The organism is Planctomycetota bacterium, from assembly GCA_033763975.1.
Taxonomy (GTDB): domain Bacteria; phylum Planctomycetota; class Phycisphaerae; order Phycisphaerales; family UBA1924; genus RI-211.
The window spans coordinates 1-55,482 of record JANRJM010000016.1; the positions used below are offsets into that span (position 1 = coordinate 1).

The window sequence follows — 55,482 nt, forward strand, 5'->3', positions numbered from 1 at the left end:
GCGGTGGTGGCGGCTACGGCGGCGGCGGCGGTGGCGGCGGCTACGGCGGCGGCGGTGGCGGCCGGGGCGGCGGCGGCGGTGGCGGCGGTCGCCGCAGCGGCGGGTGGTAAACCCGACGTTCGCCCGCGGCTCTCCGCGTGCATTCAACCTTTCGCGGGCCGGGATTTTCCCGGCCCGTTTTCGTTTCTACGCCCGCCTCGCCCCGACGATCAGCCCCAGCGTCCCCGACACCCCTGACGGGAGCACCGTCGCCAACGCCTCTTTCGCACGCTCTGACCACGCCTGCGCCTGCTCCAATGCCTCCTGGGCTTCCTGTTCCATCCCACCTAGTTCGAAACTGATTACGCCCGCGGCTCGGAGCGCGAACAGCCCCACGACCACCAGCACCGCCAGAATCACCGCCAGCTTGATCACCTTCCGGACGACGTAGCCCACGAAGTACGCCCCCACGAAGCTCAGCCCGATCGCGAACGCGGTGGGGGCGTAGGCCGCTAGGGACGCTTCCGACGCCGATGGTGAGGGTGTGCCGGTCGCGGCGGGGGCCGACGCGAACCCGCTGGCGCCCGCCGCGCGACCGGTTCCGCCGGCGGGCTCGGCGTGCAACGACGTGAACGCCCACCACCCGCCGGCCAACAGCGTCAGGCCGATTGCGACCGCGAGCCAGGTGGACCCGAACAGGGAGTGGCGGGAGGCCTTCGGGGGCGGGGCGTCGGTCATGGTCCAAGTGAAGGCGCGGTAGGGCGTGAGCGTCCGACAACCCCCGCACGCTGGCCGCGGACCGGAAGGCACTTGATTCTCGCCGGGGGCACGCGAACCATGTAGACCCGTCCGGCTCCGGCGAGCCGGCGTTCATCCGTTCACGTGGGTCGCGGGCGCAGGGCGTCCGCGGCAGGTCCGCTCGAAGGTACTGGAACCCCGATCCATGGCACACAGCCGCACCGCCAAGAAGCGCGTCCGTCAGAACCTGCAGCACCGGGCACGCAACAAGTGGCGGCTGATCACGATGCGCACGGCGATCAAGGAACTGCAGGAGGTCCTGCTCCACGGCAGCCCCGCGGACGCCGCCGCGTCGTTCAAGAAGGTGTCGCGGATCATCGATCGCACGGCGTCGGTGGGCGTGATCCACAAGAACCAGGCGTCGCGTCGCAAGAGCCGCCTCGCGGCGAAGGTGAAGGCGAAGCAGAAGGGCGCGCCCGCCGCCGGCTGAGCCGTCCGAACCCGCGCGAGCGGCGTTCGATCGATCTGAATGTGAAGGCCGCGCGAGCCCCGGGCGTCGCGTCGATTGCTACGCTCGCATCGCATGGGGCGACCGGACACTGTTTCGCGCGGCGCGGTGGCACGCTCGTACGCGCTCGCTTCCACCCGCCCGCTGCACGTGCTGGTGTTTCTGACCCCGCTGCTGGCGCTCTACGAGCTGGGCTCGATGCTGTACCTGTCCGAGGTCGCGCGGGGCGTCGATACGATCGGCGCGCGCGGGATCCTGGCGTCGGTGTTCGAGAACTTCGGCGTCGCGAGCCTGCACGTCCCGCCGATCGCGTTGAGCGTGGTGCTCATCGCCTGGCACCTGCTGCTGCGCGATCCGTGGCGTGTCCGGGCGCGCGTGGTGGGGGGGATGGCGGCCGAGTCCGCGCTCTGGGCGCTCCCGCTGCTGGTCTTCAGCCTCGTGCTCGCGCGCGGCGCCCCCGCCATGGGCGTTGACACCCCGCTCGCCGCCTTCTCGTGGCAGGCGAAACTGACGGTCTCGATCGGCGCGGGCGTGTACGAGGAACTGCTCTTCCGCCTGCTGCTCATCACCGGGATGCACTTCCTGCTGGTCGACGTGTTCCGCATCCCCGAGCGGGCGGCCCTCGTCAGCGCGGGCGTGGCCTCGGCGGTCGCGTTCACGCTCTATCACAACATCCGCGCACCCTCCGGCGCGCTCGACCTCCGGCTGGTGCTGTTCTATGGCGTGGCGGGGGCGTACTTCGCGGGGCTGTTCATCACGCGCGGGTTCGGGATCGTGGTGGCAACCCACGCGGTGTACGACATCGTCGCGCTGCTGGCCTTCGACCGCGAATAGTCGGGATATGTGCGGGTTGCACGAAGATGGGTGTTCACCCGATGGCGGGCGGAATTCCGATAGAGCGGGGGTCTCGCTCGCTATACTGGAAGTGTTTACGGAGCGTGAACTTTCGGGCGGATGATCGCGGCCGCGGGCCGGGGTTCCGCCCTGCTGCGGGGTGTAGCACGAGAGGACGCGACCGATGAGCCTGGGCTTTGCGATCGACGCGCTGTACGACTCCGGGTGGACGATGGCCGAACCCAAGGGCATCGCCCGATTTGCGGACGGCCGCCCGTACCCGAGCCAGGAGCACATCGAGCAGGTGTTCCTCGAGAACGGGTTCTCGCTGTCCGTGCGACACATCCAGTTGTTCGACTGCCACCGGGCGGAATGGCGCGACGGCGCGGGGCAGGCGTGCGGGGCGGTCGTGGGGCAGACGGCCGAAGAGGCCGCCGTCTACGCGCTGTCGCAGCTTCGCCGGCAGATGACCCAGCGTGCCTCGGCGGCGACGTCCGCCGCCCGGTGAATGCCCGGCACGCCCCGACGGCGCGCCCGCCGCACGGTTGACCCGCCCGCTCGCCGCGCTATCCTCGGTCAGCGGCCGCAGCGGGGCCGCCCTGGCCCCATCGTCTAGCCCGGTCTAGGACGTCAGGTTCTCATCCTGAAAACAGGGGTTCGAATCCCCTTGGGGTCACTTGCAACAGCGCCGTGCACACCTCGTGCACGGCGTTTTTCGTTGTTACATTCGGCGGTGCGCCGGCCGTTGACGGGCGCATGAAATCAACATGAATCTCCGGTGCGCCGGTGTTCACGCGCTTTTCCCGCGCCGAACGCGTATGCACGCGCGTGAATCGCCCGTAGACTGTGCCGGTCGACGGAGCCTGACGCGCACGCCGGGGCGCACCGCGCGGGTTGAAATCGCCCCGTCCGACCGGGTTCGACCGGCACTCATGGCACGCGATGCTCACCATGCCCCGCAGTCGTCCACGGCGACCCTGCCCGTCGCAGACGCGGGGTCGCACGACCAGCGACGGCCGCACCCCGCGTTCTTCTGGACAACCGACGGCACCGGCGCGGGCGAGTCGTTCTCTCGCACCTGGCAGGACTTCACGGGCCAGGCGCCGGCGCAGGCCGTCGGCGCCGGGTGGCTCGCGTGCGTGCACGTGCAGGACCGCGCCGAGGTCGAACGCGTCGTGCGCGACGCCCACGCCCGGCGCGAGCCTTTCACCGCAGAGTTCCGCGTGCGGCGGCGCGACGGCGAGTACCGGCGCGTGCACGGGGTGGGACATCCGACGCTCGCCCCCGGGCGCACGGGGTTCGCGGTGGTCGCGTTCGAGGTGCACGACGCCGACGACGCGCCGGACGCTTCCGGCGCCGATACCCCGCGCGGCCTGACTGAATCGGGCACGCCGGCCGACGACGCGACCGAGCGCCGCATCGACGAGCGGTTCCGCCTGGCCGCCCAGGCGGTGAACGGGATCATCTACGACTACGACCTCCGAACCGGGCTTGTAGAGCGTTCGCGGGGACTGCGCGAGGTGCTGGGGTACGAAGAGTCCGACGTGCCCTCGACGGCGGCGTGGTGGTACGCGCAGGTGCACCCGGACGATGTTGCGCGGGTGCGCCGCGAGATCGAAGAAACGACGGGCTCGGCGTGCACGGTCGAGTACCGCGTACGGCATCGCGACGGGCGCTGGCTGCGCCTGCAAGACCGGTGCGTGATCTCGCGCGACGCGTCCGGCGCCGCGGCGCGCGTGGTGGGGTGCACCGTAGACGTCACCGATCAACACCGCGCGACGCAGGAACTGCTGGCGAGCGAGACGATCCTGCGGGCGTTCTACGAGCACTCGCCGGTGTGCATGGGCGTGACCGAGCCGCTCGAACACGACGTGCTCCACCTCTACGACAACGCGGCGACGTGCCGCTTCTTCGGGCTGAAAGCCGGCTCGACGATGAACAAGCTGGCGCTGCGCGATCTGGGGGCCAGCCCGGAGATCACGCGCCTGTGGCTCGAGCACTACCGGGCGAGCGCCGCGCGGGGCGAGCCGGTGCACTTCGAGCACCAGTTCGACGGGGGCGAAGAGACGCGATGGTTGTCGGTGACGGTGAGCCCGCTGGGCAAAGGCCCCTCGGGCCGGGAGCGGTTCTGCTACCTGGCGGAGGACACGACGGAGCGCAAGCGCGCCGAGCGCGCACTGCTGGAGCGTGAGCACCAGCTGCGCGTCATGACCGACGGGACGCCCGCGCTGATCGCGTACATCGACACCGAGCGACGGTACCGGTTCGTGAACCGCCAGTACGAGCGCTGGTTCGGCATCCTGCGCGAGCAGACGCTGGGGCGGACGATGGTGGAGGTGCTGGGCCCCGGGCCGGCGAGCGTGCTCGAGCCGCACGTCGAAGCGGCGCTGCGGGGCGAGCCGACGCACTTCGAGACGCGGATCGTGTACCGCGGGCAAGAGCCGCGCTGGATCAACGCGCAATACGTGCCCGACCGCGCCCCCGACGGGCGCGTGCGCGGGTTCTTTGCGCTCGTCGTCGACGTGACGGACAGCAAGTTCGCCGAGATGAGGCTGCGCGAGAGCGAGGAGCGGTTCCGCACGCTGGCCGACAACATTAACCAGTTCGCGTGGATGGCGGACGAGTCCGGGTCGGTCTTCTGGTACAACAAGCGCTGGTACGACTTTACCGGGACGACGCTCGAGCAGATGCAGGGTTGGGGCTGGCGCACGGTGCACCATCCGGACCATGTCGGGCGTGTCGTGGAGAAGTTCACGGACCACATCCGCCGGGGCGTGGCGTGGGAGGACGTCTTCCCGCTGCGATCCAGCGCGGGCGAGTACCGCTGGTTCCTGTCGCGTGCCCACCCCATCCGCGACGCCGACGGCGGCGTGACGCTGTGGTTCGGCACGAACACCGACATCACCAGCCACCGCGAGGCCGAGCAGGCCCTGCGCGACAGCGAAGAACGCAACCGCGCGCTGCTCTCGGTGGTGACGGATGTCCCCTGGGTGACCGACCCGGACGGCAACTTCATCGTGCCCCAGACCGCGTGGGAGAACTACACGGGCCAATCGTGGGAGCAGCACCGCGGGTTCGGGCGTCTGGAAGCGTTCCACCCCGATGATCGCGCGGCCGTCCGCGCCGCCTGGGAGCGTGCCCGCGACAGCAAATCCGTTTACGGCGCCCGCGCGCGGCTGTGGCACGCCGCGTCGCAGCGATACCGGGTAAACATGGCGCGGGGGATGGCGCTGCTCCGCCCCGACGGCGGCGTGCGCGAGTGGGTGGGCAGTTGCACCGACATCGACGATCAGGCGCGCGCCGAGGACCGGCTGCGCCGGGCGGTCGAGGACGCCACCGCGGAACTCGAGCGATCGCACCGGCGCCTGCGGATGTCCGAGCGCATGGCGTCGCTGGGGACGCTCGCCGCCGGGCTCGGGCACGACATGGGCAATCTCCTGGTGCCGATCCGCGTGCGACTGGAGTCGTTCGAGTCGTTCGACCTTCCGGCGGAAGCGCGCCAGGAACTCGCGGGCATCCGGGGCGGGGTGTCGTACCTCCAGAAACTCGCGAGCGGGCTTCGCCTGCTCGCGTCCGAGCCGGCCGCCGTCCCGACGACCCGCGCGACCGAGCTGCACGCGTGGTGGTCGGAGGCGTCGCCGGTGCTCAAGAGCACGCTCCCGCGCGGGGTCACGCTCGAGGGGGAGTTCCCGCAGGGCGAATGCTGGGTGCAGATCCACCACGCGGCACTCATGCAGGCGGTGTTCAACCTCGTGCAGAACGCCGGCGAGGCGATGCGCGACGCCACATCCGGCGAGGTACGCGTCCTGGCGTCTCAGCGCGACGACGAGATCCTCCTGGCCGTGAGCGACACGGGCCCGGGCATGAGCGAGGACGTGCTGGCCCGGTGCATGGAGCCGTTCTTCTCCACCAAGACGCGAGACGTCTCGACCGGGCTCGGGCTGGCGCTCGTGCACGGGCTGGTCAAGCAGGCCGGGGGCGTGGTCGAGCTCGTCTCCGCCCTGGGCCGCGGCACGACGTTCACCCTGCGGCTGAAGCCCGGGTTGCCCGACGTGCCCGCCGTGCCCGTCGGGCGTCGACGCCGCGCCTGCGTCGACATCCGCGACGCGCGGCTTCGGGCGATCATCACCGCCGATCTGCGGCACCTGGCGTTCGATATCGAGCCGAGCGCCCGGAGCGAGGCCGACCTGGTCATCACCGACGCACCGCCCGCGGACGTTCCGCCCGGCGTCCCGACCATCGCGCTCGTGGAGCCGGGCGAGGCGCCGGCCGGGTGCATCGCCATCGGCCTGCGCCCGCGGGTGGAAGTGATCCGCGAGGCCATCCGTCGGGGGGCGAACGGTGCGCCGCGGGCCGTGGCCCCGCCGGTGCCGAGCGCACCAGGGGGCGCCCCGTGATGTCCGGCCCGCCCGCCGACGAGGTCATCAGCGTGCTGTGCGTCGACGACAATCAGTTCGTCGTCGAGGCGATCGCGATGAAGCTCTCGCGCACGAAGGGGTTCTCGTGGAAGGGGGAGCTCTCGCGGGCCGACACGCTCACGGAGACGGTGGTGCGAGACTGCCCGTCGCTGGTGCTGCTCGACATCGACATGCCCGGGCGAGACCCGTTCGAGGCGATCAAGGACCTGGTCGCGCACTGCCCGAGCACCCGGGTGGTGGTCTTCAGCGGGCACGTGCGCCGGGACCTGGTGGAGCGAGCGGTCGATGTCGGAGTCTGGGGGTATGTGTCCAAGAACGACGGCGAGGACGAGCTCCTCGCCGTGCTGCGGCGCGTGTCGAACGCCGAGTTCGCGCTGAGCCCGGAGGTCCAGCGTGTCTATCACCCCTGACGCCGCCGCGGACGCGACGATCCGCGTCCTGGTCATCGACGACTCGCCCGACATCACCGACCTGTTCGCGCGCCTCATCAGCGCGCAGCGCGGGCTGGCGTGCGTGGGCACGCTGCACCACGCCGAGGACCTCGCCGGGCACGCCGCCCGTCTGCGCCCGCACGTCATCGTCCTGGATCTCACGATGCCTGGGAAGGACCCGCTCGACGCCATCGCCGAACTCGAGCGCGCGTGCCCCCAGGTGCGGGTCGTGGGCTTCAGCGGGTACGACTCGCCCCGTATGGCGGACGCGGTGCTGAACGCGGGCGGCTGGGGGCTGATCTCCAAGCACGGCGAGGTGGCCGACGTGATCGAGGCGATCCGCGACGTCGCGAGCGGAGAGGTCGTCGTGCGGCGGGGCGTCTGATCCGCGCCCGCGTGACACGCTTCTCACACCGCTCTTACCCGTGGTTCGCGCATCGCCCGCATGCTCTCCCGTTAAGGAGGCTGCCTGTGACGCTGTACACGATCCTTGGTGTGATTCACTTCATTCTCTTCATCATCGCGGCGTTCGAGATCATCGCGTCCGGGAAGTCGCTGGGCGCCAAGGTCCTCTGGCTGCTGGTCATCCTGCTGCTGCCGATCATCGGGCTGATCATCTATTACCTGATGGGACGCAGTGCGAAGACCATCTGATCTGCCGTGCATGTCGTGCGCCCGGGCGGGCACCGCGCCGTCCGCCGCGCGGAACCCTGCCGGTGCGCTAGAAATGCGCAAAGATCCTCCGGCTGTGCGCATCGGCCCCCCCAGCGGGGGCGGGCCCCGCACGTCCCGCTAGACTGGCCTCCCCGCGCCACGTGGGCGCGTCCGGAGGTTTCATGCTGCGCACCCGGCTCGAGCGTTCGCCCGCCATCGCCACCGTGCTCTTCGCCATGGCGGTGTCGTTCACCACCTACCTCTGCATGTACGCGTTCCGCAGGCCGTTCACCGCGGGCACGTTCGCCGACCTCACGTTCCTGGGCACGGGGATCAACGCCAAGACCGCGTATGTCATCAGCCAGTTGCTCGGGTACACGGTGTCGAAGTACATCGGCGTCAAGATCTGCTCCGAGATGACCCGTTCGCGCCGTGCCGCGGCCCTCGTGCTCCTCATCGCCATCGCGCAGGTCACGCTCGTGCTGTTCGCCGTGCTGCCCAAGGACCTCAAGGCGCTCGCCATGTTCGCCAACGGGCTGCCGCTGGGCATGGTCTGGGGGCTGGTCGTGTGGTATCTCGAAGGACGGCGAGCGTCCGAGGCGCTGCTCGCCGGGCTCTCGTGCTCGTTCATCGTGGGCAGCGGCATCGTCAAGGACGTCGGACGCTGGGTCATGTCCGACCTGGGCGCGAGCGAGGCCTGGATGCCCGCCGTCACCGGCGCGCTCTTCCTGCTCCCCTATCTCCTCAGCGTGTTCCTGCTGAACCAGGTGCCCGAGCCCACCGCCGCGGACGTGGCGGCCCGGGTGCAGCGCGCCCCGATGAACGCGAGCGACCGCTGGGCCTTCGTGCGACGCTTCGCGCCGGGCCTGTTCATGCTCTTCCTGCTCTACTTCTTCCTCACCGCCTACCGCGACTACCGCGACAACTACGCCGTCGAGGTGCTGGGTCAGCTCGGCTACGCCGACGTCAAGGCGATCTTCACGAAGACCGAGATGCCCATCGCCTTCGGCGTCATGGGCACGCTTGCGCTGCTCAGCCTCGTCAAGAACAACCGCTCCGGGCTGCTGGTGGCGCTCGGCATCATGGGCTTCGGCGTCGCGCTCATGGGCGGGGCGACGCTCTTGCTCGACGCCGGCGCGATCTCCGGGCTGCTCTGGATGATCCTGGTCGGCATGGGCGCGTACCTCTGCTACGTGCCGTACGGCTCGGTGCTCTTCGACCGTCTCATGGCCTGCACGGGCTTCGTGGGCACCGCGGTGTTCGCGATCTACATGGCCGACGCGCTCGGGTACACCGGCTCGGTCGCCGTGCAGCTCTACAAGGACCTGGGGGCGGGCGACATGAGCCGCCTGGGCTTCCTCAGGTACATGACGTACGGCGTGTCGGCGCTGGGCGTGCTCATGATCGCCGGGTCGGGCGTCTACTTCGGGGGCATCTCGCGTCGGGCGCGCGACGCCGCTCCGCCCGCGGGCGCTTCCGCGCTGGGCGCGGCCCAGGGTGCGCGTCCGTGACGCCCCGGTACGACGTCGCGATCATCGGCGCGGGGATCATCGGGCTCGCGCACGCGTACGAAGCCGCCCGGCACGGGCTGCGGACCGTGGTGTACGAGCGTTCCCCGCGATGCGAGGGGGCGTCGATCCGCAACTTCGGCATGGTCTGGGTCGTCGGGCAGACGCCCGGGGAGAACCTCGCCCGCGCCAAGGTCGGGCGCGAGACCTGGCTTCATCTGTGCCGCGAGGCCGATCTGTGGCACGACGCGTCGGGAAGCCTGCACCTCGCGACGCACGAGGACGAACTGGACGTGCTGCGCGAGTTCGCCGAGCGCGGGCCCGGCCTCGGGTACGACGTGCGCCTGCTCGACCGCGGCGCGGTGGCGGCGATCAGCCCCGCCGCCCGGCGCGACACCGTGCTCGCCGGGCTCTACAGCGCCACGGAGGTCTGCGTCGATTCGCCCCGCGCCATCGCGGGCCTCGCCCGGCACCTCGCGTCGCGCTACCGCGTGGAGTTCCGCTGGAACGAGCGCGTCTCGCGCATCGAACACCCGGCGGTGCACAGCGCGTCGCGCGAGGGGGCGCACGTGGCCGAGGCCGCCCGCGTGCTCGTGTGCGCGGGGCACGAGATCGAAGAGCTCTTCCCGGGGGCCCTCGCGGGCACGGGCGTGCGCCGCTGCAAGCTCCAGATGATGGCCTTGGAGGCCCCGCCCCCGTCCTGGAAACTGGGCCCGATGATCGCCGGCGGGCTCACGCTGCGGCACTACGAGAACTTCGCGGTGTGCCCGTCGCTGCCCCGGGTGCGGTCCCGCATCGCGCGCGACACGCCCGACCTCGACCGCTACGGCATCCACGTCCTCGCCTCGCAGCACAGCACCGGCGAGATCATCGTCGGCGACAGCCACGAGTACGACGCCGACATCACGCCCTTCGACAACGCGACGATCGACGACCTCATCCTCGCCGAGCTGCGTCGCCTGGTGGATCTACCCTCGTGGCGCGTCGTGCGCCGCTGGCACGGGCTGTATTCCAAGCTCCCCGGGCGTACCGTCTTCGTGGACGAGCCGCGCCCGGGCGTGCGCCTCGTGTGCGCCGCCGGCGGCGCCGGCATGACCATGGCATTCGCCCTCGCCCGCGAGTGGTGGGGCGGCATCGGAGGAGACACACCATGACGACCGACTCCATCGTGCGCGGGGGCACCACCCCCGCCTCCGCCCCGCGAACCATCAAGGCGCTCGTGCTTGACTGGGCGGGCACCACCGTCGACTTCGGCTCGTGCGCGCCCGCCGCGACGTTCGTCGAGGCCTTCGCGCAGCACGGCGTCACCATCACGCAGGCCGACGCGCGGGCGCCGATGGGCATGGCGAAGCGCGACCACATCGCCGCGATCGCCCGCACGCCCGGCGCCACCGCCCAGTGGAGCGCGAAGCACGGGCGGCCCTTCGGCGAAGGCGACATCGACGCGATCTACGCCACGTTCCTGCCCCTGCAGGAAGCCTGCGTCGAGAGGTTCAGCGAGGTGATCCCCGGCGCGCTCGAGATGCTCGCGTGGATGCGCTCGCGCAGCATCCGCGTCGGCTCGGCCACCGGGTACACCCGCCCCATCATGGACCGCGTGATGGCGGCCGCCACGCGCCAGGGCTTCGAGGTGGATTGCATGCTCTGCGCCACGGACATCGAGCACGGGCGCCCGCATCCGTGGATCGTCTTCGAGAACATGCGCCGCCTGAACGTCTACCCCCCGGCGGCGGTCGTCGTCGTCGATGACACCGTGGTCGGCGTGCAGTCGGGCGTCAACGCCGGCGCCTGGGCCGTGGGCGTCGTGGCGTCGGGCAACCTCGTCGGCCTCGACCAGAAGTCGTTCGAGCACCTCCCCGACGCGGAGCGCACGCGCCGCATCGCCGACGCGCGCCGGACGCTGCTCGACGCCGGAGCGCACTTCGTGATCGACACCGTCGCCGACCTGCCTGAAGTGGTCCGCCGGATCGAGGCGATGCCGCGGAACTAGCCTCCGTCCCGTCCTTAGGGGCACGGCGCGCCGGCGACGACCTGCTCCAGGGCCGCGATGTCGTCCTGGTCGACGTTGCCGTCGCCATTGAAGTCCGGGTCCTGCGCCGAGCACGACGCGTCGCCCGCGACGACCTGGGTGAGGCACGCGATGTCGTCCTGATCGACGTTGCCGTCGAGGTTGAAATCGGGCTCGCAGGCCGGGGCCATCGGCGAGACCCACAGGATCGCGTCGCTGGTGAACGCCGGGCCGGGCGTGACGGCGATGCCCGCGACGTACCAGTTCACGCCGTCGTTCCAGATGCCCAGCGCGTTGGAGCGGAGGTAGCCGGTCGGGAGCACGTCGTGCAGGTTCTCGAAGCTGCCCGGCGTGCCGCTCCACACCAGCGCGCGGTAGTCGCTGCCGGCCATGCGCGCGTTGCCGGCCTGTCGTCCGTCGTAGGTGGCGATGGCCATGCCGTCGCGCCAGCCGGCGGGCAGGAGATCGACGTACGAATCGGCCGAACCGGTCCAGAGGGCCGGGTGCGAGATGCCCCCGCTCGCCGGGCCGTAGATTGCCCAGCCCGCCTGCTGGCCGTTGTGGGCGCCCAGCACCGCGGAGACCGAGATCTCCGGGACCTGCACGGGGTGCATGTCGACCCAGGACTCGGGCGTACCGCGCCACAGGCTCGCGTGCGAGAACCCGACCGACGCGTACCCCGCCTGCGTCTCGCCGTCGAGCGCCGTGATGATCGACTGCGTCGGGCCCGTGGGGTGCAGGCTGATGTAGCTCGCGGGCGTGCCCGTCCACAGGGCGGCCCTGGGCACGCCGTTCACCGTGACCCACCCAGCCTGCGTGGTGCTGTCCGCCGCGAGCGCGCGGGACTGCTCGAAGCCCGGCGGATGAAGGTCGACGTAGCTCTGGGGCGTTCCGCTCCACATCGCCGCCAGCGAGAAGTCGTCGCCCTCGTCGTTCACCACCGCGATGTACCCGACCTGCACGCCGGCGTGCGCGCCCAGCGCGGCCGACGCGAACAGGTTCGGCACGCCCGCGGGCGAGAGGTTGACGTACGACCCGGGCGAGCCGGACCACACCGCCGCCTGCGTCTCGCCGTTCACCACGACGATCCCCACCTGTTGCCCGGCGTGCACGCCGTACGCCTGCGAGGTGACGAGCCCGGGCGCGGTCGGTTCGAGATTGATGGCGGTCCACTGGCCCATCGCGGCGTACGCGGGGCACGCCGCCGCGAGCAAGGCGAAGAGGCGGGCGCGATCCGGTCGCGCGAGGGCAAACGTGCGGCGAGTTGAACGCATGGCGGCCTCCGGTGCGGGGCGCACGCCAGCGCTCCCGCGCTGCGCACCCCGGCGAACATGAACGTACCGCCGGACGCGTCGTTGGCAAGGCGAACCGCGTCGGTCGACGAAAACGAGGGAAACCTGTCGTTGGCGGTCGTCGCGCGCGTCGATCGCACAAAAAGAAAAGGGCCCCGGCGCGTTCGCCGGGGCCCAGAGTGCTGTCAGAGCGAGACGTGCTCTCTCAGGACGTGCGAGTCAGGTTAGGGGCAGGCGGAGCCGGCCACGACCTGCTCGAGAGCCGAGATGTCGTCCTGATCGACGTTGCCGTCGCGGTTGAAGTCCGGGTCAGAGCCCGAGCAGGACGGATCACCGGCGACGACGAGCGAGAGGCAGAAGATGTCGTCCTGGTCGACGTTGCCGTCCTGGTTGAAGTCGGGGTCGCACGGCGGGACGCCGACGACACCGGTCAGACGGATGTTGCTGACGACCCACCAGCCGGCGTCCATGTCGACGAAGCGGAAGCGGACGGTGTTCTGCGTGCCGTCGGTGGGGATGTTGACGCTGACGGGCTCATCGACCGTGGTGCCCTTGTTGGAGGGGTTCCAGGCGAGGACGGTCTGCCAGGAGGTGCCGCCGTTGAAGGAGGCCTGGATCATGCTGTTGTGACCGGGGGCCGCGTCCCAGCCCGAGCGGAAGGAGAGGAAGATCGAGCCCGGGTTGAGCTGGCCGATGGGGAAGTCCGGCGAGGACAGGATCGTGGTGCCGTCGCAGCCGCGAGCGTCGAAGTCGGAGACGAAGACGGTGGGAGCGCCGTGCTGGTAGCGGTTGCCGCCGCCGCCCGCGCGGGCCCAGGCCTCGGTGGTCCAGGCGTTCCAGCCGTAGAAGTCATCGCCGGGGGTGCAGTTCACGAGCCCGCTGTTGTCGACGGCGTAGTTGGGGTTCTGCTCCGTGACGGTCGAGAAGTAGAAGCACTGCGCGACGGGGGGCAGCTCGGTCGGGGGCGCCGACAGGTTCGGGACGTTCTCGAAGTCCTCGGTGAAGACGTTCGAGCCGTTGACCTGCACGACGACGTTGTCGATCGCCCACCACCAGTCGTTGCGGGACTCGATGAGGCCGATCTCGAACTTCACGTTCTCGGCGCCCGCGGGGATCGACGAGAGCGGGATGTTGACGACCTCGTTGGGGTTGTCGTTGTGGAAGAAGGGGCTCGGCGGGATGAAGATCTGCTGGCCCGACGCCGCACGCCCGCTGTCCGAATCCCAGCGGAAGATCTCGACCGGCGACTGAGGCACGCCGCCGACGGAGTAGGTCGCCTTGATCACGGCGGTCTGGTTGTTGGTGTTGCGGGCGGTGGCCAGGCCCGAGGTCGCGAACAGGCCGGACGTGCCGGGCGTGGTGATGTCGATCGGGAGGGTGAAGGTGTCGGGCCCCGTCACGGTGACGGTGCGAGCGCCGTTGACGGCGGGGACCGAGTCGGTGCCGCCGACGAAGATCACGTCGCCGGTGTTGAGGCCGTGCGGCGCCGACGTGGTGACGGTCGCCGGGTTGCCCGTGCTGATGCTCACGATGGTGCGGACCGCCGACGAGCTGGCGGTGAGGACCTCGGCCGGGACGGTGAAGGTGGTGGGGCTGGTCACGTTGATGCGGACGCGCCCGTTGAGCGTGGGAGCCGAGTTGCTGCCGCTGATGTCGACGTACTTCCCGTCGCGGAAGCCGTGCGGCGTCGCCGTCGTCACGACCGCGGGGTTCGTCGCGCTGATCCCCGTGATCACGGCCGCCGGCGGCAGCGGGCTGCAGGAGTTGCCGTCGTCGAACGCCTCGTCGCGCCAGGACGACACGAAGTTCAGCGACGCGGAGTTCACGGTCTGGGGCAGGCTGATCGCCGGCGTGGTCAGGAACGCGTTGAACTCGGCCTGCCCGTTCGCGAAGTCATCCCACTCGTCAGGATCGGCGATCGCCACGATGCCGTTCGCGAGGGTGAACTCGCTGCGGCGCTGGTTGTCCACGCGCTGCCACCACCAGTCCTTGAACGCGAACGCCCAGCCGCGCCACTCGGGGCGGCCGCACTCGGACGGGCATGCGCCGCACGGAGCCCAGACCGACGTCCAGTCCGTGGGGGGCGACAGCGTCCAGGGCGAGAAGCACGCCGGGAAGTTGTACGTCGGGGCGACGGCCATGAGCGCCTGGTTCGGGGTGAACCCGGCGACGTCGACCGTCGCCTGGCCCTCGAACACGCGGATGTTGTCGATCGCCCACCACCAGTTGTTCCCGCCCGTGTAGCGGAACTTCAGCGTCACGCTCGTGGCGCCGGCCGGCACCACCATCGCGCGAGCGACGAGCTCGCCCTCGGCGTCGTCCTTGAAGAACGGCCCGGGGACCGACTCCCAGCGGACCAGGTCGATCACTTCGCCCGTGTTGTACTCGGCCACGACCGACGCGGTCTGGGGAGCCTCCCAGCGCCACGACGAGTCGAACGCCAGCACGAGGACGTTGCCCGAGCGACCGGAGATGTCGATCGCCGGCGTCGCCAGCGTCGTGTCCAGCCCGCCGCCCGAGCTCGCCAGGTCATCGAACGCGTCGCCGTCGGCGACCGCGATGCGCCCGGACGAGTTCACGAAGTTCGTGCCGTTGCCCTCGACGCAGTTCCAGAAGGAACGCTCGACGAACGACCAGCCGCGCCAGTCCGGCACGCCGCCCGACGCCGGGCTCGCGACGGTCACGCTGGTGCCGCCGGGGCCGGTGTGGGTGTAGGTGTTCACGCCGCAGTACGTGTTGGCGCACGTCGCCGGCGGGATCTCGTGCACCGGGGGGAGCAGCGGGACCGCGTCGAAGTTCTCGGCGAAGACGTTCGTCGGCGAGCCGCCGACCGTGCCGTCCACCGACAGGTTGTCGATCGCCCACCACCAGTCGTTCGCCGCCTCGATCATGCTGATCTCAAACCGCACCGCCGTCGCCCCCGCCGGGACGTTCAGCCCCGGGAAGCGGTCGGTGCCGTCGCCCGCCGACGCGTTGGTCAGCACGACCATCTCGTTCGTGGCGTCGGGCTTGAAGAAGTTGCCCGGCGCGTTTGACCCGTTGTCCGAATCCCAGCGCATGACCTGCACCGGGGCCTGCTCGACGCCCCCGACCGTGTAGATCGCGCGGATCACCGCGGTCTGGTTGTTCAGGCCGTTCGCGTCGTCGAAGCCCTCGGGACGCCACGACGAGTCGAACTTGAAGGTCAGGCTGCCCGCGTCGATCGTGCTGATGTTGATCACCGGGGTGGTGACGCGCGAGTTCAGGAACCCGCAGTTGTTGTCCGGGTCCCCGCGATCGTCCCACTCGTCGGGATCAACCACGGCGACGTTGCCCGTGCCGAGCGTGAACTGCGTGCGCTGCTGGTCGTCGGTGCGGATGCCCCAGAACGCCTTCGAGGTGATCGACCACCCCTCCCACTCGAACACGCCTTCGGTCGTCGCGCAGTCGGTTTCGCCCGAGGGATCGCAGTCGGACGGGGTTCCGCACTCGAGCGGGTTGCGGCAGGCGTAGGTCTTGGTCGCGCAGGTGTTCCACGTCCAGCCGGTCGGGAACGCGTGCGTGAACGCCGGCGCCGGCGGGGCGCACGCGTTCACAACGGAGGGGTCGCCCGACTGGTTCGTCGGAGCCGCGCCATCAAAGTTCTGCGAGTAGAACGTCGTCTGCGCGAACGCCGTCGTCGTGCAGGCCATGCCCACGACCGCGGCGAGCGCCGCAGCGCTGGGACTACCGGTAATCTTCCGCATCACTCACTCCTTCCCCAAAAAACTATGTGTGCGGAACGTGCCGACGACCGACCGTCCCGACGTAATGAATGTAGACCCCGGTGCACGGCGCAACAATCGCTCGAAGCGCAAAGCTCAAGCAAGGTTGTGTGATGGTTCTGTAAATACGCAGAACTTCACACAGTCTTGATGAAAAAACGCCGCCCCCCGTCCGCGACGTCTTAACAGGCCCGGGTACACTCGTCGGCTTGGCGGCGTCGCGGTCTGCGCGCCCGAGGAGGCACTGTGCGAAACGCGATTCGATTCCGGCACGGACACCCGGGATTTACTCTGATCGAGCTGCTCGTGGTCATTGCCGTGATCGCGCTGCTCATCGGCATCCTCCTCCCCGCACTCGGCTCGGCCCGTGCGTCGGGCCGCCAGGTGGTGTGCGCGAGCAACCAGCGCACCATCTACAGCATCATCTTCGCGTACGCCGCCGACCACAAGGACCACCACCACGCCAAGCGCCTCAACTACGGCGCTCGGTTTCTGCGGATCAACCAGAACGGACCCTACCAGCCCACCAACCTGCGCCTCGTTCGCCCCTACGTCATCGACTACACCTCGGACGGCGGGCCGCCGGACGTGGCGTACTGGGGCAACATCTACGATCCGTACTTCGACATCAGCGTCGACCCCGAGTGGTACACGGCCCGCATGCCCTGGCCGTCGCAGGAAAACCCGCCTTTCCCGGGCTGGAAGTTCTGGCGCTGCCCCGAGGCCAAGACCATCGATCCCTACCCCGCGGGCACCAACTTCAGCCCCGATCACTACTACCAGACGTACGGCTTCAACGGCGTGGATGACCGGATCGACTCCGCCACCAACCGCCCGGCCGCTACGTGGTTCCGCAGGCAGTTCGTCGCGCAGTACAACCGCGTCATCTCGGTTCCTCAGCGTGTCAGCAGCGTCCTCCAGCCCTCCGCGATCATCATCTTCCAGGACGCCTTCGAGCACATGCTCGACGCCAACGGCGACACGCTGAACGACCTGACGCAGTACAACCCCGACGTTGACAACGGCGATCCTCGCTTCCGCAACTGGCAGAAGGAGTACTTCCGCCATAACGCCGGCTGCAACTCCGCGTGGGGCGACGGGCACGTCAAGGCCATCGGCAAGGTCAACATCGACGACTCCCTGCCGTGGTACACCGGCCTGTAGACCCGCCCAAGACCCCGCACAGGTCGCTCGGCTCAGGTTTCCAAGTTGCTGTCGAATAGTAACATGCAGCGACGCCCCGATGTTTCCGAGGGGGATGTCAACGCCACTCCCGCGCGCTTGTCCTTTCAGCAACGCGTCTTGAGTGACGACGCTCGCAGCCTCCTCGACCGCGACGAGCGCCATTTCCTCCGCCAGTCGCTCTCGACGCCCTGCATCACCGCGCTCGCCGGCGTCCGCGGCTCGACGCTGGTCGATGTCCAAGGCCGCGAGTACCTCGACTTCCACGGCAACAGCGCGCACCAGGTCGGGCACGGGCATCCGCGGGTGGTCGAGGCGATCACCCGGCAACTGCACGACCTGCCGTTCTGTCCGCGCCGCTACACCAACGAGCCTGCCGTGCGCCTCGCCGAGGCGCTCGCCGCGCTGACCGGCGGGGCGCTCCCCAAGGTGCTCCTGGCCCCCGGTGGGGGGGCGGCGATGGGCATCGCCATGAAGTTGGCGCGCGTGGCGACCGGACGCTTCAAGTTCGTCTCGATGTGGGGCGCCTTCCACGGCGCGGGGCTCGACACTATCTCCATCGGTGGCGAAGGCGTCTTCCGACGCGATGCCGGCCCGTTGCTCCCGGGGTGCGAGCACGTCGCGCCGTTCGCCCCGTCGGCCTGTGCACTCGGCTGCGCCGGCGTGTGCTCGCTCGCGTGCGCCGCACAGGTCGAGGACGTGCTTGCCCGCGAGGGCGATGTCGCGGCGGTGTTCGCCGAGCCCGTCCGCTGCACGACCGTCGAGGTGCCGCCCGCGGCCTACTGGCAGCGCATCCGGGCGGCGTGCGACCGGCACGGGGCTTTGCTGGTGTTCGATGAGATCCCGACGTGCCTGGGGCGCACCGGGCGGATGTTCGCGTTCGAGCATTTCGGCGTGACGCCGGACATCCTGGTGATGGGCAAGGGCCTGGGCGGGGGCATCGTGCCGCAGGCCGCGGTGCTGGCGCGGGGCGCGCTCGACGCCGCCCCGCACGGCGCGCTGGGGCACTACACGCACGAGAAGAGCCCGCTGGGCTGCGCGGCGGCGCTGGCCACGCTCGACGTGCTGCGCGACGAGGACCTCGTGTCCCGCAGCGCGCGGGCCGGCGAGGCCTGGCGGGCGAGCCTGCGCGAGCGGCTCGCGCCCACCGGCCTGCTCCGCGAGGTGCGGGGCGTGGGCCTGCTTGTCGGGGTCGAGCTCCGCGTCCCCGCGGGCGGCTCGACGGTCGAACTCTGCGACCGGGTGCTGTACGCCTGCCTCGAGCGGGGCCTGAACTTCAAGGTGTCGGACGGGCGGGTGCTCACGCTCACGCCGCCGCTGACGGTCACGGACGACGAGCTCGCCCGGGCGACCGAGATCATCCGGGCGTCGCTGCTCGAGGCACGATGACGCCCGGGGCGGGCGTGCCCGGATGCGCCGGCGTCGGTACGGGCTCGCTACGCTCGGCGCATGCCTGAGTTTCTGCCGCCCCGTGCGCTGATCGGGATGATCCATGTGCGGGCCCTGCCCGGCTCGCCGTTCGCGCGCCACACGCCGGACGCCATCACGCAGACAGCCGTGGGCGAGGCGCGCACGCTGGCGGCTGCGGGGTTCGACGCGCTGCTGATCGAGAACATGCACGACCGCCCGTACGCGAGCGCCCCGCACGCCCCGCACACGGTGGCGCTGATGACGCGGATCGGCCTGGCGGTTCGGGAGGCGACCCCGAAACTGCCGCTGGGTGTGCAGATCCTGTCGCTTGGAGAGAAGGAGGCCCTGTCGGTTGCGCTCGCGTGCAACGCCTCGTTCATCCGCGTGGAGAACTTCGTGTACGCGCACGTCGCGGACGAGGGGCTGCTGGGGCAGGCGGTCGCGCCGAGTCTGCTCCGCTACCGGCGGGAGATCGGTGCGGAGCGCGTGCGGATCTTCGCGGACATCAAGAAGAAGCACGCGTCGCACGCGCTGACCGCCGACCTGACGCTCGCCGACGCCGCCCACGCCGCGGCGTTCTTCGGCGCCGACGGGCTGATCGTGACGGGCGGCTTCACGGGGCGAGCGCCGGAGGCGGCGGACGTCGAGGCCTGCGCGGGGGCGGTGCGGCTGCCGGTGCTGCTCGGCAGCGGCGTGACGCCCCGGAACCTGCCCGGGCTCTTCCGTCACGCCTCGGGGGCGATCGTGGGCTCGTCGATCAAGCGGGGCGGCGTGTGGTCGAACGCGCTCGACCCGGCCCGGTGCCGCGAACTCGTGCGGGCGCGCGACGGAATCTCCGCCGCGCCGGGGCGGCGCGGGAAGCGGTGATCGACCGGCGGGCCGCTGGTCGGGCGTGTCAGCGCTGCTCGATGGTGGGGCGCATGCGCTGGCCGCGCTGCTTGTAGGCGTTCATGGCGCTGGCCTTGTCGGGGAACTCGGCGTTCATGAAGAGGATCTTGGTGTTGCCGATCTGGATCTCGTCGTTGTCGCGGAGTTCGCACTCGCCCTCGATGCGTCGGCCGTTGATGAACAGCCCGTTGGCGCTCTTCATGTCGAGGACGACATAGGTGTTCTTGGCGTCCTCGAAGCGGATCTGGATGTGCTTGCGCGAGACGCGTTCGTCGAGCACCTGCACGGTGCAGCCCTCGTCGCGCCCGACGACGGTGACGCGCTTGCCCAGGGGGGAGTACAGCCCTTCGCTGGGACCCGAAACGACGAGAATGCACGCCATTGGTAGTTCCCTCAGTGCTCGGCCCGAACAGTAGCCGGGCGGGGGGCCCTAGAGCAGCGGGTTGAGGAGCTGGGCGCAGTTGTCGCAGAACCGGCGGAGGAAGGCCCGCCGCCGCCAGGCGAGCAGGTCGACGGGGTGCGACTCGTTGACGTAGTGGCGCTGCATGAATCGCAGGCGGGACGTGAAGTCGGGGTCGTAGACGAAGAGCGTGGCCTCGTAGTTGAGCCAGAAGCTCCGCATGTCGAAGTTGGCGGACCCGACCATGGAGAACCGCCGGTCGATGGTCGCGGTCTTGGCGTGGAGGAGGCCCTCGAGGTGGTGCAGGATGCGCACGCCGGCGCTGAGCAGGCTCTCGTAGTGCGATCGCGCCGCGGCGGCCACCAGCGTCGCGTCGAGCACGTCGGGGAGCACGAGCGTGACATCCACGCCCCGCAGGGCCGCGTTAATGAGCGCGCTCTTGACGGCCTCGTCGGGCACGAAGTAGGGCGTGGTGATGATGATCTCTTCGCGCGCGCCGTAGAGCATGCCCAGCAGCGCCTGGTGGATGGCGTCGGCGTGCGGGCCCGGCCCGGACGGCACGACGTGGACGATCGACCCGCCCGTCTCGACGGGTGCGGGGACGGCGAAGTACTCCTCGACGTGGGCGGGGGCTTCCTCGCAGTCCATCATCCAGTCGCGTAGGAAGATGGTCTGGAGGGCCTGGACGGCGGGGCCGCGGAGGCGCACGGTCGCGTCGATCCACGGGCCGACGCGCCGGCTCTTGCGGTACTTGAACGTCTCGTCGGTCATGTTCTGGCTGCCGCAGTACCCGATGGCCCCGTCGATCACGCACACCTTGCGGTGGTTGCGCAGGTCGACGCGGGCGAGCAGCATCCGCACGGCGCTCGCCGGCAGGGCCGCGACGACCCGCACCCCCGCGCGCTCCATCCGCTCGCGCAGCTCGCTGCGGAGGAAGTCGTTCCCGCCGACATCATCGACGAGGACGCGGCATTCCACGCCGCGGTCCGCCGCCCGGATGAGCGCCTCGCCCACGTCCACGGCCGTGCCCGCGGGCTGCCAGATGTACTGCAGAACGTGCACGTGCGAGGTGGCGCGGTCGATGTCCTGCACGATGCGGCGCAGCACGCTCGCCCCGGTGCCGAGCAGTTCCAGATCGTTCCGGCCCAGCGGGGGCGTGCCCGTTACAGAGGTCGTGAGCCGCGCCAGCGATCGCTCGGGCTCCTGCTCGGGCTCCTGCACGAGCCCGGCGCGCTGCCAGTGCAGCACGGCCTCTTCCTCCACCCGTCGCGTGAGCTGCTCGTACTTGCGCGACCGGCGGCTGCCCAGACGGGGCTCGCCCACCAGCACGTAGAGCACCAGCGACACCACGGGCAGGAAGAACAGCACCACCAACCACGTGAGCGATACCGCCACCGGCGCACGGCGCATAATCACGCGGATGCCCACGGCGGCACGTGCCAGGGCTTCCACGATGAAAAAGGCGAGCGCGACGTGCGTGGTCCAGCCCCACATGGGCCGCAGTCTACGCCCCGCGTGGTCTATGCTCCGCCCACGCCATGCGCTACCGCGTGACATGCCGCGACCGATCGAGCGGGCAGACCTACGTCGTGGAGTACGACACCCGCTCTCCCCAGGCGGCCGAGCATCTCGCGCTGCTGGGCGGGCACGCTGTCGAGAGCGTCGGCACGCTCGAGGGCCCGTCGGCGCCGACGCCGCGGGCCGAGGGTGGCGGCGTTCTCCCGGCGCCCGCCGGTATGCCGCGCCGCGCCGCACCCCCGGACACCAAGGCGATCTTCTCGCTGGCGCTGGGCGCGGTGGGCATCCTCGCGGCGTGCGTGCCGCTGGTCGGGCTGCCGATGAACGTCACGGGCCTGGCGCTGGGGCTGCTGAGCAACACGCCCGGGGGTGTCCGGTCGTGCGGGATCATCTTGTCGAGCGTGGGCATCGCCCTGACGGTGGTGAGCGGCGTGCTGGGCGTGCTGGCGGTGTCGAACGGGTGGCTCCCCTGACGCCCGCCTCCCTCGGCGGCGCACGCCCGACTACGCTATCGACCAGACCCGGGCGCGCGGCGCGTTCCCGGCCCACGCACCCCTTCTGACGAGGGCTCGCATGACCATCCGCATCGGCATCAACGGCTTCGGACGCATCGGCCGCCTGTTCTACCGCATCGCCGCGGAAGACCCCGCGCTCGAGGTGGTCGCGGTGAACGATCTCGTGCCGGCCGACAATCTCGCGTACCTGCTGCGGTACGACACCATGCACCGGCGCTTCGCGCCCGGCGGGCAGCCCGCGTCGATCGAGGCCACCGAGAACTCGTTCACGGTCAACGGGCGCACGACCAGGACCGTCGCCGAGAAGGACCCCGCCAAGCTCCCGTGGAAGGACCTGGGCGTGCAGTACGTGCTGGAGTCCACCGGGTTGTTCACGGAGTTCGAGAAGGCCTCGCTGCACCTGAACGCGGGTGCCAAGCGCGTGCTGATCTCGGCCCCGACGAAGTCCAACGAGCAGGTCCCCACGATCTGCCTGGGCGTGAATCAGGAGACTTACGACCCCGCGAAGCACGCGATCGTGAGCAACGCGAGCTGCACCACCAACTGCCTCGCGCCCATCTCCAAGGTGCTCAACGACTCGTTCGGCATCGACGAAGGCCTCATGACCACGGTGCACGCCGTCACCGCGACGCAGCCCACGCAGGACGGCCCGTCGAAGAAGGACTGGCGCGGCGGGCGCAACGCCTACCAGAACATCATCCCCGCGAGCACCGGCGCCGCCAAGGCCGTCACGCTCTGCATCCCCGCCCTCAAGGGCAAGCTCACGGGCATGTCGTTCCGCGTGCCGACGGCGGACGTGTCGTGCGTGGACCTGACGTTCCGCACGGCCCGCGACACCTCGCTCGCCGACATCAACGCCGCCTTCAAGCAGGCCTCCGAGGGAGCGATGAAGGGTATCCTCGGCTACACCGAGGAAGAAGTCGTGAGCAGCGACTTCATCGGCGACCGGCGCAGCAGCATCGTCGACGCGACCGCGGGCATCGAGCTCAACAAGCGGTTCTTCAAGGTCGTGAGCTGGTACGACAACGAGGCCGGGTACGCCGCCCGCTGCGTCGACTTCATCCGCCTGTTCGCTTCCAAGGACGGCGCGAAGTAAGCGAGAAGTTCCGGGCGGGTCGCGGTGCCGCGCCTCCAGCCTCTGCGTTGGTGACGCGCGGTCGATAGTCCCCGCGCCGTCGCGCACCTACGTCCCGCTCACAAGCCGCCGGATGGTGGCGGGGCTCTCGGGCTGGCCGGTGCGGGCGGAGAGCAGGGCGGCCTGGCTCATCGCGAGGATGGGCTCCAGCGCCACGGGCCCCTCGTCGGGGGCGCGCGGGTCGAGCAGGCGGGCGAGCGCGCCGCCCACCGCGCCGACGGCGTGGTCGGCTCGTTCCGCGTCGCCCCGCGACGCGCGCCGGAACTCGTCGCGCTTGCTGCCGTCGGGCGCGATCCACTCCCACCCGTCGTCGAAGACGCGCAGGCGTCCCTCGCCCGAGATCATCGTGATCACGGTGTTCCACCGTCCGGCGGAGTTTGAGGCCGTGAGCACCGCGGCCCGCCCGTCGGCGAAGCGGAGGGTGCCCAGGATGTCGCCGTCCAGCCCGTGCAGGGTCTCGCCGGGCATGGCGTAGAGCCCTGCGGCGGTGCGCGGGCCGACGTACGCCGCGTCCACGGTCTCGGGCTCGCCCAGCACCGCGAAGACCAGGTCCATCGCGCCGAAGAGGCGCCCGCCGAGCGACATCTGCTGCGGGGCGGCCCACGCCTCGACGCTGAGCGCGCGGGGTGTGCCGAAGGCGGCGAGGGTTTCGAGCACATCGCGCCAGGCGGTGCCGGCGCGGGAGAGGCCGAGAAACCGCAGGTGCTGCCCGGCGCCGTCGGGGCCTTCGGCGGTCCACCCGGATCGCTTCATGATGAGCGCCGAGGCTGGCACGGCCTCAGTGGAGGCCACCCGCACGCCGCGCTGGTGCAAGGACAGCACCCAGCGGGCGTCGGCGTCGTCCTCGCCCGCGCCAAAGTCGCCGGGCGACGCGATCCACACGAGCGACACGTCGGCGTCGGTGGCGAACGCGCGCAGATCGTCGAACGGAGCCGCATCGAGGGCCTTGGCGAGCTGCCCGGACTGGCCTCTGGAAGGCGAGCCCGCGGCGGCGACATCGGCCCCGGCGTGGGCGGCGACGGCGCGGACGAAGTCGGCTTGCTCTGCCAGGGCCCAGACGGCGATGCGTGGGCGGTCCCCCATGAACCCGATGGTACCAGCCGAACTAGTATTGAGTTGAGCGCGGCAAGACGGCCGCGGGCGGGGATGGTCCCCGTCTGAGGAAAGTCCGAGCACGGCAGGACACGCTGGTGGGTAACGCCCACCCGCCCGAACGATCACGGGCGAGGGACAGTGCCACAGAGAACAGACCGCCGATGGCTCGAAAGAGCACAGGCAAGGGTGAAACGGTGGGGTAAGAGCCCACCGCCCCGACGGTGACGCCGGGGGCACGGCAAACCCCAGCGCGTGCAAGGTCAAGCAGCCTCCGCCCTGTCCGGGCAAGGGAGGCGGGTAGACTGCTCGAGGCGCTCGGCGACGGGCGTCCCAGAGAAATGGCCGTCGCCTTCGGCAGGCCCGCCCCGAGCCCCCGTCAAATGGTGGGGGCGGGAACCGCCGGAGGAACAGAACTCGGCTTACCGCCGCGCAGATCGCGATCGCGGGCCCTTGGGAGACCAGGGGCCCGCGGCCTTTTTGGGTTCGCGATCCGGGTTCGGGCACTCCCGACGCCCCGGCCTGGAAGCCGGGCCTCGGAGGCTCGCCGATGTCAGGCGAGGTACGTCTCCAGTTCCTTCACAAGGAGCGTCCCCTGCGTCGAATAGTCCTGCGCCGTGTTGCGAACGCGGATCAGCACCGCGAGAGCGTCCGCGTGTGCCTTCCCGACGGCCTTGTCGTCGGTGGGAATTCCCTTCAGGCGCGACTCTATTTCCTTCATCTCGGTGATCTGCTGGGCGGTCTGCGCGATGGCGAACTGATGTTCTGACTTCAGTTGACCCCACTGCTTGGTGAGGCCCTCCTTGAGCTTCTCGTCCTTGGCCGCTTTGGCGGCCCAGGTCTTCTGCTGCTCGCGCACGCCCGCCACCTTGCCGCCGTACTTGCCGAGCGTCCCGCCCTCGATGGACTCCAGGCGCGTCTTCATCTCCGCGATCCGCTTGATGAGCGTGTCCGGGGTCACCTTGCCCATGCGGAACGCCTCGGCGCCTTCGGCGGCGGTGTTGGCCTTCAGCACTTCCGAGCGCAGCGCCGCGATGTACGTGTTCACGTCGCGCTGCACCTTCTCCGTCGCCTGCCACGCGGCTCCGGCGTCCTTCTGATAGGCCGCCTTCTTCTCGGGCGGCACGTCGGAGAACGCCGGGTCGAGGCGGAGTTCGATCATCTCGCCGGTGGTGCTCTTGGCCTTCCAGGCCAGGTTGATCTCCTCGAGCAGTTTGCTCGCCTGCTCGGCGAACTTTGCGGACGCGCCGGCCGCTATGTCCGCGCCCATCGTGTTGCCGGAGTTCTTGGCCGCCTTGGCCGCCTGCGCCTGCTTGATCGCGTTGGCCGCGGCGGTTTCGACACCCTTCGACTTGTAGCCCGCGAGCACCGACTCGAGTGACTTCGCCAGGGCGAGGCGCTTCGCGGTGTGCTCCTTCACGGCCTTCTCGCCCTCGGCGAACTTCTTGAGCGCCTGCGGGTCCACCTTGTCCTTCAGCTTCGCGTGCGCATCCACCAGCGTCTGCATCGCGTCGCCCGCGGACGTATGGATCGACTCCAGCGCCGCCTTGAGTTTCTTGACGGCCTCGGCATACGCGGGCTTGTCGGCGATGGGCGTGGTCTTGGGGTCGGCGATCGCCTTGTCGAGGATCCCGAGGTACTCGAGGTACGCCTTCTGAAACGAGGTCATTGCCTTCTGAAGGTCGCCCGCCGTCTTGGCCTTGTCGGCGCTCTCGAGCGCCGACCCGATGCCGGAGCCCTTGTTGAAGTGTCCGAGGAAGGTCGCCGACGGCTTCTTCTTCGCGGTGGCTTGTTCGAACGCGGTCTTCGCCTTCTTCCAGTCTTCCTTGAACGTTGGCATCGTGACCTTTCGGTGCGGAGCGCGTAGAGCGGACCTCACGATGTCCGGTGCCGCACGCTCCGGGCGGCGAGCATATGTGGCGCTTCAGGATTCCGCAAAGACCACGGGGGTGCCGCTGTGCGGAGCGGGAGAATGCGTGCGCGCCGGGCGGTACGGCGCGACGAAGAACCCCCGGGATACCCTCGGATCAAATGGAAACGCAACCAACCAAGCCGCCTTCGGGAGAGGTGGGATCCGGAGAGTGGGGCGGGCTGAACCCCGGCGACGTGGTGGGGGTGTACACGCTGGTGTCGCCCCTGGGCGAGGGCGGGTTCGGCGCGATTTACCTGGCGGAGCAGTCGTCGCCGGTGCGTCGGCGGGTGGCGATGAAGTTCCTGAAGGCGGGGCTGGATTCGCTGGGCGTGCTGGCGCGGTTCGAGGCCGAGCGGCAGGCGCTGGCGATCATGGACCACCCGAACATCGCGAAGGTCTTTGACGCGGGAGCGACGCCGGCGGGCAGGCCCTACTTCGTGATGGAGTACGTGCCGGGGGTGGCGATCACGGAGTATTGCGATCGCGAGAAGCTGGGCCTGCGCGATCGGCTGGCGCTGTTCCTGGACGTGTGCGAGGCGGTGGCGCACGCGCACGCCAAGGGCGTGATCCACCGCGACCTGAAGCCCTCGAACATCCTGGTATCGCGTCCAGAGGCGGGCGAGCGGGTCGTGAAAGTGATCGACTTCGGGATCGCCAAGGCGGTGCAGCGCGCCGGGCGGCACGAGGCGCAGGTAACGGAAGCGGGCGCGTTCATCGGCACGCCCGAGTACATGTCGCCCGAGCAGGCGGACGGGTCGCAGGACATCGACACGGGCACGGACGTGTACGCGCTGGGGGTGGTGCTGTACGAACTGCTGGCGGGCGTGCTTCCGTTCGACCCGCGCGAGCTGCGCGCGAAGGGCGAGTACGAGATCCGCCGGATCATCCGCGAGGTGGAGCCGCCAAGGCCCAGCACGCGCCTGGGGCAGGGCGCGACGGCCGAGCGGGCGGCGTCGGTGCGGGGCGTGCGCGTGGAGGAACTCGCGCGGTCGCTGCGCTCGGAACTGGAGTGGATCCCGCTGCGGGCGATGCGCAAGTCGCGGAAGGAGCGGTACCGCTCGCCGCTCGACCTCGCGGACGACATCCGCAACTACCTGGCGGGCAGGCCGCTGATCGCGGGGCCCGAGAGCGTGTTCTACAAGATGTCGAAGTTCGCGCGCCGGAACCGGGCGGGTGTGTTCGCCGGCGGCGCGGTGGCGGCGGCGCTGGTGGGCGGGATGGGCGTCGCGATGTACGCGAGCGTCGAGGCGGGTCGCGCCAGGCGCGAGGCGGAGTTGACGACGGCGTTCCTGTCCGACATGCTGTCGGCGGCGACGCCCGAAGGGCGCGGACGCGAAGTGCCGATGCGGGTGGTGCTGGACCGCGCGTCCGGCACGATCGCGTCGCGCATGCGCGACGTGCCGCGCGCGGAGGCGTCGATCCGGCGGACCATCGGGCAGGCGTACCAGAGCCTGGGCGAGTTCGATCGTGCGGCGGAGCACATCGAGCGCGCGTACGAGATCCGTCGCGCCGAACTGGGCGCGTCGCACCCGGACACGGTGCGGGCGATGGCCGACATCGCGGGCCTGCGCATCAACCAGGGCCGGTACGAGGAGTCGGCGACCATGTCGCGCGAGGCGCTCGAGGCGTGGCGGGGCGACCCCAACGCGTTCGTGCCGGTCGGCATCAAGAACAACCTGGCGGCGGCGTACGCGCGCCTCGGGCGCGCGAACGAAGCGATCGAGATGCAGCGTGAGGCGGTCGTCGGGCTGGCGGCGGCGATGGGCCCGCGCCACCCGCACACGCTGGGCGCGACGATGAACCTCGCGTCGCTGCTCACGGACCGTGGGGACGTCCAGGAGGCCGAGCGCCTGCTCGTGGGCCTGATCGAATCGTGGCGCCAGGCCGTGCCCGAGGACCACCCCGGCGCGACCCTGGCGCGGAGCGAACTGGCCGGGCTTTACATGAAGACGGGGCGGCTGCGCGAGGCCGAGGCGACGTACCGCGCGGTGCTGGCGATCGAGGTCGGGGCGCTGGGCGAAGATCACCCGTCGACGGCCCGGACGCGCGCGAACCTCGGGCTGGTGCTCGAGAAGCAGGAGCGTGTCGACGAGGCGCGCGAGGAGCTCGAGCGCGCGTGGCGGGTGTTGCACGACGCGCTCGGCCCCGGGCACGCCGACACGATGAGCGTCGCGTCGTCGCTGCTCTCGATGTACGAGTCGGCCGACTGGCCCGACGCCGTGCGGGCGATGGTGCCCGCGCTGGTGCAGACGCTGCGCGCGGTGGCGGCGGACGAAACGGCGAGCCCGACGATGCTCAACGACGCCGCGTGGTTCCTGCTGCACGCCCAGCCCCCGTCGGAGCGCGACCCGGGCCTGGCGCTGCAGGCGTCCTGGCGGGCGTGCGAGCGGGCGAAAGCCGGGGGTGATCCGCTGCTGTGGTCGTACCTCGACACGCTGGCGCTGGCGCAGGCGCGCACGGGCGCGAACGCGGAGGCGGCCACGACGCAGCGTCGCGCGCTGGAGTTGCTGCCGAAGTCCGACGAGCACTACCGCGCCGAGATGACGGCGCGCCTGCACGAGTACGAGCGGGGCGACGCGGGCGGACGGGGCGACTAACGCCGTCCCGCGACGTAGACGACCCAGTCGTCGTCGAGGTCGTCGCCGGATTCGATGGGCCGCACGTGCAGGGTGCCCTGCTCGTCGAGCGCGCCGGCGCGCTGGTCGTAGACCTCGACGCGCGTAAACCCGGCGTCGGTGTAGGCGTCGGTGAGTTCGGGGATCGACCAGAGGCGCCAGTCGTAGACGAAGGCGTCGCGCAGCACGCGGGCGCGCCGGCCGGGCGTCTCGACGCGGAAGTGCAGCGCGTTGCGCACGCGGGCGCTCGCGATGTCGGCGTCGCGCTGCTCCCACGTGTACACGACGTGGGCGCCGCGGGAGAGCGGGAAGCGGGCGCGGGTGGTGAGACGGTCGAACGCGGAACGCCCGCCGTAGATGTCGGCGACGAACACGCCCCGCGGCAAGAGGCGGCGTCGGGCGAGGCGGAGATACGCGACGAGCGCGGGACGCGTGTGGAAGTAGCCGAGGGGAAAGTTGAGCGCCGCGATGACGTCGGCGCGGTCTCGCGCGCGGTGGACATCCGCGCAGCGGATGGTGAGATCGGGGATGCCCTCGAGGCGCGCGAGCGGCTCGGGGTCGAGGTCGACGCCGACTGCGCGATGGCGTGCGGCGGCGCGGCGCGCGCCGGGCTGGCTGGTGGGCGCCGCCATGCGGAGCCAGGCCTTGCACAGGCCGCCCCCGCCGCAGAAGTCATCGCGCAGGGCCCGGGGCGCCCGCCCGTGGATGGCGGCGAGCATGCGCGCCATGGCGTCGGGGGCCTGCACGCAGCGCTCGTAGAGATCGAAGCGGTCGGGAGTGAGCGTGGGAGAACCGGGGCGCGGGGTCACGCCAGGCGGATCCATCGGATGAGCGTCGCGAGGTTCGGGGGCTTGCCGTACATCAGGACGCCCACGCGGAAGATCTTCGCGGCGATGCGCACCACCACGTACACGGTGATGAGCCCGATGAGCATCGAGACGAGCACCTGCCACGTCGGGGGCGGCTCGGCGCTCGCGATGCGCAGCACCATGACGAACGGGTTCACGGGCGGGGTGAAGGACATCACCGTCGCGAGCGTGCCCTTGGGGTTGAAGATGATCGGCATCATCAAGATCATCGGGGTCATGATCACCAGCATCACGGGCGTCATGAGCGACTGGGCCTCGTGGATGTCGGTGACGGCGGCCCCGACGGCGGCCATCATCGACGCGATGATGAAGAACGCGATGAAGAAGAACGCGACCAGGTACACCAGGTGCAAGGGCTCGATGATGTCGCTCATCGCGAACTGGATGAGCGCCACCACGCCCAGCCCCGAGTAGAGCCCCAGCACGAGCAGGCCGGCGCCCATCTGCCCGATGATCTTGCCGGCCATGAGCTGCGTGGGCGACACGGCGCTCAGCAAGACCTCCATTACGCGGTTGGACTTCTCCTCGATCGTCGAGTACAGCAGGAACTGCCCGCCTGTAAAGACGCTGATCCACAGGAGCAGCATGAAGGCGAGGGGCACGAGCATCTGCTTGATGACGCTCGCCTTGCGTTCGCCCTCGCGGGTGAACTCGACGGTGTCCGGCGCGTTGACTCGCATCAGGGTGCGCAGGCGCTCGGAGTTCTCGCCGTTGGCGACGATGCGAGCCTCGAGCAGCGCCTCGCGGATCTGCGTGCGCAGCAGCCGCTGGGCGCGGACGTCGAGCTTGGCCTTCACGTAGAGCTGGAAGGCGCCGAAGTCGGCCTGGCCGTCGGGCTTGATGACGGCGTCGGGCTGCACGATGACCAGCGCGAGGCGCGAGCCGTCGAAGGCGTCGCCGGTCAGCAGGGCCTCCTTGGCCTGCTGCTCGTCGGCGTCCGTGGGAAGTACCTCGACCGTGATCTCCGGCACGGTCGACTCGTCGGGCTTGACGGACCCGAGCGCTCCCTCGACCATCGGGGCCTGCGTTGGCGCGAGGGCTCGAACGGCGTTGGCGGCCTGGGCCTTGGCGGCGTCGGTGTCTTCCCTCAGTTGCTCGCGGAGCGCCTCGGGCGAGAGTTTCTCGGTGATCGCCTTCGCGGCGAGCCCGCGCGGGTCGTCGGCGGGGCGGCCCGAGAGGTCGATCACGGCGACGCTGCCCTTCACGCGGGGCGGCGCGTCGCTGATCAGCAGCGGGACGAGCACCATCGCGCCCGTCATGATGATCGGCACGATCAGGATGCCGATGAGGAACGACTTCGTGAACACCGTCGCGGAGAACTCACGCCACGCGACGGCCAGGATCTTGCGCATCTAGTCGCCCCCCGAATCCGACACGACGCCCGCACGCAGCGACTCGCGGAGTGTCGCGGCGTCGGCGTCGGCGTCGGTGCCTTCCACGATCTGCACGAAAATGTCCTCGAGCGTCGGGCGGAGCACCTCGATGCGCTTGCACGGGGCCGCCGCCGCGACCCGCGGGATCATCGAGACCGCGTCGACCCCCTCGCGCAGGTCCACGCGGATGAGCCCGTTGTCGGCGTGCGTGCCGGCGATCTCGGGGATCTCCTGCAGCGCGAGCGTCACGTTCCCCCGGGCGGGCTCGAGCACGAGGGCCCGCGGATCAAACCGCGAGCGGATCAACTCGGGCGTGTCGTCGAGCACCTTGCGCCCCCGGTGGATCATCACGACGCGATCGCACAGCGCCTCGGCCTGGGCCATCTGGTGCGTGGAGAAGATAATCGTCGTGCCGCGCTTGCGCTGCTCGTCGATGAGCGTGCGGAGCAGGCGGGAGTTGACGGGGTCGAGGCCCGAGAAGGGCTCGTCGAGGATGACGAGTTCGGGCTCGTGGATGACCGCCGAGATGAACTGCACCTTCTGCTGCATGCCCTTGGAGAGCTCTTCGCACTTCTTGCGCTCGCAGTCGGCGAGGCCGACGCGCGCGAGCCAGTCGCGCACCTTGGAGGCGAGCCCGTGCTCCGGGACGCCCTTGAGGCGGGCCATGAAGGTGAGGAAGGGGCCGACCTTCATTTTCTTGTACAGGCCGCGCTCTTCCGGGAGGTAGCCGATCCGGTCCTTGCTCTCGATGGCGGAGGCCTTCCCCAGGACGCTGACCGTGCCGGCGTCGGCGAAGAGGATGGACATGATGATGCGGATGGTGGTCGTCTTGCCCGCGCCGTTGGGGCCGATGAAGCCCGTGAGCGTTCCGCGCTCGATGGAGAGGTCGAAGTGCTCGACGGCGACTTTGGGGCCGAAGGCTTTGCGGACGCCTCGCAGCTCGATGGCAGTGGTCATGCTGGCTCCCGGGGGACGCCGATTATTCGCACCCCGCGCGAACGCGTGACAGCCGGGGCCGGACCCCGGCGCGGGACTCTACAGTGGGCCGATGGCAGACGTGCAGCGAGACACAGCGGGCGGCATGGCGGGCATCCCGGCGGGGGCGGTCGAAAAACTCCGCGCGATGGACGCCGAGGAGCGCGAGGTCGCCAAGCGCCTGGAGGACCCCGACGTTCTGCAGGATCACCGGCGGGTGCGGGAGTTGTCGATCCGCCGAGCGGCCCTGGAGCCGGTCGTCGGCGCCTTCCGCCGGCTGGAAGAACTCGGGCGGGAGGCCGCCGGGCTCCGCGAGATGCTGGCGCCCGGGGGCGACGCCGAACTGGCGGCGATGGCCCGCGAGGAACTCCCCCGCGTCGAAGACGCCCAGCGCGCGACGGTCGACGCGCTGCTGGCGCGCCTCGTGACGGCCGACGACCAGCGGGTCGGCTCGGTGATGCTCGAGGTGCGGGCGGGCACCGGGGGCGACGAGGCCGCCCTGTGGGCGCGCGACCTGCTGGAGATGTACCAGAAGTACGCGGTGCGCCGGGGCTGGTCGTTCGAACTGCTCGAGACCTCCGTCGAGCCGGCGACCGGGGGCATCCGGTCCGCCCTGGCCGGCGTGAAGGGCGAGGGCGTGTGGAGCGAACTGGCGTTCGAGGCGGGGGTGCACAGCGTGAAGCGCGTGCCCGCGACCGAGGCCGCCGGACGAATCCACACGAGCACCGCGACGGTCGCCGTGCTGCCCGAGCCCGAGGAGGTCGACGTGGCGATCGACTGGGCGAACGACGTCGAGGAGCAGGCGACCCGCGCGCAGGGCCCGGGCGGGCAGAACGTGAACAAGGTCGAGACCGCCTGGCAGATCTTCCACAAGCCCACCGGCATCGTCATCAAGATGATGGAGGCCAAGAGCCAGCAGCAGAACCGCGACCGCGCCCGCCGGCTGCTCCTGGCGCGCTTGCACGAGATGGCCCTGCAGAAGAAGAACGCCGAGCGGGCGGCGGCCCGCAACAGCCAGATCGGCGGCGCCGGGCGCAGCGAGAAGATCCGCACGTATCGCTGGAAGGAGGGCATCGTCGCCGACGAGCGCCTGCCCGGCGAGTACGCGCTGCGCGATGTTGTCGCGGGCGACCTCGCCGAACTCATGAAGGACCTGCTCGACGCGGAGACGCGCCGGCGCTTGGCGGAACTCTGACGCGTCCGACGCGCCGGGCGCCCTCGCGCCGCATCGGCGACGCTTCATCCCGCCGCCGGGCCAGTATCATGAGCCATCGGAGGCGACGCATGGACGAGTACTACTTCAGCGTGGACGGGCGTGCCACGGGCGGTCCCGTTCCGATGCATGTGCTCGCCGAGATGGCGCGGGTGGCCGCGATCGGGCCCCGGACGCAGGTGTGGCGTGCGGGCGAGACGTCTCGCACGCTGGCACGGGCGATCCCCGAGTTGGCGCAGCTCTTCCTGCCGTCGGACGACGACCCGGCGGATGCCGGGCCGCCGGTTCCTTCCGCGCCACCGCCGCTGCCGCAAGAGCCGGCGTTCCCGCCGCCGCTGGAAACTCCGCCGCGGCTGAGCGCGCCGCAGCCGCCGCCGCTGAGCGCGCCACCGCCGTTGCCGCCGCCAGTGAACTCGCCGCCGCCGCTGGGTGTGCCGCCTGCGCCGCCGACGATTCCAGGCCCGCTCATCGTTCCCCAGCGTCAGTACGCCGACGGCATGGGCATCACGTCGATGGTTCTGGGCATCGTCGCGATCGCGATTGTCTTCTGCGTCAACATCTTCGCCGCCCCGCTGCCCATCACCGGCCTGATCCTGGGACTTCTCAGCAAGCAGAAGGGCGGCGTGCGCACCACGGGGATCATTCTGAACTCGATCGCGCTCGCGCTGCTCGCCGGGCTTGTCGTGGCGTTCATCATGAGCGCATAAGCCCGCATGCGGCGGGGTGGGGGGTACTTATGACTCAGCAGTGGCATTACAGCGCGGGCTCGCAACGGGTCGGGCCGGTCAGCGATCCGGTCATGCGACAGATGATCGGGGCGGGGCAGCTCCCGCACGACACGCTCGTCTGGACCGAGGGCATGGCCAACTGGGTGCCCGCCTCATCGGTCGAGTCGTGGCGCGACGCGTTCGCTTCGGCGCCGACGGTGGTCGCCCCGCCCACGGCGCCCGGCCCGCTGGGCGTGGAGGCCGCCCGGCGCGTGGACCCGGGCATCGCCATGCTGGTGCCGGTCGGGCGCTCGGCGTACGCGATCATCGCGGGGTACCTGGGGCTGTTCAGCGTGCTGCTCCTTCCCGCGCCGTTCGCGCTTCTGTCCGGCATCCTGGCGCTGCGCGACATCAAGAAGCACCCGGAGAAGCGGGGCAAGGGGCGCGCGATCTTCGGCATCGTCATGGGCGTGCTCGGCACCGGCCTCCTCGCGTTCGTCGTGATCTCAAGCATGGCCCGGTAGCGCGTCAGGGCGAACGCTCGATCGACGTGCGACGCGGGTGTTCGCCGCCCGGCCCTAGCCTCGTGGGCATGCAGGGCGCGCGCTGCGACATCGCGGTAGTGGGGGCCGGGGCCGCGGGGCTCTTCGCCGGCCTGTGGGCCGCCCGAACGCTCGCGGGCGAGGGCGGCACGCTCGGGCCGGGGCGCGTCGTGCTCCTCGACGGCGCCAGGACGCTGGGCGCCAAGATCCTCGTCGCGGGCGGCGGGCGCTGCAACGTCACGCACCACGAGGTCGACGAACGCGCGTACGCCGGGTCGTCGCCGCACGCCGTGCGCCGGGTGCTCGCGGCGTTCCCGGTCTCGCGGACAGTCGACTTCTTCCGCGAACTCGGGGTCGAACTCAAGCGCGAGCCCACGGGCAAACTGTTCCCCGTGACCGACGCCGCGCGGACGGTGCTCGACGCGCTGCTGCGCGCCTGCCGCGACGCCGGCGCCGAAATCCGCCACCCGTGGCGGGTCGGCCGCATCGACTGGGTCGAACCGGCGACCGGCAACATGAGCGACGAACCGGCGAGCGGCGATACCAACAACATGAGCGGCGGCGCACTCGGCGGCCCCGGCCACTTCCGCATCCATCGCGCCGGCGACGGGCCCCCCGAGTGGCTCGACGCGTCCCGCGTCATCCTCGCCACCGGCGGCATGGCCCTGCCTCGCTCCGGGTCCGACGGCGCGGGGTACCAGTTCGCCCGCGCGCTCGGGCACACCACCACTCGCCGCATCTTCCCGGCGCTCGTGCCCCTCACCACGCCCGACGGGCACTGGACGCGCTCGCTCAGCGGCATCACCACCCCCGCGACCATCGAGCTTCGTTCGCCCACCGGCAAACGCTTGCGCTCGTTCACGAACTCCACGCTGCTGACGCACGTGGGGCTCTCGGGCCCGAGCGTGCTCGACATGAGCCGCTATTACACCGACGCCCAGCCGACGCACGCCCAGCCGGCGCCCGCGCACGCGCACGCCGCGCCCGCGCACGCCGCGCATCCGTCGCCCGCCGCGGATTCCCAGGCCGCCTCGCTTGTGATCAACTGGCTCCCCGGCGTTACGCCCGAGGCGCTCGACCAGGACCTCGCCCGCGCGAAAGGCCCGGGCATCGCCCGCTACCTGGCCGAGCGCGTCGCCCACACGCTGACGGTGCCCGAGCACGAGCCCCGCGGCATGCCGCTGCGCCTCGCGCAGGCCCTGTGCGAGCAGGCCGGCGTCGACCCGCAGACGCCCGTGCACACGCTGACGCGCGAGCATCGCCGGGGAATCGTTCGCTGGAGCACGCAGTGCCCGATCCCCGTCACCGGCGACCGGGGCTTCACGCACGCGGAAGTCACCGCCGGGGGCGTGCCGCTCGCCGAACTCGACCTCGCCACCATGCAATCACGCGTCCGCCCCGGGCTGCACCTCTGCGGCGAGATCCTCGACGTCGACGGGCGCATCGGGGGCTTCAACTTCCAATGGGCGTGGGCCAGCGGGTATGCTGCGGGGGTGGGGGCAGGCGCGGAAGTTCGTGGGTCAACGGAAACCGGGCGGTGACCCGCCGGCACACGGCTGCGTAGTGCACACGATGTGGGTAGACCTGGAGACTGTGAGCGGCCATGCCCACGAGTAGAGCGGTACGTGTCATGGTTCCTTGTGCTCGTCCGCCGCGTGCTCGCCGCATTCCGGGCACGGCGATTCGGTCGGAAGGCCCTCGGTAGAGTGATTGCAGAATGGGCAGAGGCGTGCGCCCGAGTTGGTTCTCTTAGGAAGGTTCTCGATCCGCAATCCGAGTACTACCAGCATGAGAGGGAAGACGAGCAATACCCATCCTGCCAACATGAATAGTCGGCTCGACTTGTCGAAGAGTGCATAGAGAATCATGGCGGCGGACAACGCGACGAGCACCGTCGCGGCGGTTGCGAACACACGGCGTGACAAGTACTGCGACCGCACGTGTCATTCTAGATGTACAAGCCGCTCCGCAACTCCGTCTGGCGAGTCCAACTGCGAGCGACGGACGACTGCGCCGCGGCGGTGGCGGTCACGCCGAGTCCGAGAACGCAGATCGCTTGAACGTATCGTCGCATGACGGACCAAGATACCGTACTGCCGTGTCGGCGCACCATGAAAATCACCTGCTTCGCGCGATCTGTATCCTCGCCCCATGACCCTCGTGTGCGTGCCCATCGCGGTGCATGACGTGCCGACGGCGTTGGCCGACGCCGAGGCCGCGCGCCTCGCGGGGGCCGATCTCGTCGAGTTCCGCGTCGACGCGATGCTGCCCGGCGGCGTCGGCGAAGCCGAGATCGGGCTGCTGCGCCGGCTGTGCGCCGATTCGCCCCTGCCGGCGATCGTGACGTGCCGCGCGGCGGCGGAGGGCGGGGCGTACGACGGGCCGGACGACGAACGCCTCGCGCTGTACGAGCACCTGGGCACGGCCGACCACCCGCCGCGGTATGTGGACTTGGAACTCGCGGCGTACGAGCGCTCGGCGAACCTGCGGCAGAAGGCGCACCTCGCGATCGACTGGCCGGCGAGGCGGCGTGCGAACGCGCCGGGGCTCGTGCTCTCGCTGCATGATTTCGGCGGACGCCCGGCGGACCTCTCGCGCCGCGTCGCGCGGCTCGCGGAGGCCGAGGCCGCGGCGGTGGTGAAGGTCGCGTACCGCGCGCGGTCGATCCGCGACAACCTGGAGTTGCTGGAGGTGCCATCGCAGACCGGCAGGCCGACGATCGCGCTGGGGATCGGCGAGTTCGGGCTGATGTCGCGCGTGCTGGCGCCGAAGTTCGGCGGGTTTCTTACATTCGCCTCGCTGCGGCGCGGCGGCGAGACGGCCCCCGGCCAGCCCACCATCGCCGACCTGCTCGGCGCGTACCGGTTCCGATCGATCGGCCCGCGCACGCGCGTGTACGGCGTCGTCGGGTGGCCTGTGGGGCACTCGCTCTCGCCCACGCTGCACAACGCCGGGTTCGAGCGCGTCGGGCACGACGGCGTGTACCTGCCGATGCCGCTGGCGGGCGCGGCGGGCGAGGAGTCGTTCGCGGCGCTCAAGGCGACGCTGCTGGAGTTCATCGAGCATCCGCGCCTGTCGTTCTGCGGCGCGAGCGTGACGATCCCGCACAAGGAATCGCTGGCGCGCCTCGCGTCAGCGCAGGGGTGGGAGGCCGACGAAGCGACGCGCGCCACCGGCGCGGCGAACACGCTGGTGGTGGAACGCGACGCGGACGACGCGCCCCAACGCGTGCGGGTGATGAACACCGATGTGCCGGCGCTGGCCGCGAGTCTGGCCGAAGCGATGGGCACGCTCGCGGGCGCGACGGTGGGGGTGATCGGCGCGGGGGGCGTGGGGCGAGCCGCGGCGTGGGGGCTGGCGCGGGCGGGCGCGACGGTGGTGCTCTACAACCGCGATCTGTCGCGCGCGGAGGAGGTCGCGGCTCACGTGAACGGCGCGCTGCGAAGCGGGGGTGAGGGCCGGGGAAGCGCCGATCAACCCGCGGGGCGCGTGGTCGGTGCGTCGTGGGCGCTGCTTGCGAAGTCGTGCGCGGACGCGTTCGTCAACTGCACGCCCCTGGGCATGACGGGCGGGCCCGACCCGGCGGGCGCGGCGATGACGGCCGAGGCGATGCGCGGCTGCGCGTCGCTGCGCGTGGTGATGGACACCGTGTATGCTCCGCGCGTCACGCCCCTGCTCGCGGCGGCGGGGGCGTGCGGGCTGCGGACGGTGGGGGGCCTGGACATGTTCGTGCGGCAGGCGGCGTTGCAGTTCGAGGCGTGGACGGGCCGGCCCGGGCCGCTGACGCTGTTCGGCGCGCTCGCGTCGGAGGCCGCCGCGGCGCGGGAGGGGTCGGGGTGAGGATGGACGAGCGTCCGGGCCCGGAAGAGTTGGATGAGCCGAACGGCGCCGCCCCGCAGGAGCAGGGCGCGTCCGGCCCCGGCACGCGCCCAGTGCTGTACCCGAACCTGTACGTGTGGTACCTGCTGGCGTCGTCGCTCGACATCATGATGACGTACGCGATCATCTGGAAAATCGGCGGGCGCGAGGTGAATCAGATCGCGCAGCGCTTCGTGGACACGTTCGGGCACTGGGGGCTGATCGTCCTGAAGTTCACGACGGTCGTGTTCGTGATCGCGGTGTGCGAGGTGGTAGGACGCCGGAGCGAGCGGGCCGGGCGGCGGCTCGCGATCGCGGCGATCGCGCTGTCGGCGTTCCCGGTGGGGTACGGCGTGGTGCAGATCGTTGCGTGGACCCACCTGTGGGGCTAGGCGGCGGCGAGGGCGTTCAGGCCGGGCATTCCACGCCGCCCATGCGCAGCAGCGTGCGGAACGCGTCGCCGAAGACGAAGTTGTGCGCGGGGAACTCGATGCCCGCCATGTTGCGATCGGCGTAGCTGAACATCATGTCGACGGCGCCGATGGTGCGCGGCTCGGCGGGGTGGGCCGGGTCGATGAGCTCGACACGGGCGGTGGTCGCCGCCCCCACGCGGTCCATCTGCACCACGTCGCAGGTGTAGCGCAGCGTGAAGCCCGGGGAGACGTCCTCGGTCAGCTCGGCGCGGCTGATCTTGGCGAGCACGACCTTCTCGCGGAAGCCCTCCGCGTGCCCCACGAGCATGCCCGCCGACTGCGCCACGCCCTCCAGGATCAGGCTCGCGGGCATCAGCGGCAGCGCCGGCCGATCGGCGCACGCCGGGAAGTGATCGCCCAGGTGCTCCTCGGCCAGCGAGACGTTCTTGATGGTGACGATCCGCTCTCGCGGACGGAGTTGAAGGACCCGGTCGATCCACATCCAGCGCATGCGCGGAGGCTCCCTCGCATCGGGCGGGCACGCTAGGCCTTCGCGAGGCGCGCCTGCACGAACTTCACCAGCGATTCGACCGTGAACAGCTCCGCGACCTTCGTGATCTGCGGATCCTGCTCCCACGCGCTGAAGTCCACGTGCGGCATGCGGTCCTTGAGCATCGAGATACCGCGGGGCGTCACCTTCCCGTTCTGCACGTACTGCGGGTCCTGCGCCACGTTGTCGGGGAACAGCTCGCCCTGCGGGATCTTCATCGAGAAGGCCTGCTCGAGCTTGAACACGATGTCCAGGAAGTCGATCGACTCCGCCCCCAGGTCCTTTGTCAGCACCGCCTCGGGGGTCACTTCTTCTTCGTCGACCGCCAGGGCGTCGACGAGGATCGTGCGGACCTTTTCGAAAATCTCGTCGCGTGTCATCGTCTCGGTCTCTCCAGCGTCCCGCGGTGCGCTCGCGAGCGGCGCCTCGCGGAGTGCCTTCCCGCGGACGCGGTTCGAACTAGCATGATACCGCCGACTCGCGTGCGGAAGCCAACGGGGCCTCCGCCAGGCGCACCGGCCGAAGAATGAACCGCCCGCTGACGGCGGTGGGGAGGTCGGCCGCCGGGATTCCCGCCTCCACGAGCAGGCCCTCGCCTCGGAACTCCAGCGACCCGTCGTCCAGGGCCTTGAGCAGCGAGACCTCGACGCGCAGCGACGCCCCGGGCTTGACAAACCGTCCGTACTTGAGCGCCCGCACTTGTCCCAGCACGGCCCGGTGCATGCCCCGCGCGTCGCACAGTCGCCGGGCCGCCTGCACCATCGCCTCGAGCATCAGCACCCCCGGCAGCACCGGGAACGTCGGGAAGTGGTCCTGCAGATACTCCTCCGCCGCGGTGACCTGCTTCAGCGTCACGATGCGCTCGGGAGTCTGCTCCAGTACGCGGTCGACAAGGTCGAAGTGCACGGGTCCATCCTACCCCACTACGCTGGGCGGTGCCCGTCATCGGCGATGAGGGGGTCTGCCTGCGTGTCTGGGACTGGTCCGAGACCAGCCAGACCCTCGCGGTCTTCTCGCGCCAGCACGGCGTGCTCCGCTGCGTCGCGAAAGGCTCCAAGCGAGGCGACACCCGGTTCTCCGGCGGGATCGAGCCCCTCACCCGCGCCGAGTTCCAGGTGAGCGTCCGCAAGTCCGACGCCATGTCGGTGCTGGCCTCCTGGGAACTCGCCGAGGTCTTCCCCGCCGCCCGCCGTTCGCTCGAGGCCTTCTACGCCGGCACCACGATGCTCGACGCCGTGCGACACTGCCTCCACGAGCAGGACCCGCACCCGGACCTATACGACGCGCTGCTGCGCGACCTGCGGGGCCTCGACGCCCCCGCGGGCCCCGGCCCCGCGCTGCTCGGTTTCCTCTGGAGCACGCTCGCCGACACCGGGCACGCCCCCGAACTTGCCCGCGACGTCGGCGCGGGGACCGACCTGCCCGCCGCGCCGTCGTACGTCTTCGACGCCCGGCGGGGCGGGCTCACCACCGACGCCCCCGCCAACGCCGAGCGCCCCGGCGCCTGGCGCATCCGCGCCGAAACGGTCGACCTGCTCCGCGCCGTCAGCACCGGGTCGTCCAGCGCGGCCCCGCCCGCCGCGGTCGATCGCGCCACGCGTCTGCTCGCCCTGTGCTTCCGCGAGGTGTTCGGCGTCGAGCCCCCGACGTTCCGCCGCCTGCTCGGGACCGACGCCAAGTAGGCCCCCGGCCCGCTAGCCCGCGGGCAAGAGGCGACCGACCGTGACGGGCCGCACCGGGAACTCGCCCCGCAGGGCACGCAGGTTGTCGAGCGTCACGCCCGAGAGCATCGCGAGTTCTTCTTCCAGCGTCGCGTACCGCCCGAGGTAGGTCCACAGACGCCCCAGGCGCTGCATGCGGTCGTGGGGGCGTTCGCCGTTGATCGTCGCGCTGGTGATCATCTTCTCGCGCAGGCGCTCGAGGTCGGCGGGCTCCAGCGAATCCGAGAGCGTCCGCATCTCGCGCTCCAGGATCTCCCACGCCTCGTCCACACGCGCGGGGTGCAGCGTCGCGAACACCATGAAGTCGCCCAGCCCGTCGTGCGGGTCAAAGCTCGCCTGCGCGTCGTCCGCGATTCCAGGCTCGATCAGGCTCCAGTGCAGGCGGCTGTTGTCGCCCCCGCCGAGCACGTGCGCCAGGATCGACGCGGCGTACCGCCGGTCGTCCGCCATCGCCGGCGCCGGGCACATCGCGAGCACGTAGGCCTGTGTCACCTTCTCCGAGCGCAGCTCGAACGTCCCCCCCGCGATCGCCGGCGGGCGCGGGTCGCGGTCGGCGCGCGTCGGTGACCACGAGGCGGTCAGCGCTTCCAGTTGGCGGCACGCCGCCTCGAAGTCCACGTTCCCCGCCAGCGCCACCACCGTGTTGTCCGGCGAGTATCGCGCGTCGAAGTACGCCCGCATCTGCTCGGCGCGCATGGCCCCGATCGTCTGCGGCGTGCCCAGCACGCGGTGCGACACCGGGTGGTTCCCGAAGTGTCGCTCCAGCGTCTCCTCGAACAGCACCCAGAACGGGTTGTCGTGGTACATCGCGATCTCTTCGAGGATCACCCCGCGCTCCACCTCGAACTCCTCGGGCGCGAGCGTCGGACGCATCATCCGCCCCAGCAGCTCCAGCGCCCGCGGGAACTGCTCGGGCAGCGCGTCGGCGTAGAAGCACGTGATCTCGTTCGACGTGTACGCGTTGTTTCGCGCCCCGATCTCGTCGAACGCCCGGTTCAACTGCTCGGCGCTCAGCCCCGCGCACCCCTTGAACATCATGTGCTCGAGGAAGTGGCTGACCCCCATGATCTCGCGCGGCTCGTCTCGCGCGCCCGTGCGCACGAAGAAACCCCCCGCCGCGGTGTGCGCCGCGGGCGAGCACTCCGCCAGGATCGTCAAACCGTTCGCAAGTCGGTGCAGGCGATACTCGTACGACACGGGCGAGGGTACGGCCCCTCGCGCCCCGCCCGGAGCCCCCCGCGCCCGCCGCCCCACGTCCGAGAGTTCCCAGAACAACCACCGGCACACTTCGTGTGGTCAAAGTTCGGCTATCAGTCACGCGGCGATTTGCTATATTCCCGGCGTCCGGCCGCCCCCGGGAGCGGGCAACGCCGGACGCACGTCCTGGGAGTCCGCATGGAACGAGATAGCCGGTTCGAGGCGCTCGAGCGCCGCGTGGTGCTGGACGGGCACCTCACGAATGTCCTGTACTACCCCGAAGGCTTCACCAGCGCGAACGTGAACGAGTACGTTCCGATCACCAACCCCAACGACGTTGCCGTCGAGTTCGAACTGCACGCGCGATACGAGTGGGGCGAGCGCGACGCGCTGATCGCCCGCGGGACCATCGCGCCGCGCTCGCGCGACGGCGTCACGATCTCGGAGATCACCCGCCCGGACGACCGCCTCGTGCGGACGGACGTCCCGTACGCCCTGGTGCTCCGGTCCACCATGCCGCTGGCCGCCACCCTCAGCCACTACGACTTCGGCACGGCGGTGGGCGAGTCGTTCGTCGCGACGACGGGCCCTCTCTGGTCGTTCGCCGACGGCCGCAAGGACTCTGCCGGATCGCGCGACTTCATCCTGGTCTTCAACCCGAACGCGACCGTCGCGAACGTCACGCTGACGGTGATGGACTCGGCCGGGGGCATCACGACCCGCTCGATCGTGGTCGAGGCGGAGCGACGCGCGGGGTGGAGCCTGGACGACATCCCGGGGATCGCGCCCGGCGCGTTCGCCGCCACGGTCGTGTCGGACGTGCCCATCGTCGCCGCCCAGTCGCACTACGAACTGGAGTCGCAGCGCGGGTACGGGCTGATCGGCACCGTCGGCGGTGGCTCGCTGGCCGGCGTGCTGCCCACCATCGATTTCGACGACTCGTTCTACGAGATCAACGGGGATGAGCCCAGCGGGGTGCGATTCGAGGGCAACGCGTTCGTCTCGATCGTGAACCCCAACGGGGCGCCCGCGACCGTGACCCTCACGTTCCTGCTCGACGAATCGGGCTCGGGCGATCCGCCCCCGATCCGGCGCGTCGCCATCGTCCCGGCGCAGTCGCGCTCGCAGATCTCCATCCGTGACCTGGGCGTCGCGCAGGACGTGGAGATCGCCGTGGTGTACCGGTCGAACGTGCCCGTGACGGTGTCGGGGTCGGTGTATCAGGGCCGCGATGGGACGGGCTTCAACGCGGCGACGCAGGCCGCGACGACGTGGGACTTCGGCGAGGGGTTCATGAGCCGCTCTCGGGCGGGGCGCGAGGTCGAGGAGGACATCTACGTCTTCAACCCGACGAGCCAGGACGTCTCCGTGACGGTGACGTTCTTCATGCTCGATGGGACCACGCGCACGATCTCCGATGACATCAGTTCCCTCGAGGTCGAGGACATCAAGATCCACGAGCTCGCGGAGTTCATCACCGGGCCGGAGAACCAGTTCTTCGGCTTCCGCGTCACGTCGCCCTCGCCCATCGTGGCGAGCGTCGAGCACTGGGACGGCAGCATCGGCGGCGGGTTCTCAACCTTCGGCATGCCGCGCGGCACGGTGGTGGACCTCGCCTCGGTTCTCGCGATCTAGCGCGCCGGCGCAGCGTCGAAGGCCGCCCGTATCTCGCGGCAGGCGCCCGCCGGGTCCGTCGCGGCGCACACCGCCGCGCTCACGGCCACACCGCGCACGCCCGCGGACGCGAGCGTCCCGACGTTGTGCGCGGTGATCCCCCCGATCGCCAAATGAGGGACTGCGCTCAGCCCGGGGTCGGCCAGATACGACGCCGCGTAGGCCGGGCCGGCGAGCCGGGGCTTGTCCTTCGTCCGGGTCGGGAACATCGGCCCCAGGCCGCACACGTCCGCCCCGCCCGCGACCGCGGCCCGCGCCTGGTCGAGGTTCTCGGTCGAGACGCCGATGAGCAGTCCCTCGCCCGCGAGCCGGCGGGCGACGTCGGGGGCGAGGTCGCTCTGGCCCAGGTGCACGCCGTCGGCACCCGCGAGCAGCGCGAGGTCGACCCGGTCGTTGACGACCAGGGCCGCACCGTGCGCGCGGGTCATCGCCCGCAGGCGTGACGCGCGGCGGAGCAGTTCGGCGTCCGCGAGCGTTTTCTCGCGCAGTTGAATGCAGTCGGCCCCGCCCGCGAGCGCCTCCGATGCCACGGCGTCCCACGGGCGTGCGCACACCGATTCGGTGAGCAGCACGCACAGCCGCCACTGGCGACGCGCGCCCGCGCCCAGCGCGAGCGACACGGCGCGGCCGAGGTCGTATGCCTGATATCGCAGCGCCTTGAACGGGCCGGGCGGGCCGGCAGAGGCGGGTTTGCCCGCTTCCTCCAGCACGCGGAGCGCCTCTTCCAGGCGGGCGGCGTTCGCGCGTGCGAGGTCGGCGGCCCCGCGGCGCGCCGATTCTTCGGGGAGCGTCAGCGGGCCCCCGACGTCGCCCGGCACATCGCGGGACGCGACGCGGGCGAGCGGGTCGAGCCCGAGGGTGCCCGACGCGTCGGTGACGGCGTGTCGCAGCGATTTCGCCCGGGACGCCAGGTCCTCGCGCGACAGCACGAACCGAGAGAGGTCCTCGAGCACGCGGCACGCCTCGCGGGCGCGGTTGAGGTTCGCGTCGAGCAGGCGGGCGAGGTCCGGTCGGGGCGGCAGGGGCACGGCCCAGCGTACGCAAAATGGCAGTGGCGGACCGGGCCGAACCCCGCCACAATGACCGGATGAGCGACGGGCCGATGTACGAACTGTCCCCGATCGCTTCGCAGCGGACACCCCGCCTGCCGGGGCTGGTGGTGCAGCGCCCGACGGGCGACGCGCTGATCGACGCGCTGCTGGCGGACCTGTTCATCCACGCGGGCAACTGCGTGCGTGAGTTCGGCGATTTCCACCTCGTCATCGACGCCGACCCGGCGATCGAGCCCGTGCTGCGGCGCCTGCTCTACGACCCGGCGTACCGCGAGATGCCCTGGACGCGCACGCGCGTGTGGCTCGCGAGCGAGCAGCGCGTGCCGCCGGACGATCCCGCCCGCGCCTGGCCCATCGTGCGCGACATGATCGGCGCGCACTCGGGCATCCCCGACGACCAGATCCACGCCATCGACCCCGACGCGCCCGAGGCGTACGACGCCCTGCTGCGCGAGCACCTGGGCTGGCGCCCCAAGGGGCACGACCGCCCGGACTGCGCGCTGCTCGTGCTCCGCGCCGACGCGGGCGTCGGGGCGGTGCGGGGCGCCAACAGCATCGCGCGCGGCGATTTCTGCGTCGAGCACGGGTCCACGCCCACCTCGCCCGCGACGGTCGGCGTGAACGACGCGATTCTCAACGCCTCGCGTCTCGTTGCGGTGTATGTTTCCGGAGAAGATGCCCGGCGCGGGCTTTCGCTGCTGGAGCGTGCCCGGGGCACAAGCGCCGCGCTGGGCGCCATGGCGCTGCGCCCGCCCGCGGGCGAGCTGCGCTGGTACGTCGATCCCGCCTGCTGCACGCGTGTGCCCGCGGAGCATTCCTGAAGGAGCCCCGCGTGGGTCTGCTGTCCGTCGAGCCCAACCCGAGGATCACCTTCAAGGTGCGCCACGAGGACGCCGACCTCCTCGTCGTCGGCAAGCCCGCGGGCGTCGTCACCACGCCGGGGCTCGGGCACGAGCGCGACTCGCTCCTCAACGGGCTCTTCGCCCGGCACGGCCCGCGCCTGCAGAAGCTCGGCAAGGCCCGCGATTTCGGCCTGCTGCACCGCCTCGACCGCGAGACCAGCGGGCTGGTGCTCTGCGCGCTCACCGTCGAGGCCTACGAGGCGCTCCGCGAGGCGTTCACGAGCCGCCAGGTCGAGAAGTACTACTGGGCCGTGGTCTTCCAGGCCCCCAAGTCTCCCAAGGGGCTGATCCGCCGGGCGATCCTCGAGTACGACGGCAAGGCGCCCGGCGACCCGCGCACGAAGAAGCTCGCCCGCATCTCCCCCGCGGGAAAGCCCGCCCTCACCGCGTACCGCACGCTCGCCGAGTCGATGGCGGGGGCCCTGCTCGAATGCCGCGCCGTCACCGGACGTCTCCACCAGGTCCGCGTCCATCTCGATTCCATCGGGTGCCCGATCCTGGGCGACGATTTCTACGGCCCGCACTCGGCGCGCGGCGCGTCCCGGCGCCTCGCGCTCCACGCGCACCGCCTGGTGTTCAAGCACCCCACCTCGGGCGAGCGCATCGACGTGCGCAGCCCCTGGCCCAGCGACCTGCGCGCGCTGCTGAAGCGCCTGCACCTGCCCCGCCCGGACTTGCTCGGCACCGACCCTGCCGGCGCGGACGCGGGGGCGCCGTCAGCGCGGGTCGAGCGCGCAGAGGAAATCGACGGCGAGCCGGTCGGCGACGAGGAAGCCTGAATCCGTCGGCGCCCACCGCGCGCCGGAGGAAAGCAGCCCCTCGCCCGCGAGCTTCCGCGCCAGCGCCTCCAGACGCGCGGGCGCCGCCGCGTCGAGCGCGCCCGCGCGGGCGAGCATCTCGGAGGCGTCGAGCCCCTCGCGCAGGCGCAGGCCCGTCATCAGGCGCTCGGCCAGCGCGCGGCGCGCGTCGGGCCCTTCAAAGTCCACGATCGGCGAGAACCCGCCGCGCGAGCGATCCAGGTAGTCGTCCAGGCGGGGCGTGTTCTTCCACCGCCGCCCCGCGACGTGCGCCGAGGCCGACGGCCCGGCCGCCAGCCACTGGTCGTCGCGCCAGTACGCCAGGTTGTGCCGGCACTCGGCGCCGGGGCGGGCGAAGTTGCTCACCTCGTACCGGTCAAGCCCGTGCGCGCGCAGCACGCCCACGGTGTCCTCGAACAGGTCGGCCTCCAGGTCCTCGTCGGCCCGCGCGAACTCGCCCCGCTTGAGGCGCGCGGTCATCGCCGTGTTGGGCTCGTACGTCAGCGCGTAGCACGAGAGATGCTCCGTGCCCAGCGCGAGCGCCGCGTCGAGATCGTGGCGCCACTCGTCCCGCGTCTGCCCGGGCACGGCGTAGATGAGGTCGACCGAGAGCCGCTCGACGCCCGCGTCGCGCGCCAGCGCGATCGCGCGCGGCACGCTCGCCGGGTCGTGCCGGCGCTCCAGCGTCACCAGGTGCGCCGCGTGGAACGACTGCGCGCCCATGCTCAGCCGGTTCACTCCGCCCGCGACCAGCACGCGCAGCAGGTCGGGCGTGACGGTCTCGGGGTTGCACTCGACGGTGAACTCGCACGGCGCGCCGCCCCCCGCCGCGAGGTCGCCGCACGTCGCGAGGCCCCTGCCCGCTCCAAGGTCATAGTGCGTGTGCAGCGCGCCGAGCACGCGCTCCCACAGGCGCGGCTCGAGCATGCTGGGCGTTCCGCCCCCGACGAACACGGTGCGCAGGGGCCTGGCGGCCCACGGCGCGAGCGCCCGCAGTTCGTCCACGAGGCGATCGGTGAACGCCTCCTGCCGCCCGCGCGTGTCGACGATGCTGTAGAAGTCGCAGTAGTGGCACTTGTGCGAGCAGAACGGGACGTGGATGTACAGCGAGGTCGCGATGGCCCGCGCCGCGACGCCGCCCAGCGCGTCGCCGGCGTCGGAGGGGCCGCCGGGCGACGCGGGCGGGAGTTGGGGAAGGCTGACGGGCACGCCGGCAGAGTACGGGTCCGGTGCGGGTCGCGAGCGGGGATGGGGCTATCATGGGAACACACGCGGGGGCGGTTCGCCGCGGAAGGGGTCGCGCGATGGATGTGAGCTTGGTGCTCGTGACGCCGCAGGGCAAGCAGTCGGAGATCCCGCTGCGCCGTCCCGTGCAGGTGATCGGGCGTCAGACCGATTGCCAGATCCGCGTGCCGAGCAGCGCGGTGTCGCGGCATCACTGCGAAGTTTCGGTCGACGACGGCAAGGTCTCGGTCCGCGATCTTGGATCGAGCAACGGCACCTACGTGAACCGTCGGCGCGTGACGCAGACCGACCTCTCGCCCGGCGACCTGCTGGCGGTGGGAGAAATGGTGTTCGTCGTGCGTGTGGACGGGCGTCCGGCCGCCATCGATTCCGACGACGTGCTGGAAGACGGGCAGGTCCAGGTCCCGGCGGCGGCGTCGGCCGCGGCGGCCCCGCGACCGGCGAGCAAGCCCGCGTCCCGCGCGCCCGCGCGGCCGGTCGATCCCGACGACAGCGGCGCCGACGACTTCGATTTCCTCGGCGAGGACGACGACATCAAGAAGCAGCCCAAGCTCTGAGCCCGCGCGGCGGGCGCTACGCCGCCGGCTTGCCCTGCTGGGACGTGCTCCCCGCCGCCGGCACCCGGATGTTCGTCGCGCACGCCCGGCAGCGGACGGTCTTTCCGCGGCACTCCTTCGGAACCGCCAGGATCTTCCGGCAGCTCAGGTTCGGGCACATCATGCGGATAGTCGGCGAAGACGACATCGTGCGTGGAATCGACACACGGCGCCCGCCGCTTGAGGCGTGGGCGTCCCAGAATCGCCCCGGATACGCTGTGCCCCGATACACCCGGACCCTGCGAGCACGACATGGCTGCACCTGACACGCGCGCACTCTTCTCGGACGCCCCCCGCGGCACGGTGGTCGTGGGCCTGCAGTGGGGCGACGAGGGCAAGGGCAAGCTCGTCGACCTGCTCGCCAAGGAGCACGACGCCGTCGTCCGCTACAACGGCGGCGCCAACGCCGGGCACTCCGTCGTCGTCGGCGGAACCCGCTACTCCCTGCACCTCATCCCCTCCGGCATCCTCTATCCGGGGAAGGTCGCGGTCATCGGCAATGGCGTCGTCGTCGATCCCTGGAAACTCGTCGAGGAACTCGACGGCCTCGCCGCACGCAACATCGACACCTCGAACCTCGTCGTCTCCGACCGTGCCCACGCCGTCCTCGCCTATCACAAGTCCGAGGACGCCCTCCGCGAGGACCTGCTCAAGCACGTCGGCGGCGCCCGCGTGCCCAGCGGCGAGGACCGCGCGGACGCCCCCGCCCCGGTCTCCGAGATCGGCACCACCCGGCGCGGCATCGGCCCGGCCTACGCCGACAAAGTCCAGCGCGCCAGCGCCGTCCGCCTGGGCGACCTGCTCCGCCCCGACGTGCTCCGCGATCGCATCCGCGTCGCCCTCACCCTGAAACGCCCGCTGCTGGAAGAACTCGGCCCGCAGTCCGGCGTGCCCGACGAGGCCGAACTGATCGCGGCGTGCGAAGCCATCGGCACGCGCCTCGCCCCGATGATCCGCGACACCACCTCGCTCCTGCACGGGATGCTCCGCCAGGGCAAGCGCGTGCTCTTCGAGGGCGCGAACGGGTCGCTGCTCGATGTCGATCACGGGACATACCCGTACGTCACCGGGTCCACGTGCATCGCGTCCGGGGTCGGGCCAGGCACGGGCGTGCCCCCCACGCACATCTCGCGGGTGCTGGGCGTCATGAAGGCGTACTCGACGCGCGTCGGGGCCGGGCCCTTCCCCACCGAGCTGCACGACGCCCTGGGCGAGCGGATCCGCGTGCGGGGGCGCGAGTACGGCACGACGACCGGGCGCCCGCGCCGGGTCGGCTGGCTTGACCTGGTCGCCGTGCGCTACGCCGCGATGATCAACGGCGCCACCGGCATCGCGCTCACGATGCTGGACGTGCTGAGCGGGATCGACGAACTGCGGGTGTGCGTGGGGTACACGATTCACGGGCGCGAGACGAACGATTTTCCGCCCGACTCGTACGACCTGGCGCGGGCCGTCCCGCGGTACGAGGTGCTGCCTGGCTTTGCCGAGGACATCGCCTCGTGCCGCGACGCGGGCGGCCTCCCGCCGAACGCGGCCCGCTACGTGGAGTTCATCGAGTCGTTCGTCGGCGTCCCGGTGGAGGTGGTGAGCGTGGGACCGGATCGCGCGCAGACCATGATCCGAACGGAGCGGGCGTGATGCCGGATCGCGCCGCCGAATCGCCCGTTGCGACGGGGCACAACGGGCAGCACGCCGCCGCCCTCGCGCGCATCCGCCAGCGCAACCCCGACGCGGACCCGGCCCGCCTGCTCCCCGACGTCGACCCAGCCCGAATCCCGCGCCATGTCGCGATCATCATGGACGGGAACGGGCGCTGGGCCGCGGCCCGCGGGCTGCCCCGCGAGTTCGGGCATCGCGCCGGCGCCAAGGTGGTGCGCGAGGTGGTGGAGCACGCCGGGAACGTGGGCGTGGAGGTCGTGACGCTGTATTCGTTCTCGCTGGAGAACTGGAAGCGTCCGCCCGGCGAGATCGAGGCGCTCATGCACCTCTGCCGCGTGTACCTCGACGGCGAAGAGGCCGAGCTCGTGCGCCGGGGCATCCGATTCCGCGTCATTGGCCGCCGCGCGGGCCTGCCTTCGGGCGTGGTCGAGGCCATCGAGCGGGTGGAGCGGTCGACCTCCGGCGGCACGCGCGGCACGCTCTGCCTGGCGATCAACTACGGCGCCCGCGCCGAACTCGCCGACGCCGCCCGCCGGCTGGCGCGTGACGTCGCTTCGGGCGCGATCGCGCCCGACGCTGTCGACGAAGGTTCGCTGGCGTCGCGCCTGTACGCCCCGGACCTGCCGGACCCGGACCTGCTCATCCGCACCGCCGGCGAGATGCGCGTCAGCAACTTCCTGCTCTGGCAGATCAGTTACGCCGAACTGCACGTCACGCCCGTGCTGTGGCCCGACTTCGGGCCCGCCTGCCTCGACGCCGCCATCCGCGACTTCGCGTCCCGCTCCCGCCGCTTCGGGGCGATCAGCGAGCAGGCGCATGCGTGAGCGGCTGCTGCTGGGCCCGCTGCTGATCCTGCTCCTCGTCGGCGGGCTGGCGCTCGACCAGTGGCTCGACGCGCGCCCGCTGCCGTCGGCGCTCCGCGTCATCGGGTCCGACACCGTTCCCCCGGGGGTCATTGTCTTCGTGGTGATGGCGATCCTCGGCGCGCTGGCGGCCCGCGAACTCGCCGCCATCCTTGCCGCGAACGGCGTGCTCGCCTCGCGCCGCGTCACCACTTTCGCCGCGATGTGCGGGCTTCTTGCCTCCGGGCTCATCCCCGGGCACGCGACCGGAACCGAGGCCTTCGCCGGCGTCGGCACCGCCGGCGTGCTCGCGCTCATCACCGCGCTGGGCTTTTATTCGCGTCATCGCAGCGTCGAGGGTGTCGTCGCCGGCACCGGCGGCGCGCTCCTCGCGTTCGTGTACATCGGGCTCATGCTCGGGTTCCTGCTCGCCATCCGGCGCGAGCACACCGCGTGGATCCTGCTGTGGGTCCTCATGGTCACCAAGGCCTGCGACATCGGCGCGCTCTTCGCCGGCAAGGCCTTCGGCCGCCACAAACTCATCCCCTGGCTCAGCCCCGGCAAGACCTGGGAAGGTCTGGTGGGCGGGGTCGTGCTGGCGGCCCTCGTCGCCTGGGGCGGGTTCGCGGTCATCCACGCCGGCACCGGCGCGCCCGTGCCGGGGGTCTTCGCCAGCCTGGGCGCGGGCGTCGTGCTCGGTCTGGTCGGCCAGGCCGGCGACCTCCTCGAGAGCCTGCTCAAACGCGACGCGGGCATCAAGGACTCCGGGCGATCACTGCCGGGGTTCGGCGGCGTGCTCGACCTCATTGATTCACCGCTGCTCGCCGCGCCCGTCGCCTACTGGATGCTCCACAGCTTCCAGCGAATCGCGACAACGCACGGCGTCGACTGACGCGACGTGTTCCGGCGCTCTACACTGCGTCGGGTCCCCAGGGGAATCGGATGGACGCTACGACGCGGTTGCTCAAGGTCTTTCAGGTCGAAAAGCAGATGCGGGAACTGAGATCCCGCCTTGAATCGGCGGAGCGCTTCCTCGCCGAGCAGGACAAGGATCTCGCCCAGATCAACGCGAAGCGCGCGGCCCTGGAAGCGCAGGCCAAGGCGCTCATGGTGCAGGCCGCCGACCGCGAGGGCGAGGCTCACCGCCTCGACGCCAAGATCGCCACCATCCGCGAGCAGATGGGGCAGGCGCAGACCAACCGCGAGTACCAGGCCTTCCTCGTCGAGATGAACACGCACAAGCTCGAGCGCGACAAACTCGAGACCACCGCGATCGAGTTCATGCAGAAGGTCGACGAGGCCAAGCGCCTCCACGCCGACGCCGAGGCCGCCCGAGACCAGAGGCTCCAGGTCCGCCAGGTCGCCCAGCAGGAACGCGACGCGCGCCACGCCGAGATCGCGGCCCGTCTCGCGGTGCTCAAGGCCGAGCGCGCCGCGCTCGCCGCCGAGGCGACCCCCGACTCGCTCAAGATGCTCGAGGACCTCCTCCGGCGCAAGGGCGAGGACGCCATGGCCACCATCCAGGTCGAGGACCGCAAACGACACGAGTACACCTGCGGGTCGTGCCAGATGACGATCCCCGTCGAGGCCGTCAGCGGCCTGCTCTCGCGCGGCGTCATCACCCGCTGCGTCTCGTGCCAGTGCCTGCTGTTCCTCGACGAGACCGCGCGCAACGCGCTCCAGCCCCCCGCGTCCAGCAAGCGATAACGCACGCCATCGGGAACTCACGCCCCGGGGAACAGGCCGCCCGGGCCCGGCGCGGGCGGGGCGATGCCCAGGTGCCGCCCGGCCGCCGGCGTCAGCGAGCGCCCCTGGCGCGTCCGCGCCAGCAGCCCGATCTGCAGCAGGTAGGGCTCCACGGTGTCTTCGAGTGTCCCGGCGTCCTCGTTCATCGTCGCGGCGATCGCCTCGATCCCCACCGGCCCGCCCGCGTAGGTCCCCGCGATGCACCGCAGGTACGCGCGGTCCAGCCCGTCCAGCCCCAGCGCGTCGATCCCCTCCAGCGCGAGCGCGCCATCGATCATCGCGGCCGACAGCCGCCCGTCGCCCTTGACGGCGGCGAAGTCGCGCACGCGCCGGAGCAGGCGGTTGGCGATGCGGGGCGTGCCGCGCGAGCGCGAGGCGAGGCGCGCGAGGTCCGACCGTTCGGGCGCCGCGAGGTTGAGCAGTCGCGCGCTCCGCGCGAGGATCTCCACCAGTTCGTCGGTCGAGTAGTACTGCAGGTGGTGCACGATGCCGAAGCGCGACCGCAGGGGCGACGACAGCATCCCCGCGCGCGTCGTGGCGCCCACGAGCGTGAAGGGCTTGCAGCGCACCTGCACCGTGCGGGCCGAGAGCCCCGCGTCGAGCGTCACATCGATGCGGAAGTCCTCCATCGCCGGGTAGATGAACTCTTCCACGGCGACGGGCAAACGGTGGATCTCGTCGATGAACAGGATGTCGCGCGCCTGCAGACGCGTGAGCGTCGCGACCAGGTCCGTCCCTCGCGCGAGCGCCGGCCCGCTCGTCAGCACGACGCCCGCGCCCATCTCCTTCGCCAGGACATGGGCCAGGGTCGTCTTCCCCAGCCCGGGCGGGCCGTGCAGCAGCAGGTGCTCCATGGGCTCGCTGCGCTGCGAGGCGGCCCGGATGGCGATGCGCAGGCGCTCCAGCAGATCGCGCTGCCCGACGTACTCGTCGAGCTGCGTCGGGCGGAGCGCCCAGTTCTGGGGCTCTTCTTCCGGGGCCTGCTTGCCCGAGAGCACACGCTGCGTCGCCATGCACCTTGCTCCACGCTTCGGACGGGCCCGGACCCCGCGGCCGACGGTCGAGCCTAGTCCATCGGCAGGCCCTTGCGCCGCCAGAGCGACACAAGTTCATCGAGGCTGATGGGCTCGGCGACCGTGCCGCGGGGCAGTTCGGCGCGCACCAGCGCGCCCCGCTCGTTGTACTCGCTCACCTGCGGGCGCGACTGGTCGTGCAGGCGCGTCGTGAGACGCCACAGCCCCGGGCGATCCGCCGGCTGCTCCAGCAGGTCACGACGCAGGCGGATGGTCTCGCGGTCGGACTGGTAGACGTAGAACGCCATGTCCGCCGTGATCCCCGCGCGCACCAGGATCTGCGGGAGCAGCAGCGACTCCAGGCGGCTGACATACCCCTCGCCCTGGATCACCGGCCTCACCGTGCGCGGCGGCTGGCCCGGCGTCTCCACCTCCACCTGCATCGTGCCCCCGTCACGCACGCCCAGCTCGCTCGCCTGGATCACGCGGTCGCCGTCGCGCACCACGTTGCGCACGCTCCAGCCTTCCCGCTCGCGGTCGAGCGACAGAAAAAAGATCGACTGCGAGTCCACGATCCGGGGCTTCGCGCCCGCCTCGTTCGGACGATCGAGCCAGCGCGCGTCCATCCGCACCACGAACCCCTGCTCGCGGTCGCCCGCCCCCGTGTGCTTCTTCGTCGGGTCGAGTTCACCACGGCGCCCGAGCGCGCAGCGGACGCGGCGGTAGCCAACCTCTTCTTCGTCGGCCTTCGCGCCCGTCGGCGACGGGCGATAGAGACGTTCCCACCGCTCGGGCATCGCTTCCACGATTTCGCGCAGCACGTCCGGCGTCGTCCGCTCGAACACCTTGAGCCCCGTCTTGATCGCCGCCGCGCGGGCGTTGCCGACCTTCGCCGGGTCCTCGAACGTCGCCGTCCCGATCATCCCCTCGCTCTCGCGGCGCGCCCCGGCCAGCACCGGCTCGGTCGTGATCAGTTCGAACGTCACGAACTGCTGGGGCGTCAGGCGGAAAATCGTGTACCCGCGCACCACCGCCGGCGAGCCGCCCTCCGGCGGCATCAGCACGTACGCACGTTCCGCGGGCATCCCGTTTATCTCGACCGTCGAACGCGGCACGATGATCGTGCCCCGATACCCCACCACCTGCCCGGGCTTCGTCCGGTCGTAGACCTCGCCGCTGGTCTTCAGGATCTGCGTCACCACCTCGTCCATCGCGTGCGCCGCCGTGACCTCCGGATTCGCCGTGCGTGGCGTGGTGATGTTCACCAGCCACGTGCCGTCCTCGGGCTTGATGGTCGCCGTCACGCGCCCGCCCACCGAACCCGACTCCGCCTTGCTGCCCATGGGCAGCAGCATCTCGAGCCCGACCGAGTCGAGGCGGAACGCCTCGTCATCGAACTCCACCGTGCCCGTCACGCCCGCTGGCGCGGTGGGGGGGGTGTTCGGCACCGCGCGCTGCGCCAGCGCCGGGCCGCCCAGCGCAAGCAGCGTGCACGCGCAGGCGAGCAGTTGCGGTACGGCATTCGGACGGGTGGGCATGGCGGCCTCCGGGCGAGGGTAGGTCCGAACATCGGTTCGGGCTCAGGACGGGACCGAGGACTGACATCGACAACCGGTGTGACCCGGCTTGATCGAGGAGCGTGCGGGGAAGTGGCAAAGTGGCAGAGTGGCAGAGTGGCAGAGTGGCAAAGTGGCAAAGTGGCAAAGTGGAGACTGAGAAGAGGTCGAGGGAGGGGGTGCGGGGGTGACGCCGTGGCGG

51 protein-coding genes, 1 tRNA gene and 1 other RNA gene are annotated in these 55,482 nt (G+C 70.9%); 33 read left to right on the top strand and 20 right to left on the bottom strand.

The genetic code is table 11. The annotated features are described in order from the left end of the window. Positions 1-186 precede the first annotated feature (186 nt). On the bottom strand, positions 187-717 hold the full coding sequence (locus SFY69_09980) for an FUN14 domain-containing protein (protein ID MDX2132369.1): 531 nt from the start codon (positions 715-717) through the stop codon (positions 187-189). A gap of 205 nt (positions 718-922) precedes the next feature. On the opposite strand from SFY69_09980, the gene rpsT reads away from it, so the two are divergent. The 11 genes from rpsT (at position 923) to phnX (ending at position 11,060) form a co-directional block, all read left to right on the top strand. Then, positions 923-1,207, top strand: coding sequence for a 30S ribosomal protein S20 (gene rpsT / locus SFY69_09985; protein MDX2132370.1), 285 nt, complete (start codon positions 923-925; stop codon positions 1,205-1,207). A 93-nt stretch (positions 1,208-1,300) separates the two neighbouring features. Continuing rightward, entirely contained in the window at positions 1,301-2,059 is a 759-nt protein-coding gene (locus SFY69_09990) for a CPBP family intramembrane glutamic endopeptidase (GenBank protein MDX2132371.1), read from the top strand. Positions 2,060-2,243: 184 nt separating this feature from the next. Continuing rightward, entirely contained in the window at positions 2,244-2,567 is a 324-nt protein-coding gene (locus tag SFY69_09995; GenBank protein MDX2132372.1) for a hypothetical protein, read from the top strand. A 93-nt stretch (positions 2,568-2,660) separates the two neighbouring features. After that, a tRNA-Glu gene (locus SFY69_10000) sits at positions 2,661-2,735 on the top strand. A gap of 256 nt (positions 2,736-2,991) precedes the next feature. After that, positions 2,992-6,456: a PAS domain S-box protein gene (locus tag SFY69_10005; protein MDX2132373.1), complete on the top strand. Its 3,465-nt coding sequence runs from the start codon at positions 2,992-2,994 to the stop codon at positions 6,454-6,456. After that, positions 6,456-6,887 (top strand): response regulator transcription factor, encoded by a 432-nt coding sequence (locus tag SFY69_10010; GenBank protein ID MDX2132374.1) that lies wholly within the window; start codon positions 6,456-6,458, stop codon positions 6,885-6,887. The genes SFY69_10005 and SFY69_10010 overlap by 1 nt, the downstream gene beginning before the upstream one ends. Further along, a complete protein-coding gene (locus tag SFY69_10015; GenBank protein MDX2132375.1) occupies positions 6,871-7,293 on the top strand; it encodes a response regulator transcription factor in 423 nt (140 codons plus the stop codon). The genes SFY69_10010 and SFY69_10015 overlap by 17 nt, the downstream gene beginning before the upstream one ends. Before the next feature lie 86 nt (positions 7,294-7,379). Further along, positions 7,380-7,562: a PLDc N-terminal domain-containing protein gene (locus SFY69_10020; protein MDX2132376.1), complete on the top strand. Its 183-nt coding sequence runs from the start codon at positions 7,380-7,382 to the stop codon at positions 7,560-7,562. A 182-nt stretch (positions 7,563-7,744) separates the two neighbouring features. Beyond that, positions 7,745-9,073 carry a DUF5690 family protein gene (locus SFY69_10025; GenBank protein MDX2132377.1) on the top strand — a complete coding sequence of 443 codons (1,329 nt, stop codon included), beginning with the start codon at positions 7,745-7,747 and terminating at the stop codon, positions 9,071-9,073. After that, positions 9,070-10,224 (top strand): TIGR03364 family FAD-dependent oxidoreductase, encoded by a 1,155-nt coding sequence (locus SFY69_10030; GenBank protein MDX2132378.1) that lies wholly within the window; start codon positions 9,070-9,072, stop codon positions 10,222-10,224. Before SFY69_10025 ends, SFY69_10030 begins: the two co-directional genes overlap by 4 nt. Further along, positions 10,221-11,060 (top strand): phosphonoacetaldehyde hydrolase, encoded by an 840-nt coding sequence (phnX, locus tag SFY69_10035; GenBank protein ID MDX2132379.1) that lies wholly within the window; start codon positions 10,221-10,223, stop codon positions 11,058-11,060. Before SFY69_10030 ends, phnX begins: the two co-directional genes overlap by 4 nt. Positions 11,061-11,074: 14 nt before the next feature. Here the strand turns inward: phnX and SFY69_10040 are convergent, their stop codons facing one another. Further along, on the bottom strand, positions 11,075-12,352 hold the full coding sequence (locus SFY69_10040) for a hypothetical protein (protein MDX2132380.1): 1,278 nt from the start codon (positions 12,350-12,352) through the stop codon (positions 11,075-11,077). Between the two features lie 242 nt (positions 12,353-12,594). Further along, a complete protein-coding gene (locus SFY69_10045) occupies positions 12,595-16,095 on the bottom strand; it encodes a hypothetical protein (GenBank protein ID MDX2132381.1) in 3,501 nt (1,166 codons plus the stop codon). A 264-nt stretch (positions 16,096-16,359) separates the two neighbouring features. Here SFY69_10045 and SFY69_10050 point away from each other — a divergent pair, with 264 nt between their 5' ends. From SFY69_10050 to SFY69_10060, 3 genes are all read left to right on the top strand, one after another. Further along, positions 16,360-17,277 (top strand): prepilin-type N-terminal cleavage/methylation domain-containing protein, encoded by a 918-nt coding sequence (locus tag SFY69_10050; protein ID MDX2132382.1) that lies wholly within the window; start codon positions 16,360-16,362, stop codon positions 17,275-17,277. 63 nt (positions 17,278-17,340) lie between these two features. Then, positions 17,341-18,684 (top strand): aspartate aminotransferase family protein, encoded by a 1,344-nt coding sequence (locus SFY69_10055; protein ID MDX2132383.1) that lies wholly within the window; start codon positions 17,341-17,343, stop codon positions 18,682-18,684. A 60-nt stretch (positions 18,685-18,744) separates the two neighbouring features. Further along, positions 18,745-19,572: a BtpA/SgcQ family protein gene (locus SFY69_10060; protein ID MDX2132384.1), complete on the top strand. Its 828-nt coding sequence runs from the start codon at positions 18,745-18,747 to the stop codon at positions 19,570-19,572. A gap of 28 nt (positions 19,573-19,600) precedes the next feature. On the opposite strand, the gene SFY69_10065 is transcribed toward SFY69_10060, so the two are convergent. Beyond that, the gene (locus SFY69_10065; protein ID MDX2132385.1) at positions 19,601-19,975 is read right to left on the bottom strand and encodes an FHA domain-containing protein; all 375 of its coding nucleotides are present in this window, start codon (positions 19,973-19,975) and stop codon (positions 19,601-19,603) included. Between the two features lie 48 nt (positions 19,976-20,023). Next, on the bottom strand, positions 20,024-21,487 hold the full coding sequence (cls, locus tag SFY69_10070) for a cardiolipin synthase (GenBank protein ID MDX2132386.1): 1,464 nt from the start codon (positions 21,485-21,487) through the stop codon (positions 20,024-20,026). 44 nt (positions 21,488-21,531) lie between these two features. Here cls and SFY69_10075 point away from each other — a divergent pair, with 44 nt between their 5' ends. Both SFY69_10075 and gap read left to right on the top strand, forming a co-directional pair. Next, positions 21,532-21,984: a hypothetical protein gene (locus SFY69_10075; protein ID MDX2132387.1), complete on the top strand. Its 453-nt coding sequence runs from the start codon at positions 21,532-21,534 to the stop codon at positions 21,982-21,984. A gap of 100 nt (positions 21,985-22,084) precedes the next feature. Next, positions 22,085-23,122 carry a type I glyceraldehyde-3-phosphate dehydrogenase gene (gene gap / locus SFY69_10080; protein ID MDX2132388.1) on the top strand — a complete coding sequence of 346 codons (1,038 nt, stop codon included), beginning with the start codon at positions 22,085-22,087 and terminating at the stop codon, positions 23,120-23,122. A gap of 87 nt (positions 23,123-23,209) precedes the next feature. Here the strand turns inward: gap and SFY69_10085 are convergent, their stop codons facing one another. Beyond that, the gene (locus SFY69_10085; GenBank protein MDX2132389.1) at positions 23,210-24,244 is read right to left on the bottom strand and encodes a hypothetical protein; all 1,035 of its coding nucleotides are present in this window, start codon (positions 24,242-24,244) and stop codon (positions 23,210-23,212) included. A gap of 34 nt (positions 24,245-24,278) precedes the next feature. Here SFY69_10085 and rnpB point away from each other — a divergent pair. Continuing rightward, an RNA gene (gene rnpB / locus SFY69_10090) (RNase P RNA component class A) lies at positions 24,279-24,694 on the top strand. A 112-nt stretch (positions 24,695-24,806) separates the two neighbouring features. Here the strand turns inward: rnpB and SFY69_10095 are convergent. Further along, positions 24,807-26,093: a hypothetical protein gene (locus SFY69_10095; protein ID MDX2132390.1), complete on the bottom strand. Its 1,287-nt coding sequence runs from the start codon at positions 26,091-26,093 to the stop codon at positions 24,807-24,809. Between the two features lie 191 nt (positions 26,094-26,284). On the opposite strand from SFY69_10095, the gene SFY69_10100 reads away from it, so the two are divergent. Continuing rightward, positions 26,285-28,762 (top strand): serine/threonine-protein kinase, encoded by a 2,478-nt coding sequence (locus tag SFY69_10100; protein ID MDX2132391.1) that lies wholly within the window; start codon positions 26,285-26,287, stop codon positions 28,760-28,762. Here the strand turns inward: SFY69_10100 and SFY69_10105 are convergent. Genes SFY69_10105 through SFY69_10115 form a run of 3 tightly spaced genes read right to left on the bottom strand, consistent with a single transcriptional unit; the run spans position 28,759 to position 31,979 of the window. Further along, positions 28,759-29,604: a hypothetical protein gene (locus SFY69_10105; protein ID MDX2132392.1), complete on the bottom strand. Its 846-nt coding sequence runs from the start codon at positions 29,602-29,604 to the stop codon at positions 28,759-28,761. The two genes, SFY69_10100 and SFY69_10105, sit on opposite strands and share 4 nt — an antisense overlap. Further along, entirely contained in the window at positions 29,586-31,001 is a 1,416-nt protein-coding gene (locus SFY69_10110) for an ABC transporter permease (protein MDX2132393.1), read from the bottom strand. The genes SFY69_10105 and SFY69_10110 overlap by 19 nt, the downstream gene beginning before the upstream one ends. Further along, entirely contained in the window at positions 31,002-31,979 is a 978-nt protein-coding gene (locus SFY69_10115; protein MDX2132394.1) for an ATP-binding cassette domain-containing protein, read from the bottom strand. Positions 31,980-32,070: 91 nt separating this feature from the next. Here SFY69_10115 and SFY69_10120 point away from each other — a divergent pair, with 91 nt between their 5' ends. The 4 genes from SFY69_10120 to SFY69_10135 all read left to right on the top strand — a co-directional run bounded on the left by SFY69_10120 (position 32,071) and on the right by SFY69_10135 (position 36,000). Then, positions 32,071-33,192 (top strand): PCRF domain-containing protein, encoded by a 1,122-nt coding sequence (locus SFY69_10120; GenBank protein MDX2132395.1) that lies wholly within the window; start codon positions 32,071-32,073, stop codon positions 33,190-33,192. 89 nt (positions 33,193-33,281) lie between these two features. Continuing rightward, on the top strand, positions 33,282-33,917 hold the full coding sequence (locus tag SFY69_10125) for a DUF4339 domain-containing protein (protein ID MDX2132396.1): 636 nt from the start codon (positions 33,282-33,284) through the stop codon (positions 33,915-33,917). 29 nt (positions 33,918-33,946) lie between these two features. Beyond that, positions 33,947-34,441, top strand: a complete 495-nt coding sequence (locus SFY69_10130; protein MDX2132397.1) for a GYF domain-containing protein — start codon at positions 33,947-33,949, stop codon at positions 34,439-34,441. Between the two features lie 68 nt (positions 34,442-34,509). After that, on the top strand, positions 34,510-36,000 hold the full coding sequence (locus SFY69_10135) for an NAD(P)/FAD-dependent oxidoreductase (protein MDX2132398.1): 1,491 nt from the start codon (positions 34,510-34,512) through the stop codon (positions 35,998-36,000). A gap of 87 nt (positions 36,001-36,087) precedes the next feature. Here SFY69_10135 and SFY69_10140 read toward each other — a convergent pair whose 3' ends face one another. Continuing rightward, on the bottom strand, positions 36,088-36,399 hold the full coding sequence (locus SFY69_10140) for a hypothetical protein (protein ID MDX2132399.1): 312 nt from the start codon (positions 36,397-36,399) through the stop codon (positions 36,088-36,090). A gap of 211 nt (positions 36,400-36,610) precedes the next feature. Here SFY69_10140 and SFY69_10145 point away from each other — a divergent pair, with 211 nt between their 5' ends. After that, complete coding sequence (locus SFY69_10145; protein ID MDX2132400.1) at positions 36,611-38,299, top strand: type I 3-dehydroquinate dehydratase; 1,689 nt, start codon at positions 36,611-36,613, stop codon at positions 38,297-38,299. A 2-nt stretch (positions 38,300-38,301) separates the two neighbouring features. After that, positions 38,302-38,709 carry a DUF5658 family protein gene (locus tag SFY69_10150; protein MDX2132401.1) on the top strand — a complete coding sequence of 136 codons (408 nt, stop codon included), beginning with the start codon at positions 38,302-38,304 and terminating at the stop codon, positions 38,707-38,709. Between the two features lie 16 nt (positions 38,710-38,725). On the opposite strand, the gene SFY69_10155 is transcribed toward SFY69_10150, so the two are convergent. The 3 genes from SFY69_10155 to SFY69_10165 all read right to left on the bottom strand — a co-directional run bounded on the left by SFY69_10155 (position 38,726) and on the right by SFY69_10165 (position 40,186). Then, on the bottom strand, positions 38,726-39,241 hold the full coding sequence (locus tag SFY69_10155; protein MDX2132402.1) for a beta-hydroxyacyl-ACP dehydratase: 516 nt from the start codon (positions 39,239-39,241) through the stop codon (positions 38,726-38,728). Positions 39,242-39,273: 32 nt separating this feature from the next. Further along, a complete protein-coding gene (locus SFY69_10160) occupies positions 39,274-39,660 on the bottom strand; it encodes an acyl carrier protein (protein MDX2132403.1) in 387 nt (128 codons plus the stop codon). Between the two features lie 79 nt (positions 39,661-39,739). Beyond that, a complete protein-coding gene (locus SFY69_10165) occupies positions 39,740-40,186 on the bottom strand; it encodes a beta-hydroxyacyl-ACP dehydratase (protein MDX2132404.1) in 447 nt (148 codons plus the stop codon). A 29-nt stretch (positions 40,187-40,215) separates the two neighbouring features. On the opposite strand from SFY69_10165, the gene recO reads away from it, so the two are divergent. Next, positions 40,216-40,962 carry a DNA repair protein RecO gene (recO, locus tag SFY69_10170; GenBank protein ID MDX2132405.1) on the top strand — a complete coding sequence of 249 codons (747 nt, stop codon included), beginning with the start codon at positions 40,216-40,218 and terminating at the stop codon, positions 40,960-40,962. Between the two features lie 12 nt (positions 40,963-40,974). On the opposite strand, the gene SFY69_10175 is transcribed toward recO, so the two are convergent. Beyond that, entirely contained in the window at positions 40,975-42,198 is a 1,224-nt protein-coding gene (locus tag SFY69_10175) for a pitrilysin family protein (GenBank protein ID MDX2132406.1), read from the bottom strand. Positions 42,199-42,396: 198 nt separating this feature from the next. Here SFY69_10175 and SFY69_10180 point away from each other — a divergent pair, with 198 nt between their 5' ends. Further along, on the top strand, positions 42,397-43,833 hold the full coding sequence (locus SFY69_10180; protein ID MDX2132407.1) for a DUF5719 family protein: 1,437 nt from the start codon (positions 42,397-42,399) through the stop codon (positions 43,831-43,833). On the opposite strand, the gene thiE is transcribed toward SFY69_10180, so the two are convergent. Next, on the bottom strand, positions 43,830-44,900 hold the full coding sequence (thiE, locus tag SFY69_10185; GenBank protein MDX2132408.1) for a thiamine phosphate synthase: 1,071 nt from the start codon (positions 44,898-44,900) through the stop codon (positions 43,830-43,832). The two genes, SFY69_10180 and thiE, sit on opposite strands and share 4 nt — an antisense overlap. A 59-nt stretch (positions 44,901-44,959) precedes the next feature. Between thiE and SFY69_10190 the strand changes: the two genes are divergently transcribed. Together SFY69_10190 and SFY69_10195 are read left to right on the top strand one after the other, a co-directional pair. Continuing rightward, a complete protein-coding gene (locus SFY69_10190) occupies positions 44,960-45,745 on the top strand; it encodes a 6-phosphogluconolactonase (protein MDX2132409.1) in 786 nt (261 codons plus the stop codon). Positions 45,746-45,756: 11 nt separating this feature from the next. Beyond that, on the top strand, positions 45,757-46,605 hold the full coding sequence (locus SFY69_10195) for an RluA family pseudouridine synthase (GenBank protein MDX2132410.1): 849 nt from the start codon (positions 45,757-45,759) through the stop codon (positions 46,603-46,605). Here the strand turns inward: SFY69_10195 and hemW are convergent. Then, a complete protein-coding gene (hemW, locus tag SFY69_10200) occupies positions 46,543-47,832 on the bottom strand; it encodes a radical SAM family heme chaperone HemW (protein MDX2132411.1) in 1,290 nt (429 codons plus the stop codon). The genes SFY69_10195 and hemW overlap by 63 nt on opposite strands. Before the next feature lie 95 nt (positions 47,833-47,927). On the opposite strand from hemW, the gene SFY69_10205 reads away from it, so the two are divergent. After that, on the top strand, positions 47,928-48,425 hold the full coding sequence (locus SFY69_10205; protein ID MDX2132412.1) for an FHA domain-containing protein: 498 nt from the start codon (positions 47,928-47,930) through the stop codon (positions 48,423-48,425). Positions 48,426-48,441: 16 nt separating this feature from the next. Here SFY69_10205 and SFY69_10210 read toward each other — a convergent pair whose 3' ends face one another. Further along, positions 48,442-48,588 (bottom strand): hypothetical protein, encoded by a 147-nt coding sequence (locus tag SFY69_10210; GenBank protein MDX2132413.1) that lies wholly within the window; start codon positions 48,586-48,588, stop codon positions 48,442-48,444. 128 nt (positions 48,589-48,716) lie between these two features. Here SFY69_10210 and SFY69_10215 point away from each other — a divergent pair, with 128 nt between their 5' ends. From SFY69_10215 to SFY69_10230, 4 genes are read left to right on the top strand one after another with little or no spacing between them, the layout of a single operon-like run. Continuing rightward, positions 48,717-50,102: an adenylosuccinate synthase gene (locus SFY69_10215; protein MDX2132414.1), complete on the top strand. Its 1,386-nt coding sequence runs from the start codon at positions 48,717-48,719 to the stop codon at positions 50,100-50,102. Then, a complete protein-coding gene (gene uppS, locus SFY69_10220) occupies positions 50,102-50,947 on the top strand; it encodes a polyprenyl diphosphate synthase (protein ID MDX2132415.1) in 846 nt (281 codons plus the stop codon). The genes SFY69_10215 and uppS overlap by 1 nt, the downstream gene beginning before the upstream one ends. Further along, complete coding sequence (locus SFY69_10225; protein ID MDX2132416.1) at positions 50,940-51,857, top strand: phosphatidate cytidylyltransferase; 918 nt, start codon at positions 50,940-50,942, stop codon at positions 51,855-51,857. The genes uppS and SFY69_10225 overlap by 8 nt, the downstream gene beginning before the upstream one ends. Positions 51,858-51,907: 50 nt before the next feature. Then, a complete protein-coding gene (locus SFY69_10230) occupies positions 51,908-52,672 on the top strand; it encodes a hypothetical protein (GenBank protein MDX2132417.1) in 765 nt (254 codons plus the stop codon). Positions 52,673-52,689: 17 nt separating this feature from the next. Here the strand turns inward: SFY69_10230 and ruvB are convergent, their stop codons facing one another. Together ruvB and SFY69_10240 are read right to left on the bottom strand one after the other, a co-directional pair. Continuing rightward, positions 52,690-53,724 (bottom strand): Holliday junction branch migration DNA helicase RuvB, encoded by a 1,035-nt coding sequence (ruvB, locus tag SFY69_10235; GenBank protein MDX2132418.1) that lies wholly within the window; start codon positions 53,722-53,724, stop codon positions 52,690-52,692. A gap of 53 nt (positions 53,725-53,777) precedes the next feature. Next, the gene (locus SFY69_10240) at positions 53,778-55,262 is read right to left on the bottom strand and encodes a hypothetical protein (GenBank protein ID MDX2132419.1); all 1,485 of its coding nucleotides are present in this window, start codon (positions 55,260-55,262) and stop codon (positions 53,778-53,780) included. Positions 55,263-55,482: the final 220 nt, after the last annotated feature.

What these genes read in the sequence shown, in the direction of transcription:
- SFY69_10025 (MDX2132377.1), top strand. Translation starts at nt 7,745, where the DNA reads ATGCTGCGCACCCGGCTCGAGCGTTCGCCCGCCATCGCCACCGTGCTC.
- SFY69_10095 (MDX2132390.1), bottom strand. Translation starts at nt 26,093, where the DNA reads ATGCCAACGTTCAAGGAAGACTGGAAGAAGGCGAAGACCGCGTTCGAA.
- SFY69_10230 (MDX2132417.1), top strand. Translation starts at nt 51,908, where the DNA reads ATGGACGCTACGACGCGGTTGCTCAAGGTCTTTCAGGTCGAAAAGCAG.
- SFY69_10100 (MDX2132391.1), top strand. Translation starts at nt 26,285, where the DNA reads ATGGAAACGCAACCAACCAAGCCGCCTTCGGGAGAGGTGGGATCCGGA.
- SFY69_10205 (MDX2132412.1), top strand. Translation starts at nt 47,928, where the DNA reads ATGGATGTGAGCTTGGTGCTCGTGACGCCGCAGGGCAAGCAGTCGGAG.
- gap (MDX2132388.1), top strand. Translation starts at nt 22,085, where the DNA reads ATGACCATCCGCATCGGCATCAACGGCTTCGGACGCATCGGCCGCCTG.
- SFY69_10060 (MDX2132384.1), top strand. Translation starts at nt 18,745, where the DNA reads ATGCCTGAGTTTCTGCCGCCCCGTGCGCTGATCGGGATGATCCATGTG.
- ruvB (MDX2132418.1), bottom strand. Translation starts at nt 53,724, where the DNA reads ATGGCGACGCAGCGTGTGCTCTCGGGCAAGCAGGCCCCGGAAGAAGAG.
- SFY69_10120 (MDX2132395.1), top strand. Translation starts at nt 32,071, where the DNA reads ATGGCAGACGTGCAGCGAGACACAGCGGGCGGCATGGCGGGCATCCCG.
- SFY69_10115 (MDX2132394.1), bottom strand. Translation starts at nt 31,979, where the DNA reads ATGACCACTGCCATCGAGCTGCGAGGCGTCCGCAAAGCCTTCGGCCCC.
- SFY69_09980 (MDX2132369.1), bottom strand. Translation starts at nt 717, where the DNA reads ATGACCGACGCCCCGCCCCCGAAGGCCTCCCGCCACTCCCTGTTCGGG.
- SFY69_10135 (MDX2132398.1), top strand. Translation starts at nt 34,510, where the DNA reads ATGCAGGGCGCGCGCTGCGACATCGCGGTAGTGGGGGCCGGGGCCGCG.
- SFY69_10110 (MDX2132393.1), bottom strand. Translation starts at nt 31,001, where the DNA reads ATGCGCAAGATCCTGGCCGTCGCGTGGCGTGAGTTCTCCGCGACGGTG.
- phnX (MDX2132379.1), top strand. Translation starts at nt 10,221, where the DNA reads ATGACGACCGACTCCATCGTGCGCGGGGGCACCACCCCCGCCTCCGCC.
- SFY69_09990 (MDX2132371.1), top strand. Translation starts at nt 1,301, where the DNA reads ATGGGGCGACCGGACACTGTTTCGCGCGGCGCGGTGGCACGCTCGTAC.
- cls (MDX2132386.1), bottom strand. Translation starts at nt 21,487, where the DNA reads ATGTGGGGCTGGACCACGCACGTCGCGCTCGCCTTTTTCATCGTGGAA.
- SFY69_10065 (MDX2132385.1), bottom strand. Translation starts at nt 19,975, where the DNA reads ATGGCGTGCATTCTCGTCGTTTCGGGTCCCAGCGAAGGGCTGTACTCC.
- uppS (MDX2132415.1), top strand. Translation starts at nt 50,102, where the DNA reads ATGCCGGATCGCGCCGCCGAATCGCCCGTTGCGACGGGGCACAACGGG.
- SFY69_10145 (MDX2132400.1), top strand. Translation starts at nt 36,611, where the DNA reads ATGACCCTCGTGTGCGTGCCCATCGCGGTGCATGACGTGCCGACGGCG.
- SFY69_10130 (MDX2132397.1), top strand. Translation starts at nt 33,947, where the DNA reads ATGACTCAGCAGTGGCATTACAGCGCGGGCTCGCAACGGGTCGGGCCG.
- SFY69_10075 (MDX2132387.1), top strand. Translation starts at nt 21,532, where the DNA reads ATGCGCTACCGCGTGACATGCCGCGACCGATCGAGCGGGCAGACCTAC.
- SFY69_10155 (MDX2132402.1), bottom strand. Translation starts at nt 39,241, where the DNA reads ATGCGCTGGATGTGGATCGACCGGGTCCTTCAACTCCGTCCGCGAGAG.
- SFY69_10150 (MDX2132401.1), top strand. Translation starts at nt 38,302, where the DNA reads ATGGACGAGCGTCCGGGCCCGGAAGAGTTGGATGAGCCGAACGGCGCC.
- SFY69_10180 (MDX2132407.1), top strand. Translation starts at nt 42,397, where the DNA reads ATGGAACGAGATAGCCGGTTCGAGGCGCTCGAGCGCCGCGTGGTGCTG.
- SFY69_10190 (MDX2132409.1), top strand. Translation starts at nt 44,960, where the DNA reads ATGAGCGACGGGCCGATGTACGAACTGTCCCCGATCGCTTCGCAGCGG.
- SFY69_10225 (MDX2132416.1), top strand. Translation starts at nt 50,940, where the DNA reads ATGCGTGAGCGGCTGCTGCTGGGCCCGCTGCTGATCCTGCTCCTCGTC.
- SFY69_10215 (MDX2132414.1), top strand. Translation starts at nt 48,717, where the DNA reads ATGGCTGCACCTGACACGCGCGCACTCTTCTCGGACGCCCCCCGCGGC.
- SFY69_10085 (MDX2132389.1), bottom strand. Translation starts at nt 24,244, where the DNA reads ATGGGGGACCGCCCACGCATCGCCGTCTGGGCCCTGGCAGAGCAAGCC.
- SFY69_10045 (MDX2132381.1), bottom strand. Translation starts at nt 16,095, where the DNA reads ATGCGGAAGATTACCGGTAGTCCCAGCGCTGCGGCGCTCGCCGCGGTC.
- SFY69_10125 (MDX2132396.1), top strand. Translation starts at nt 33,282, where the DNA reads ATGGACGAGTACTACTTCAGCGTGGACGGGCGTGCCACGGGCGGTCCC.
- SFY69_10040 (MDX2132380.1), bottom strand. Translation starts at nt 12,352, where the DNA reads ATGCGTTCAACTCGCCGCACGTTTGCCCTCGCGCGACCGGATCGCGCC.
- rpsT (MDX2132370.1), top strand. Translation starts at nt 923, where the DNA reads ATGGCACACAGCCGCACCGCCAAGAAGCGCGTCCGTCAGAACCTGCAG.
- SFY69_10210 (MDX2132413.1), bottom strand. Translation starts at nt 48,588, where the DNA reads ATGATGTGCCCGAACCTGAGCTGCCGGAAGATCCTGGCGGTTCCGAAG.
- SFY69_10055 (MDX2132383.1), top strand. Translation starts at nt 17,341, where the DNA reads ATGCAGCGACGCCCCGATGTTTCCGAGGGGGATGTCAACGCCACTCCC.
- SFY69_09995 (MDX2132372.1), top strand. Translation starts at nt 2,244, where the DNA reads ATGAGCCTGGGCTTTGCGATCGACGCGCTGTACGACTCCGGGTGGACG.
- SFY69_10160 (MDX2132403.1), bottom strand. Translation starts at nt 39,660, where the DNA reads ATGACACGCGACGAGATTTTCGAAAAGGTCCGCACGATCCTCGTCGAC.
- SFY69_10005 (MDX2132373.1), top strand. Translation starts at nt 2,992, where the DNA reads ATGGCACGCGATGCTCACCATGCCCCGCAGTCGTCCACGGCGACCCTG.
- SFY69_10010 (MDX2132374.1), top strand. Translation starts at nt 6,456, where the DNA reads ATGTCCGGCCCGCCCGCCGACGAGGTCATCAGCGTGCTGTGCGTCGAC.
- SFY69_10105 (MDX2132392.1), bottom strand. Translation starts at nt 29,604, where the DNA reads ATGGATCCGCCTGGCGTGACCCCGCGCCCCGGTTCTCCCACGCTCACT.
- SFY69_10240 (MDX2132419.1), bottom strand. Translation starts at nt 55,262, where the DNA reads ATGCCCACCCGTCCGAATGCCGTACCGCAACTGCTCGCCTGCGCGTGC.